The sequence below is a fragment of the Streptomyces sp. NPDC002867 genome (genome assembly GCF_053591895.1).
In genome coordinates this window covers 111561-168270 of record NZ_JBSFUR010000003.1, presented here as the reverse complement: position 1 = coordinate 168270, position 56710 = coordinate 111561, and the positions used below count along the sequence as shown (strand labels likewise).

The 56710-nt window shown below is 72.5% G+C and carries 49 protein-coding genes (2 of these 49 only partly in view); 24 read left to right on the top strand and 25 right to left on the bottom strand.

Going from position 1 to position 56710, the window contains the following annotated elements:
• On the top strand, positions 1 to 144 hold the 3' end of the coding sequence (locus ACWD0A_RS03880) for a glutamate-cysteine ligase family protein (protein ID WP_451294332.1). It extends 1335 nt beyond the left edge of the window; only the last 144 of its 1479 coding nucleotides appear in the window; its start codon lies beyond the left edge, outside the window; the stop codon is at positions 142 to 144.
• A 158-nt stretch (positions 145 to 302) separates the two neighbouring features.
• Here ACWD0A_RS03880 and ACWD0A_RS03875 read toward each other — a convergent pair whose 3' ends face one another.
• Positions 303 to 494 (bottom strand): DUF6381 family protein, encoded by a 192-nt coding sequence (locus ACWD0A_RS03875; RefSeq protein ID WP_177148022.1) that lies wholly within the window; start codon positions 492 to 494, stop codon positions 303 to 305.
• Positions 495 to 708: 214 nt separating this feature from the next.
• Here ACWD0A_RS03875 and ACWD0A_RS03870 point away from each other — a divergent pair, with 214 nt between their 5' ends.
• Positions 709 to 1563 (top strand): trypsin-like serine protease, encoded by an 855-nt coding sequence (locus tag ACWD0A_RS03870; RefSeq protein WP_451294330.1) that lies wholly within the window; start codon positions 709 to 711, stop codon positions 1561 to 1563.
• Positions 1564 to 1646: 83 nt separating this feature from the next.
• Here ACWD0A_RS03870 and ACWD0A_RS03865 read toward each other — a convergent pair whose 3' ends face one another.
• A complete protein-coding gene (locus tag ACWD0A_RS03865; protein WP_451294328.1) occupies positions 1647 to 3206 on the bottom strand; it encodes a glycerol-3-phosphate dehydrogenase/oxidase in 1560 nt (519 codons plus the stop codon).
• A complete protein-coding gene (locus ACWD0A_RS03860; protein WP_451294326.1) occupies positions 3203 to 3802 on the bottom strand; it encodes a TetR/AcrR family transcriptional regulator in 600 nt (199 codons plus the stop codon). The genes ACWD0A_RS03865 and ACWD0A_RS03860 overlap by 4 nt, the downstream gene beginning before the upstream one ends.
• A 72-nt stretch (positions 3803 to 3874) precedes the next feature.
• Between ACWD0A_RS03860 and ACWD0A_RS03855 the strand changes: the two genes are divergently transcribed.
• Genes ACWD0A_RS03855 through ACWD0A_RS03845 form a run of 3 tightly spaced genes read left to right on the top strand, consistent with a single transcriptional unit; the run spans position 3875 to position 6739 of the window.
• On the top strand, positions 3875 to 5470 hold the full coding sequence (locus ACWD0A_RS03855) for an FAD-binding oxidoreductase (RefSeq protein WP_451294324.1): 1596 nt from the start codon (positions 3875 to 3877) through the stop codon (positions 5468 to 5470).
• 29 nt (positions 5471 to 5499) lie between these two features.
• A complete protein-coding gene (locus tag ACWD0A_RS03850) occupies positions 5500 to 6381 on the top strand; it encodes a diacylglycerol/lipid kinase family protein (protein ID WP_451294322.1) in 882 nt (293 codons plus the stop codon).
• A 55-nt stretch (positions 6382 to 6436) separates the two neighbouring features.
• Positions 6437 to 6739, top strand: coding sequence for a hypothetical protein (locus ACWD0A_RS03845; RefSeq protein ID WP_307717125.1), 303 nt, complete (start codon positions 6437 to 6439; stop codon positions 6737 to 6739).
• A gap of 80 nt (positions 6740 to 6819) precedes the next feature.
• Here the strand turns inward: ACWD0A_RS03845 and ACWD0A_RS03840 are convergent, their stop codons facing one another.
• Positions 6820 to 8829 (bottom strand): GTP-binding protein, encoded by a 2010-nt coding sequence (locus ACWD0A_RS03840; RefSeq protein WP_451294320.1) that lies wholly within the window; start codon positions 8827 to 8829, stop codon positions 6820 to 6822.
• A 280-nt stretch (positions 8830 to 9109) separates the two neighbouring features.
• Here ACWD0A_RS03840 and ACWD0A_RS03835 point away from each other — a divergent pair, with 280 nt between their 5' ends.
• Together ACWD0A_RS03835 and ACWD0A_RS03830 are read left to right on the top strand one after the other, a co-directional pair.
• The gene (locus ACWD0A_RS03835) at positions 9110 to 10438 is read left to right on the top strand and encodes a helix-turn-helix domain-containing protein (protein WP_451294318.1); all 1329 of its coding nucleotides are present in this window, start codon (positions 9110 to 9112) and stop codon (positions 10436 to 10438) included.
• A gap of 120 nt (positions 10439 to 10558) precedes the next feature.
• The gene (locus ACWD0A_RS03830) at positions 10559 to 11272 is read left to right on the top strand and encodes a class I SAM-dependent methyltransferase (RefSeq protein ID WP_451294316.1); all 714 of its coding nucleotides are present in this window, start codon (positions 10559 to 10561) and stop codon (positions 11270 to 11272) included.
• Between the two features lie 47 nt (positions 11273 to 11319).
• Here ACWD0A_RS03830 and ACWD0A_RS03825 read toward each other — a convergent pair whose 3' ends face one another.
• Both ACWD0A_RS03825 and ACWD0A_RS03820 read right to left on the bottom strand, forming a co-directional pair.
• Positions 11320 to 11826 (bottom strand): hypothetical protein, encoded by a 507-nt coding sequence (locus tag ACWD0A_RS03825; RefSeq protein WP_451294583.1) that lies wholly within the window; start codon positions 11824 to 11826, stop codon positions 11320 to 11322.
• A gap of 220 nt (positions 11827 to 12046) precedes the next feature.
• Positions 12047 to 12760, bottom strand: a complete 714-nt coding sequence (locus ACWD0A_RS03820) for a UdgX family uracil-DNA binding protein (RefSeq protein WP_451294314.1) — start codon at positions 12758 to 12760, stop codon at positions 12047 to 12049.
• A gap of 164 nt (positions 12761 to 12924) precedes the next feature.
• Between ACWD0A_RS03820 and ACWD0A_RS03815 the strand changes: the two genes are divergently transcribed.
• From ACWD0A_RS03815 to ACWD0A_RS03795, 5 genes are all read left to right on the top strand, one after another.
• Positions 12925 to 13155 carry a DUF6480 family protein gene (locus ACWD0A_RS03815; protein WP_451294312.1) on the top strand — a complete coding sequence of 77 codons (231 nt, stop codon included), beginning with the start codon at positions 12925 to 12927 and terminating at the stop codon, positions 13153 to 13155.
• Between the two features lie 101 nt (positions 13156 to 13256).
• Positions 13257 to 13802 (top strand): DUF5709 domain-containing protein, encoded by a 546-nt coding sequence (locus ACWD0A_RS03810; RefSeq protein WP_451294310.1) that lies wholly within the window; start codon positions 13257 to 13259, stop codon positions 13800 to 13802.
• A gap of 9 nt (positions 13803 to 13811) precedes the next feature.
• Positions 13812 to 14483, top strand: a complete 672-nt coding sequence (locus tag ACWD0A_RS03805) for a phosphoribosyltransferase (protein ID WP_451294308.1) — start codon at positions 13812 to 13814, stop codon at positions 14481 to 14483.
• A gap of 104 nt (positions 14484 to 14587) precedes the next feature.
• Positions 14588 to 17062: a molybdopterin oxidoreductase family protein gene (locus ACWD0A_RS03800; protein WP_451294306.1), complete on the top strand. Its 2475-nt coding sequence runs from the start codon at positions 14588 to 14590 to the stop codon at positions 17060 to 17062.
• Complete coding sequence (locus tag ACWD0A_RS03795) at positions 17059 to 17541, top strand: hypothetical protein (RefSeq protein WP_451294304.1); 483 nt, start codon at positions 17059 to 17061, stop codon at positions 17539 to 17541. Before ACWD0A_RS03800 ends, ACWD0A_RS03795 begins: the two co-directional genes overlap by 4 nt.
• A gap of 11 nt (positions 17542 to 17552) precedes the next feature.
• Here the strand turns inward: ACWD0A_RS03795 and ACWD0A_RS03790 are convergent, their stop codons facing one another.
• Positions 17553 to 18011 (bottom strand): DUF1348 family protein, encoded by a 459-nt coding sequence (locus ACWD0A_RS03790; RefSeq protein ID WP_451294302.1) that lies wholly within the window; start codon positions 18009 to 18011, stop codon positions 17553 to 17555.
• A gap of 121 nt (positions 18012 to 18132) precedes the next feature.
• On the opposite strand from ACWD0A_RS03790, the gene ACWD0A_RS03785 reads away from it, so the two are divergent.
• Both ACWD0A_RS03785 and ACWD0A_RS03780 read left to right on the top strand, forming a co-directional pair.
• A complete protein-coding gene (locus ACWD0A_RS03785; RefSeq protein ID WP_451294300.1) occupies positions 18133 to 18687 on the top strand; it encodes a TetR/AcrR family transcriptional regulator in 555 nt (184 codons plus the stop codon).
• Between the two features lie 209 nt (positions 18688 to 18896).
• Positions 18897 to 21596 (top strand): SpoIIE family protein phosphatase, encoded by a 2700-nt coding sequence (locus ACWD0A_RS03780; RefSeq protein ID WP_451294298.1) that lies wholly within the window; start codon positions 18897 to 18899, stop codon positions 21594 to 21596.
• Positions 21597 to 21705: 109 nt separating this feature from the next.
• Here ACWD0A_RS03780 and ACWD0A_RS03775 read toward each other — a convergent pair whose 3' ends face one another.
• On the bottom strand, positions 21706 to 22785 hold the full coding sequence (locus ACWD0A_RS03775) for a class I SAM-dependent methyltransferase (protein WP_451294296.1): 1080 nt from the start codon (positions 22783 to 22785) through the stop codon (positions 21706 to 21708).
• 194 nt (positions 22786 to 22979) lie between these two features.
• Between ACWD0A_RS03775 and ACWD0A_RS03770 the strand changes: the two genes are divergently transcribed.
• Positions 22980 to 23705 (top strand): tyrosine-protein phosphatase, encoded by a 726-nt coding sequence (locus ACWD0A_RS03770; RefSeq protein WP_451294294.1) that lies wholly within the window; start codon positions 22980 to 22982, stop codon positions 23703 to 23705.
• 18 nt (positions 23706 to 23723) lie between these two features.
• Here ACWD0A_RS03770 and ACWD0A_RS03765 read toward each other — a convergent pair whose 3' ends face one another.
• From ACWD0A_RS03765 to ACWD0A_RS03750, 4 genes are all read right to left on the bottom strand, one after another.
• Positions 23724 to 24224 (bottom strand): GNAT family N-acetyltransferase, encoded by a 501-nt coding sequence (locus tag ACWD0A_RS03765; RefSeq protein ID WP_451294292.1) that lies wholly within the window; start codon positions 24222 to 24224, stop codon positions 23724 to 23726.
• A 37-nt stretch (positions 24225 to 24261) separates the two neighbouring features.
• Entirely contained in the window at positions 24262 to 26436 is a 2175-nt protein-coding gene (gene ligA / locus ACWD0A_RS03760; protein WP_451294290.1) for an NAD-dependent DNA ligase LigA, read from the bottom strand.
• Between the two features lie 281 nt (positions 26437 to 26717).
• The gene (locus tag ACWD0A_RS03755) at positions 26718 to 26900 is read right to left on the bottom strand and encodes a hypothetical protein (RefSeq protein ID WP_451294288.1); all 183 of its coding nucleotides are present in this window, start codon (positions 26898 to 26900) and stop codon (positions 26718 to 26720) included.
• Complete coding sequence (locus ACWD0A_RS03750) at positions 26897 to 27037, bottom strand: hypothetical protein (protein WP_451294286.1); 141 nt, start codon at positions 27035 to 27037, stop codon at positions 26897 to 26899. The genes ACWD0A_RS03755 and ACWD0A_RS03750 overlap by 4 nt, the downstream gene beginning before the upstream one ends.
• A 323-nt stretch (positions 27038 to 27360) precedes the next feature.
• On the opposite strand from ACWD0A_RS03750, the gene ACWD0A_RS03745 reads away from it, so the two are divergent.
• Positions 27361 to 28803 carry a PP2C family protein-serine/threonine phosphatase gene (locus ACWD0A_RS03745; protein ID WP_451294284.1) on the top strand — a complete coding sequence of 481 codons (1443 nt, stop codon included), beginning with the start codon at positions 27361 to 27363 and terminating at the stop codon, positions 28801 to 28803.
• A 166-nt stretch (positions 28804 to 28969) separates the two neighbouring features.
• Here ACWD0A_RS03745 and ACWD0A_RS03740 read toward each other — a convergent pair whose 3' ends face one another.
• Positions 28970 to 30463 (bottom strand): DNA-binding protein NsdB, encoded by a 1494-nt coding sequence (locus tag ACWD0A_RS03740; protein ID WP_451294282.1) that lies wholly within the window; start codon positions 30461 to 30463, stop codon positions 28970 to 28972.
• A 239-nt stretch (positions 30464 to 30702) separates the two neighbouring features.
• Here ACWD0A_RS03740 and ACWD0A_RS03735 point away from each other — a divergent pair, with 239 nt between their 5' ends.
• The 3 genes from ACWD0A_RS03735 (at position 30703) to ACWD0A_RS03725 (ending at position 36555) form a co-directional block, all read left to right on the top strand.
• Positions 30703 to 31824, top strand: coding sequence for an aminoglycoside phosphotransferase family protein (locus ACWD0A_RS03735; protein ID WP_451294280.1), 1122 nt, complete (start codon positions 30703 to 30705; stop codon positions 31822 to 31824).
• Positions 31825 to 32157: 333 nt separating this feature from the next.
• On the top strand, positions 32158 to 34173 hold the full coding sequence (locus tag ACWD0A_RS03730) for an N-acetylmuramoyl-L-alanine amidase (RefSeq protein WP_451294278.1): 2016 nt from the start codon (positions 32158 to 32160) through the stop codon (positions 34171 to 34173).
• A 183-nt stretch (positions 34174 to 34356) separates the two neighbouring features.
• On the top strand, positions 34357 to 36555 hold the full coding sequence (locus ACWD0A_RS03725) for a terpene synthase family protein (protein ID WP_451294276.1): 2199 nt from the start codon (positions 34357 to 34359) through the stop codon (positions 36553 to 36555).
• Between the two features lie 71 nt (positions 36556 to 36626).
• Here ACWD0A_RS03725 and ACWD0A_RS03720 read toward each other — a convergent pair whose 3' ends face one another.
• Positions 36627 to 37127 carry a hypothetical protein gene (locus ACWD0A_RS03720; protein ID WP_451294274.1) on the bottom strand — a complete coding sequence of 167 codons (501 nt, stop codon included), beginning with the start codon at positions 37125 to 37127 and terminating at the stop codon, positions 36627 to 36629.
• A gap of 299 nt (positions 37128 to 37426) precedes the next feature.
• Here ACWD0A_RS03720 and ACWD0A_RS03715 point away from each other — a divergent pair, with 299 nt between their 5' ends.
• Positions 37427 to 37780, top strand: a complete 354-nt coding sequence (locus ACWD0A_RS03715) for a hypothetical protein (RefSeq protein ID WP_451294272.1) — start codon at positions 37427 to 37429, stop codon at positions 37778 to 37780.
• 334 nt (positions 37781 to 38114) lie between these two features.
• Here ACWD0A_RS03715 and ACWD0A_RS03710 read toward each other — a convergent pair whose 3' ends face one another.
• The 6 genes from ACWD0A_RS03710 to ACWD0A_RS03685 all read right to left on the bottom strand — a co-directional run bounded on the left by ACWD0A_RS03710 (position 38115) and on the right by ACWD0A_RS03685 (position 43403).
• Positions 38115 to 38756, bottom strand: a complete 642-nt coding sequence (locus tag ACWD0A_RS03710) for a CGNR zinc finger domain-containing protein (protein ID WP_451294270.1) — start codon at positions 38754 to 38756, stop codon at positions 38115 to 38117.
• Positions 38757 to 38805: 49 nt separating this feature from the next.
• Entirely contained in the window at positions 38806 to 39021 is a 216-nt protein-coding gene (locus ACWD0A_RS03705) for a DUF397 domain-containing protein (RefSeq protein WP_451294581.1), read from the bottom strand.
• A 122-nt stretch (positions 39022 to 39143) separates the two neighbouring features.
• On the bottom strand, positions 39144 to 40310 hold the full coding sequence (locus ACWD0A_RS03700) for a thiolase domain-containing protein (protein WP_451294268.1): 1167 nt from the start codon (positions 40308 to 40310) through the stop codon (positions 39144 to 39146).
• Position 40311: 1 nt separating this feature from the next.
• The gene (locus ACWD0A_RS03695) at positions 40312 to 41367 is read right to left on the bottom strand and encodes a thiolase domain-containing protein (protein WP_451294266.1); all 1056 of its coding nucleotides are present in this window, start codon (positions 41365 to 41367) and stop codon (positions 40312 to 40314) included.
• A complete protein-coding gene (locus ACWD0A_RS03690) occupies positions 41364 to 42329 on the bottom strand; it encodes a Zn-ribbon domain-containing OB-fold protein (protein ID WP_451294264.1) in 966 nt (321 codons plus the stop codon). Before ACWD0A_RS03690 ends, ACWD0A_RS03695 begins: the two co-directional genes overlap by 4 nt.
• 264 nt (positions 42330 to 42593) lie before the next feature.
• The gene (locus ACWD0A_RS03685) at positions 42594 to 43403 is read right to left on the bottom strand and encodes a crotonase/enoyl-CoA hydratase family protein (protein ID WP_451294262.1); all 810 of its coding nucleotides are present in this window, start codon (positions 43401 to 43403) and stop codon (positions 42594 to 42596) included.
• Positions 43404 to 43568: 165 nt separating this feature from the next.
• Here ACWD0A_RS03685 and ACWD0A_RS03680 point away from each other — a divergent pair, with 165 nt between their 5' ends.
• On the top strand, positions 43569 to 45206 hold the full coding sequence (locus ACWD0A_RS03680; protein WP_451294260.1) for an acyl-CoA synthetase: 1638 nt from the start codon (positions 43569 to 43571) through the stop codon (positions 45204 to 45206).
• 200 nt (positions 45207 to 45406) lie between these two features.
• On the opposite strand, the gene ACWD0A_RS03675 is transcribed toward ACWD0A_RS03680, so the two are convergent.
• Both ACWD0A_RS03675 and ACWD0A_RS03670 read right to left on the bottom strand, forming a co-directional pair.
• Positions 45407 to 45940 carry a VOC family protein gene (locus tag ACWD0A_RS03675; protein WP_451294258.1) on the bottom strand — a complete coding sequence of 178 codons (534 nt, stop codon included), beginning with the start codon at positions 45938 to 45940 and terminating at the stop codon, positions 45407 to 45409.
• 173 nt (positions 45941 to 46113) lie between these two features.
• The gene (locus ACWD0A_RS03670) at positions 46114 to 47634 is read right to left on the bottom strand and encodes an alpha/beta fold hydrolase (protein ID WP_451294256.1); all 1521 of its coding nucleotides are present in this window, start codon (positions 47632 to 47634) and stop codon (positions 46114 to 46116) included.
• A 186-nt stretch (positions 47635 to 47820) separates the two neighbouring features.
• Between ACWD0A_RS03670 and paaK the strand changes: the two genes are divergently transcribed.
• Both paaK and ACWD0A_RS03660 read left to right on the top strand, forming a co-directional pair.
• The gene (gene paaK / locus ACWD0A_RS03665) at positions 47821 to 49110 is read left to right on the top strand and encodes a phenylacetate--CoA ligase PaaK (protein WP_451294254.1); all 1290 of its coding nucleotides are present in this window, start codon (positions 47821 to 47823) and stop codon (positions 49108 to 49110) included.
• Between the two features lie 482 nt (positions 49111 to 49592).
• Positions 49593 to 50255, top strand: a complete 663-nt coding sequence (locus tag ACWD0A_RS03660; RefSeq protein ID WP_451294252.1) for a GOLPH3/VPS74 family protein — start codon at positions 49593 to 49595, stop codon at positions 50253 to 50255.
• Positions 50256 to 51243: 988 nt separating this feature from the next.
• Here ACWD0A_RS03660 and ACWD0A_RS03655 read toward each other — a convergent pair.
• The gene (locus ACWD0A_RS03655; RefSeq protein ID WP_451294250.1) at positions 51244 to 52758 is read right to left on the bottom strand and encodes an acyl-CoA synthetase; all 1515 of its coding nucleotides are present in this window, start codon (positions 52756 to 52758) and stop codon (positions 51244 to 51246) included.
• Between the two features lie 146 nt (positions 52759 to 52904).
• Here ACWD0A_RS03655 and ACWD0A_RS03650 point away from each other — a divergent pair, with 146 nt between their 5' ends.
• On the top strand, positions 52905 to 55274 hold the full coding sequence (locus ACWD0A_RS03650) for a penicillin acylase family protein (protein WP_451294579.1): 2370 nt from the start codon (positions 52905 to 52907) through the stop codon (positions 55272 to 55274).
• A gap of 63 nt (positions 55275 to 55337) precedes the next feature.
• Here ACWD0A_RS03650 and ACWD0A_RS03645 read toward each other — a convergent pair whose 3' ends face one another.
• Both ACWD0A_RS03645 and ACWD0A_RS03640 read right to left on the bottom strand, forming a co-directional pair.
• Positions 55338 to 55478, bottom strand: a complete 141-nt coding sequence (locus ACWD0A_RS03645; protein ID WP_451294248.1) for a hypothetical protein — start codon at positions 55476 to 55478, stop codon at positions 55338 to 55340.
• A 39-nt stretch (positions 55479 to 55517) separates the two neighbouring features.
• Positions 55518 to 56710, bottom strand: the 3' portion of a protein-coding gene (locus ACWD0A_RS03640; RefSeq protein ID WP_451294246.1) for an acyl-CoA synthetase. 430 nt of this gene lie beyond the right edge of the window; the window shows 1193 of its 1623 coding nt (coding positions 431-1623); its start codon lies off the right edge, out of view — the gene reads right to left on this strand; it ends in the stop codon at positions 55518 to 55520.

Sequence of the window (56710 nt, the reverse complement as noted above, 5' to 3'; positions counted from 1 at the left end):
GGTGCCGTGTGGCAAGCGGAGACGTTCCACCACATCGACCGGACCAGCAGGGTCGACCACCACGAGGCGCTGCGGCTGATGACGCGGCAGTACATCGACTACATGCACCTCAACGCCCCCGTCCACACCTGGCCGGTCGACTGACCGGCAGGCGGTGCCCGGGTGGGCGCGCTCGTTCTGCCCCGCCTTCGGCGGTGACGGCGCCGTACGGCTGGGCGGGCGGGCGCGCGGAGGGGCCGGGGCGCTCTCGGCGCCCCGGCCCCTCGTACGACGGGTGCCGCCGCGGCATGCGGCGCTGTCCGTCACACGTCGGGGTATATGTCCCCGGTGCTCATGCCGGACTCCTGCTCCGACTGGGCCTGCAGCCGCTGGGCCTTCTCCTTCAGCCGCTCACGCTCCTTGGGATCGCTGCTGCGCTCCGCGGCCGCGTTCAGTTCCTTCGCCTTCTCCCGCATCTGCCGGATCCGGCCGCGGGACTCGTCCGAAACGCTCATGATCACTCCTCGTGTTCCGATTGAGCGGGTGTCCTCAGCGAATCAGTGCTCGTGACCGAGCGCATCTCGGAGCCGTCCGGAACGGCCGTTCTCCGGTGGCGCCGGCCTCTTGCCGCGGCGCCCCGGGGCACGCTTCACTGTCGATCACCCCACAGGAGAATCCCCGTTCACCCACACCGAAGGGTCCGACTTGACTGCCCTGCCCCTACGTCCGATGGCCGTCACCGCTGCGGCCTGCGCCGTCGTGCTCGCCGCGGCCCTGCCGTCGTCGGCGATCAACTCGTACAACGCGACGCCCGCGCCCGAGCGCACCGAGGTCGGTGCGCTGGTCGCCACCTGGGACGCCGACGACGATCCGGCGACCCCGGACCGCGTCGACTGGGTCTGCTCCGGCACCATGATCGACAAGGACACGTTCCTGACCGCCGCCCACTGCACCACCGACTGGCCGGAGAACGTGAAGTTCTACGTCTCCCTCGACCAGGACGTACAGGCCGGCCTCGACAGGGCCGCCGCCCAGCACCCGGGCGACCCCGCCGCCGTGGCGCGTGCCGTCGGAGTCCAGGGCACTGCCCACAACCACCCCGAGTACCCGGGGCCGGCCTCCGACACACGTGACATATCGGTGATCCAGCTGTCCGCTGCCCAGGTCAAGGCGCGCTGGTCGTTCACTCCGGCCACGCTGCCCGCGGCCGGTGCGCTCGACGCGGCCGGCCCGCAGGGGTTGAACGACACCCCGTTCGTCGTCGCCGGTTACGGCACCGAGGAGTCCCGACGCGGTCCCGGCGGCCACACCCACCCGGGCGGCGGCGTCCGGATGAAGGCCCCGGTCACCTTCGACGCGCTGAACGACGCCTGGGTGCGCCTGGCCATGACCGCGCCGCAGGGCAACGGCGGTGCGTGCTACGGCGATTCGGGCGGACCGAACTTCGCCACGCTGGGCGGGAAGTGGACCCTCGTCTCCACGACGATCACGGGCGACTCGCCGTGCTACGCGACGAACGTGACGTACCGTCTGGACACCCCGGGAGCCCGGGCCTTCCTGGCCCCGTTCACCCAGCTCCCGTAGCGTCACAGGGCCCCGGGGACGGGGCGTGACCGTGGTGGGGCGCCCTTGCGGCGCCCCACCGCACGTGTTCCCGGAGGCAGTGATCAGGAGCTGCGGGCCAGCGCGTCGCGGGCCGCGTCCTGCGCGGCGTTCCGGTCGTCGGTCACCAGGCCGATGCGGGTCCGGCGGTCGAGGAGATCGGATGCGTCGAGGGCCCCTTCGTGGCGGACCGCCCAGACGAGTTCGGCGCCGGTGACGGGGTGGCCGGGGATCACGGGCCGCGCGAGGGACGGGTCCTCCAGGCCGAGAGCGTGGACGGCCGGCGCCTCGGAGCCGTACCGGCGGACGAGGCGGCGGGGCGCGTCCAGCTGCGCGAGGGCGCGGGGGTGGTCGGCTCCGACGAGCGGGACGGCGGTGGTGCGGCAGGGGCCGCATCCCAGCCCGCGCGCGAGGACGGCCGCGTCGACGGCGTCCTGCGCCATGCGCCGGTACGTGGTGAGTTTGCCGCCGACGACGGTGACGACGCCGTCGGGCGAGGTGAGGACCGCGTGCTTGCGGGAGATGTCGGCGGTCCGGCCCGGGCCGCCGTCCGTGTCGAGCAGGGGGCGCAGGCCGGCGAACGCGCCCACGACGTCGTCGCGGCCGACGGTGACGTCGAGGGCGGAGCCGAGGACGTCGAGGAGGAAACCGATGTCCGTCTCGGGCACCTCCGGCACGTCGGGGACGCTGCCTTCCACCGGTTCGTCGGTGAGGCCCACGTACACCCGGCCGTCGCCCTGCGGCAGGACGAGGACGAAGCGGTTGGTCTCGCCGGGGATCGGGATGTGCATGCCGGCGGCGAGGCCGCCCAGGTCGTCCGAGCGCAGCACGAGGTGGGTGCCGCGGGAGGGGCGCAGCCGGATGTCGTCGACGAGTCCCCCTGCCCAGACCCCGGCCGCGTTGATCACGGTGCGCGCGCGGATGCGCAGGTCCTCGCCGGTGGTCTCGTCGCGGACGAGCGCGCCGCTGCCGGTGAGCGCGAGCGCGCGGACGCGGGTCAGGACACGGGCGCCGTGGGCGGCGGCGGTACGGGCGATCGCGGTCACCAGGCGGGCGTCGTCGGTGAGTTGACCGTCCCAGGACAGCAGTCCGCCGCGCAGGCCGGTGGCGCGCAGGGCGGGCGCCATGTGCCGGGTCTCCACCGCCGACAGGACGCGCGGTGCGGGCAGGGTGGCGCGTGAGGTGCGGGCGGAGGCGCGGAGCAGGTCGCCGGCCCGGAAGCCGGCCCAGGCGAGCGCGGCCTGGCCGCGGCTGACCAGGGGGGTGAGCGGCAGGACGAACGGCTGGGCGCGGACCAGGTGGGGGGCGGTGCGTTCCATGAGAACGCCGCGTTCGACGGCGCTCTCGTGCGCGACGTCGAGCTGACCGGTGGCGAGGTACCGCAGCCCGCCGTGGATGAGCTTGGAACTCCAGCGCGACGTGCCGAAGGCGAGGTCGTGCGCGTCGACGGCGGCCACGGTGAGGCCGCGCGAGGCGGCGTCGAGGGCGGCTCCGGCTCCGGTGGCGCCGAGGCCGACGACGAGGACGTCGACCTCGGCGCCGTCGGCGAGTTCCGCGAGCTCCCTGTGCCGCCGTGCGGCGTTGAGGGACGAGGCGGGCAGGGCGGGGCTGCTCGGGCGGGTCATGGGGCGAGGGTCCTCTCCAGTACGGTCCGCAGCTCGCCGAGGAAGGCGGTGTCGCTCAGTTCGGGGTCGCCCTCCTCGGTCATCGTGCGCAGTGAGAGCACGAAGGACTGGACGACGAGCAGCAGTGAGCGGGCCTGCAGGTCGGTGTGCACGCGGCGGACGGATCCCTCCTCGTGGCCCTCGGCGAGCGCCGTCGTGATGAGGCCGAGCAGGGCGTCCTGGCTGGCTCCGCGGCGGTCGATGACGTAGGGCAGCAGCAGCTCCGGGTCCACGTCGATGATCTTGTGGAACAGGGGGTGCGCGCGGAACGCGGCGACCCCCGCCACGAGCCCGTCGACGATACGCGCCCGCACGGGCGTGCCCGCCGCGGGGTCGGGCATGGCGCCGACGGCGAGGGCGATCCACTCACGGGTCATCAGGTCGCCGACGAGCGTGCGCACGTCCGGCCAGCGGCGGTACAGCGTCATCCGGGACACCCCGGCGCGCCGGGCCACGTCGGTCAGGGTCGTGCGGCGTACGCCGACGGCGAGGACACAGTCGCGTGCGGCGTCCAGCACGGCGTCCGCGTCCGCATGGTTGTGACGAATGGGCGTCATCTGTCACAGTGTAATGCAGTGCCGGCCGCGCGGCAGTGCACCCCTGCGAAACCGACGGTGAGGAAGACCGAAGTGGACATGTTGTGGAGCGGCTGGGGCGACCCGGCCAAGGCGGCCCCGCTGCCCGGCACGGTGATCGGACTGCTGCGCGATCTGCTCGGCGTCACGCCCCGCGAGACCGGCCCCGCGTCGCTCGACGCCATCGAGGTGCCGGCCTCCCCGCTCCCGGACGGCGCCCGCGAGGCGCTGGCCGCCTGCGTCGGCGGCGACGCGTACGTGCGCCAGGACGCCGAGAGCCGTATCCGGCACACCCGGGGCAAGTCCACCCCCGACCTCCTGCGCATCCGCGCCGGCGAGGCCGGCGACACACCGGCCGCGGTCCTGCTGCCGGGGAGCCACGACGAGGTGCTGGCCGTGCTGCGCGCTTGCGCCGAACACGGGCTGTCCGCCGTGCCGTTCGGCGGCGGCACCTCCGTCGTCGGCGGACTCGCACCCGAGGCCAAGCGGCCGTTCGTCGCGCTCGACCTGCGCCGGCTCGACGGGCTCGTGGCCCTCGACGACGTATCCCGCACCGCCACCGTCCAGCCGGGCCTGCGCGGCCCGCAGTGCGAGGCGCTGCTCAACGAGCGGGGCTGGACCCTCGGCCACTTCCCGCAGTCGTTCGAGTGGGCCACCGTCGGCGGCTTCGCCGCGGCGCGCTCCAGCGGCCAGGCGTCGGCCGGATACGGCCGCTTCGACGAGATGGTCCTCGGCCTGACGCTCGCCACTCCGGAGGGCACGCTGGAGACAGGCCGTGCGCCCCGCTCGGCGGCCGGCCCGGACCTGCGGCAGCTGGTCCTCGGCTCCGAGGGCGCGTTCGGCGTGATCACCGCGGTGACGGTCCGCATCCGGCCCCTGCCGCAGAAGCGCGTCTACGAGGGCTGGCGCTTCGCCACGTTCGAGGCGGGAGCGGCCGCCCTGCGCCGGCTCGCGCAGGACGGACCGCGGCCCACCGTGCTGCGCCTTTCGGACGAGACCGAGACGTTCATCGGCCTGGCCCAGCCGGACGCCATCGGCACCGCCGAGGCCCCGCAGGGGGCGGGCTGCATGGCGATCGCCGGCTACGAGGGCACCGAGGAGGACACCGCGGCGCGGCGCGCGGCGGCCCGGGAGGTCCTGCTCGCCTGCGGCGGCGAGTTCGCCGGCGAGGAGCCGGGCGAGCGCTGGGAGCACGGCCGGTACAACGCCCCGTACCTGCGCGACGCGCTGCTGGACGCCGGGGCGTTCGCCGAGACGCTGGAGACGGCCGCGTTCTGGTCCGCCGTGCCCGGGCTGTACGCGGCGGTGCGCCAGGCCCTCACCGGCACGTTGACCGAGGCGGGCACACCGCCGCTGGTCATGTGCCACATCTCGCACGTGTACGAGAACGGCGCCTCGCTCTACTTCACCGTCGTCTCGGCACAGGGTGACGATCCGGTCGCCCACTGGGAGCGGGCGAAGCGGGCGGCCAACGACGCGATCCTGGCGGCGGGCGGCACCATCAGCCACCACCACGGAGTGGGCACCGACCACCGCGACTGGTACACCTCGGAGATCGGGCCGGTGGGCGTCCGCATGCTCCAGGCCGTCAAGGCCGAGATCGACCCGGCCGGAGTCCTCAGCCCCGGCGTCCTCATCCCCGTCCGCTGACCCGTTCCCGCCGTCCGGAGGCGCCATCCATGCGACAGTTCACCGCCGTCGTCAACCCGACCGCAGGCGGTTCCAGCGGTACGGCCGCCCTGCTTCCCCTGGCCCGGCTCCTGCGGGAGGCGGGCGCGCGGCTCGACACCCTGTACAGCCGCAGCCTCGACCACGCCCGGGAACTCGCCCGGCAGGCCGGTGCGCAGGGCCACGTGGTCCTCGCCGTCGGCGGTGACGGGATGGCGGGCTGCGTCGGAGGGGCGCTCAGCGGCACGGACACCGTGTTCGGTCTGGTCCCGGCCGGCCGCGGCAACGACTTCGCCCGCGCCCTGGGCCTGCCCACCGACGCCCCGCGGCTCGCGGAGGTGCTGCTGCGGGGCGAGGTCCGGGCCGTGGACACCATCGAGGTCGAATCGGCCGTGCACGCCGGGATCTCCGTCCTGGGCAGCGTGTACGCCGGGGTCGACGCCGTCGCCAACCGGCACGCCAACACCTCCCGGCTGCTGCGCGGAGCGGCGTCGTACTACGCGGGCGGGCTGCGGGCGGTCATGGCCTGGCGGCCCGCCTCGTACCGGATCACGATCGACGGAGTCGTGCACGAGCGCCGCGGCTACACGGTGGTGGCGGCCAACTCCGGCTTCTACGGCTTCGGAAGAGAGATCGCGCCGGGTGCTCGGCTGGACGACGGCGTGCTGGACGTGGTGGTGGTCCAGGACGCCCCGAAGCGGTTGTTCTTCACGATGATGAACGAGCTGAGGACCGGGGCGCACGTGGCGCGGCCCCAGGTGGAGATCCTGCGGGGCAAGGAGATTCGCATCGAGGCGGACCGCCCGGTCCCGTACGGCGCGGACGGGGAGGTCGACGCGGTGCTGCCGGTGACGGCGAGGGTGCAGCCGGGAGCGCTCCGCATCCTGTGCTGAAACCAGGCCTGCCGCGCCAGTAGCGATCAAGCGGGAACAGTGTGACGTTGGATGCATGAGCTGGGCATCCTGGACTACTCCTGGCGTGTACTCGGGCCGTGGCGGCGTGCTCACCGAGGAGGTCGGTGTCGTCTCGGGCGACCTCACCGTGCACACCACCTGGGTCGACGGCGAGGCGTCCGTGACCGTGCAGTACACCGGCGCGGCCGACTGGTTCACGGTGTCGGGAAGTCCGGCGCCGTGCCCGTCGGAGGCCGCGAGCCGCGACCTGCACGACGCGGTGATCGCGGCGGTGCGCGGTCCCACGACCGCGACGGTGCCCGCCGTGCCGCAGGCGTCGCCCGGGGTCGGCGGCTGACGCGGCCGGTGGTGGGGTGACGCGGTGTCCGGTCGGGCACCGTGGAGGACGGCGCGGACGCGGCAGGGCAGCGCACGCCGTCACCGGTGATCGTCGCGGGCTCCGGTGCGGCGCACCACGCGCAGGAGGTACTTGCGGCGGTCCAGCGGGTCGTGGTCGGAGCGGGGCCGGCGGGGAGGCGGGCCCTGGAGCGGGCGGTAGCGGGCGAAAGAGCTCTCCAGCACGCCCTCGCCGCTGGTCAGCCGCGGCAGTTGGCGCTCCACGCCGTGCACGGACGCGGCGGGCAGTTCGCCCTCGATCACGTACGAGGAGCCCTTGAGGGCCGACGTCCGCGGGACGGCGCGCAGCCGCGTCAGCACGGGCAGCACGGCGCCGAACACGTCCGCGGGGATCTCCAGGCGGAAGTCGTGCATCGGCTCGTGGACCTCGGTGCCCGCCTGCCGGAGCGCGCTCATCAGGACCAGCGGCGTGAGGTTGCGGAAGTCACCGGCCGTGCTGGACATGCTCTTGTCGAAGACGGCGTGGGCATGGCTCTGGCGCGGCGCGTAGCCCGAGTGCGTCAGGGTCAGGACGCAGTCCGGGATCTCCCAGCCGTAAAGCCCCTGGCGCAGGGTCTGCCTGGCCGTCTCCTCGACAGCCTTGACGAACGCGTACGGCATCGAGCCCAGTTCGACCTCCAGCCTGAACTCCACGCCCGAGCCCGCGGGCGCCGGTTCGGCCCGCAGACCGACCGTGGCGAGGAAGGGATTCGGGTCGACGTCCAGGAACTCCGCGGCGGCGCCCGTCCCGACGAGGCGTTCCACATGGATCGTCGTCGTCTCGCGGAAGTCGACGTCGATGCCGAAGTCGTCGGCCAGGGTGGCCTGGACGACCTCCTTCTGCACCTCGCCGTAGAGCGACAACGAGATCTCCTGGCGCAGTTCGTCCCGGCGCAGGCCGATCAGCGGATCCTGCTCGGCGAGCTGGGTGAGGGCGGCGTGCAGAGCGCCCCGGTCGCCGGGCCGGCGGGCGACGACGATCGTCTCCAGGATGGGAGGGGCGAAATGGCGGCCGGCGGCCCGCGCCGGTGCCTCCGCGCCGACGCTGTCACCGACGCGGATCGCCCCGAGCCCTCGCAGCCTGCCGATCTGTCCGGCCGAGACGGCCTCGCGGTTCACGGCCGCACCGTGCTCGAACACGCTGATCCCGGTGACCTTCCCGGCGTGCGAGCCGCTGCCGAAGGGCAGCTTGTCCCGGACGCGTACGGTGCCGGAGAACATGCGGACGTACGCCGTCTTCTCCCCGGCCGGGCCGCGCTCGACCTTGAACACGGTGCCGCAGACGGGGCCTTCGGCGTCCGCGGGCGCGGTCGGCAGCAGTTCGGTGAGCGCGCCGATCAGGGCGTCGGTCCCGGCGCCGGTGATCGCCGATCCGAAGAGGACGGGATGCACGAGCCCGCGGCGGGTCTGCGTGGCGAGTTCCCCGCGGAGCCGGGCCTCGGGCAGTTCCTCGGCGGCGCCGTCGACGTAGGCGGCGAGGAGGGCGTCGTCGTGCTCGGCGAGCAGGGCGGTCAGCTCGGAGCGGAAGGCGGGGCCGGTACGCGGCCGGCTGACCGCGCCGGGGGTGCCGAGCGCCTCGGTGGCGCTGATCGCGATGTGGGCCGGCGTCAGCTTCTCGCCGATCGCGCGCAGCAGACTCCCGTAGCGGGCGCCGCGGCGGTCGATCTTGTTGACGAAGAGGAGCGTCGGGATGCGCAGACGCTGGAGTGTGCGCATCAGGACGCGGGTCTGCGCCTGGACGCCTTCGACGGCGGAGACCACGAGCACCGCGCCGTCGAGGACGCCGAGGGCCCGCTCGACCTCGGCGATGAAGTCGGGGTGACCGGGGGTGTCGATCAGGTTGACCGTGACGTCGTCGACGTCGAAGGAGGCGACGGCGGCCTTGATGGTGATGCCGCGCAGCCGCTCCAGATCCAGTGAGTCGGTCCGCGTGCTTCCGTCGTCGACGCTGCCGAGTTCGTCGATGACGTGCGTGGCGTGGAGCAGCCGTTCGGTCAGGCTTGTCTTGCCGGCGTCAACATGCGCCAGGATTCCCAGGTTCAGCGTGTGCACGAAGTGTCATGTCCTTGAGATGGGGGGCGTTTCCTTCCGAGAGGGACATGAGAGTTCCGCGCATGAGTCAGTGCTCCTGGGTGAGTCGGTCGTCGGGCCCTTCGCTCGGGCCCTTCGCTCGGGCCCGTGCAGTGCAGCAGACGCGTGTCGGAGCGGACAACCGAATAAATACCGGAGCGTCACCTGCCCGGCGCACACGGGGAACCGTTCCACCCCGGCTGACGTGGGGCTTCCGTAGTGGGGGAAACGCCTGCCGGGCGGACCGACTGGAGGACCGAGGGTGACGGACACACCGAGAGGAGCGTCGACCGAGGCTTTCGCACGGCGGCTGCACGAGCTGCGCGGAGGGTCGGGGCGCACGTACGGGGCGTTGGCACGGCGCGTGGGTGTCGGCACGGCGACGCTGCACCGCTACTGCTCGGGGCAGACGGTCCCGTTGGACTTCGCACCGGTGGAACGGCTGGCGCGGCTGTGCGGTTGCGGACGTGACGAACTGGCGGAGCTGCACCGGCTGTGGGTCCTGGCGGACGCGGACCGCGGGGTACGCCGGGAGGCCGGCGCAACAGAGCCGGAGGCCACCGCCGTCCCCGCTGCGTCCACGGCCGGCGCCGCTCCCGGCGAGCAGGAGGCCCCGGAGGTGCCACGGCCCGCCGGGCCGGCGCGAGTGCCACGGCGCTCCCGTCGCCCCGTCCTCGTCGTCGCGTCCGCCGCAGCGCTCTTCCTGCTCGCCGTGCTCACCGTGCTGGTCGGCTTCCGCGACCTCAGCCCCGGCTCCGGCGGTGACGCCCCGACGGCCCACCGCGGGCCGGGCGGGGAACCGGCCGTCTCCCCGCCGTCGGCCCGCCCCCGTACCTCCCCGCCCGGTCCGCCGTCGGCCACGGAGTCCGGGACCGCAGGTCCGCGTCCTCGCTCCGGCGACGCGAGCGGTCGGCCCGGCGCGGCGGCTCCCGGGCGCACCGGGGGTGCGCCCACCACCGGGACGCCGTTCGCCTGGACCGTCGACGACCATGTCTGGCGCAACGGCTGCGACCACGCGTATCTGCTGGACCGCGACCCCGCCGCCGTGCCGCCGCCGCCCGTGCAGGCCGACGCGGCGTCATGGGCCGCGTCCCTGGGCGGGCTTCACGGGGGCGAGACGCAGGTGCGCATCACGGTGCGGGGCAGGGGCGCCGAAGCCGTGGTGCTGGAGTCGTTGCACGTGCGCGTGGTGGAACGCCGGACCCCGCCCGAGCAGGGCGTGTTCCGCACGAGTTCCGGATGCGGAGGGGCGCTGACGCCGCGTCTGTTCGACGTCGACCTCGACGCGTCCCGCCCCGTGGCGCGCCCGGTGCCCGGCAACGACTCCGGGGAGCCGATTCCGGCCGTGTCGTTCCCGTACACCGTCTCCTCCTCCGATCCGGAGTCGCTGCTCGTCAGCGGCCGTACGGCCGGGTGCGACTGCGACTGGTACCTGGAACTGCGGTGGAGCAGCGGTGAACGCGGCGGCACGGTACGGATCGACGACGGCGGCAGGCCGTTCCGTACGAGCGGCGTGCGGGGACGCCCCGTCCACGACTACGACTACGGGCTGGGCCGTTGGGTGGTGGCGTCCGGCGACGACTCGGGCTGAGCCGGGGGCGGCTAGGCCCGCCGGGAGCGGGCAGGCCACCGGTTTTTGCGGAGTCGGCAAGCTTCTTTGCCCCCGACTCGGCACGGGCGGAGTATCGCCCGTGAAACGGAGGTACGAGGCATGACGGCTTTCGCAGAAGAGACAGGGACCGCTGGGTCTTCCGGCACGGCACAGCGCGACGACGAGGAGCACACACCGGTGGTCGAGAGCGATGCGGGAGGCGCGGAGTTCTGGGACGCCCGCTACAGCGGGAGCGAGCGGGTCTGGAGCGGCAATCCGAACACCGCGCTCGTCCGTGAAGTCGCCGGTCTGCGGCCCGGCACCGCGCTCGACCTGGGATGCGGCGAGGGCGCCGACACGATCTGGCTCGCGCAGCGCGGCTGGCGGGTGACGGCGACCGACATCTCCGCCGTCGCGCTGGAACGCGCGGCCCGCCACGCCGAGGAGGCGGGGGTCGCCGACGCCGTCGAGTGGCGGCGGGCGGACCTCTCCGTGTCGTTCCCGGACGGGGAGTTCGACCTGGTCTCGGCCCACTACCTGCACTCCCCCGGCGATCTGCCGCGCGAGGAGATCCTGCGCAGGGCGGCCTCGGCGGTCGCTCCCGGAGGCGTCCTGCTGATCGTCGGACACGCGGGGCCCGCCCCCTGGGAGCCCACCGCGCACGAGGGGGTGCCGCTGCCGACGCCACAGGAGGTCCTCGACGCGCTGGACCTGCCAGCGGGCGGCTGGGAGGTGCAGCGCTGCGAGGAGTTCGAGCGCGCGCAGAACGACCCCGAGGGCCGGCCCGCCACGCGGACCGACAACGTGCTGAGGGTCCGGCGTCTGCCCGCCTGACCGCCGGCGTCCCCGGGCCCGGACCGCTCGGTCCGGGCCCGGCGCGGCTATCCCATCAGGAACGCCGCGCCGGTGGCCGCGCCGAGTGCCGCTCCGGCCGCGGTCTGCGCGGTCGTGTGGTAACCGAGGGCGACGCGCGACCAGCACACGGCGAGGGCCATCGGGCAGGCGGCCAGCCACCACGGCGAGTGGACGGCGGTCGTCAGCGCCACGACCGCGGAGGCGACCGCCGAGTCCACGCTGATCTTCCAGACGGTGTTCACGGTCAGCAGGACGACGGTCATGGCCCACAGGGCGATCATGGCGACGAGCACGCCCCTGGGCGCGCCGCCCAGGACCATCACCACGGAGCCGGTCCCGATCGAACCGAGGATGACCAGGAAGACGGGCGCACGCTGGGTGCGGTCCACGACGTGCCGGTCGCCCCAGGTGCCGCGCCTGCGCTCCCATTCGATGTAGGCGGCGGGGACGATCCCCGCGCACAGCGCCCCGAGGAGGCCCCACAGGACGCCGGTCCAGTGGCCGCCCGCCGCGGCCAGGCCGATGCCGGTCATACCTGCGAGCAGGACGTTGCGGGGCTGGAGGACGTCCGTGACGCGGCGGGCCGCGTCGGCGGTGTTCTGCGTGGCGCCGGCGCACACGAGTTCCTTCGCGGGTGCGGGACAGGGTGCGGCTGTCCCGTACGGGAGGCGGCCGGTGCACGGGCCGCGCTGCTGACCGCGTGATCGTAAGCCCCACCGGCCGGGGCCTCGGCCCCGGGCCCGGGCCGGTGTCTCAGGCCAGTACCTCGGCGGCCACGCGCAGGTCGGCGACGAGCCCCTTGTACGCCGTTTCCCGGTCGTCCGCCCGCAGGACCGCCGAGGGATGGACGGTGGCGATGACGCAGCCCTCCGCAGCGGCGCGCTCGGGCGGCATCCCCTGCTCACCGGACACGTCGACCTGCCCCAGCCCGTCCCAGGGCGGCATGGGCAGCAGCAGGCCGCGCTGCTCGCTCACCCGGAACGTGCCGCCGAGCAGAGCCTTGCCCGCGGTCGCGCCGAGGGCCATCACGAGGTCGGGGTCCACCACGCGCAGTTCGGCGGCGAGCCAGGGGCGGCACGCGGTCATCTCCCGCAGGCTGGGAGTCTTGTGTATCCGGCGCTTGCCGCGCTGTGCGGGCTCGAACTTGAAGTGCTTGACCGCGTTCGTGAAGTACGCCGTCCTCTCGTCGATGCCCACTTCCCCCAGGGCCTTGCGCAGCAACCTGCCCGCCGGTCCGACGAACGGCTCCCCCAGCCGGTCCTCCTGGTCGCCCGGCTGTTCTCCCACGATCACGACCCTGGCCGAAGAGGTCCCCGCGCCGAACACGGTCCCGGTCGCGTTGCGGAAAAGGGGGCAGCCCTCGCAGCCGGCGGCGGCTCGCCGCAGCGTCGGCAGACCGCCGCGCCGCGGCACGAACGGCCCGGCGTCGTAGCCCTCCCCCAGCCGCTGCTCTTCACTGGTGGTCACCGCTCTCGCCTCCCGCCGTGCGGGGCTCGTGGTCCTTGTCGCCCGGTTACCCCCGCGGGCCCGCCGTACTCGCGCGGGCACCCGGTACCGGCAGGCGGCGCGGATCCCGGCGAGCGATCCGAATCCAGGCTGTTGATCCGGGCGATTACGGGCACTCGCCCCGTATGAAGAGCAACAGCCCAGACCCCGATCCACGCACCACCCCAGGTCTCGAACCCGGAGGCGGCGTGCCCCCGGGCGAGACCCCGCCCGCGGAGACGAGCGCCGGCTCCGGCACCGGGCCGCGGGAAGACCTCACACGCGGCTGGACGAAGGGACCGCTGTTCATCATCGGCATCGTGGTGGTCCTGTGCGCGGCGTTCTTCCTCGCGTTCGCGCTCGCCATGATGCTGTGAAGGCATGACCTGCAGCGGGACCTCCGAAGACCCGCGTATACGTCCGAGAACCCCGGGCCCCGAACGACGGCGCCCGGGACCGGCCGAGAAGGGAGTGCGCCATGTCCGAAGGCACCGAACAGGGCGACCGGGCCCGGGACGACGAGGCCCGCGGCGACGACGTGTACCAGCCCACGCACTCGGACGCGCAGAACCGTCCGAGCGACGAGCTCGACATGCAGAACGTGATCGGCGAGCGCGACCTGGACGACATGATGGCCGAGGGCTACTCCCCGCCGGAGCGCCCCCTCGCCGTCGGCCGGTACGGCACCACGGGCGAGGAGCAGCAGGCCGGAGAGACGCTGGACCAGCGGCTCGCCCAGGAGACGCCGGACGTGGCTCCGCCCGAGGGCAACGGCATCGGCGACCAGGTGGGCGGCGACGGTGAACCGGTGGACGAACTGGCCGGTGAGGAACGGGCCGGACGGCTGGCTCCCGCCGAGGATCCCTCGCCGCGCAGGCCCAGCGACGTGGTCGCCCGTGACGTCGGGATCGACGGCGGTGCGGCCTCCGCCGAGGAGGCGGCCATGCACATCATGTCCGACGACCGGCTGGGCGCCGACGAGGAACCGGGTGCCGGTGAGGAGCCGGGAACCGGGCGGGAGTGAGGCACACTCATGCGTTTCCGTGATCGCAGGGCGGCCGGACGGGAACTGGCGGTGCTGCTGGTCGAGAGACTGCGGGAGGAGCGGCTGCGCGCCCCCTTCGTCCTGGCGCTGCCGCGCGGCGGGGTGCCGGTGGCGGACGAGATCGCCCGGGCGCTCGGCGCACCGCTCGACGTCGTCGTGGCCCGCAAGATCGGTGCGCCGTTCAATCCCGAGCTCGGGGTCGGTGCGCTGGCGGGCGAGGACCCCCCGCTGTACGACGCGCGGACCATGGCCATGCTCGATCTGACCGCCGACCGCCTCGGCGCGCAGGTCGCGGCGGAGCGCACGGAGCTGCACCGGCGCGAGGATCTCTACCGGGGCAAGCGGCCCGCACCCGCCCTGCACAACCGCACGGCCGTCGTCGTCGACGACGGACTGGCCACGGGCGTGACCGCGCGGGCCGCGGTGCGCGCCGTGCGGGGCATGGACCCCGCGGAGATCGTGCTCGCGGTGCCGGTCTGCGCGAAGGAGCCCGCCGCCGTGCTCAGGGCCGAGGTCGACGACCTCGTGTGCCTGTACACGCCGGAGTCGTTCCATTCGGTCGGCCAGTGGTACGAGGACTTCGGTCAGGTACGCGACGAGGAAGTGATCGGCATCCTGCGGGCCGCGGCGTCCGCGGGTCCGCCCGCGTCCGCACGGTGACGGCCGGAGCGACGAGGCCGGCGGCCGCCCGCCCCCGGCCGATGTCGGCGGAGGGGTTTTTCGCGGCGTGAGCAGGCGCTCATGAAACGCCAGAGGAGGCGCTCATGAAACGAACGGACCGCATCGCCGAGCCCTGGGGCACCCGCACGCCCTACGACCGCGGCGGTACCTGGCCGGTGCGGGTCGACTCGTACCTCGCCGAGGGGATCGGCGCCGACGACGTGGAGCGCTGGGTGCCCAGCGCCTCGGTGATGCACTCCAACGGCGACGCCCTGTACCTCGCCGTCCGCGAGGGCGAGATCGTGGGCGTGCGCGGCCGGCCCGACGACCGGGTCAACCACGGGCGGCTCGATGCCAAGGACCTCTTCGGCTGGCAGGCGAACGCCTCACGGGACCGGCTGACCCGCCCGCTGGTGCGGGAGGGCGGCGAGCTGGTGGAGAGCGACTGGGACACGGCGATGTCGCGTGTCGTCGCGCGCACCCGCCGGCTCATGGACGAACAGGGCGCCTCGTCCATCGGGTTCTACACCAGCGGGCAGCTCTTCCTGGAGGAGTACTACGCGCTCTCCCTGATCGCCCGCGGCGGGATCGGCACCAACCACCTGGACGGCAACACCCGGTTGTGCACGGCGACGGCGGCCGAGGCGCTGAAGTCGTCGTTCGGCTGCGACGGCCAGCCCGGCTCGTACACGGACATCGACCACGCGGACGTGATCGCGCTGTTCGGACACAACATGGCCGAGAGCCAGGCCGTCCTGTGGAGCCGGGTCCTCGACCGGCTGGCCGGGCCGCATCCGCCCGCGCTGGTCTGCGTCGATCCCCGGGAGACCCCGGTCGCGCGGGCGGCGACGGTCCACCTGGCGCCGAAGCCGGGCACCAATGTCGCCCTGATGAACGCCCTGCTCCATGTGATCGTGCGGACGGGCCGGATCGACCGCGACTACATCGACGCGCACGTGGTCGGCTTCGACGAACTCCAGCGGTGCGTCGCGGAGTATCCCCCCGAGCGGGCGGCCGAGATCTGCGGGGTACCGGCCGACGACATCCGGCGTGCCGCACAACTGCTGGGCGGTGCGGAGCGGCTGATGTCCACCGTTCTGCAGGGGTTCTACCAGTCCCACCAGGCGACCGCCGCCGCGATCCAGGTCAACAACCTGCATCTGATCCGCGGCATGCTCGGGCGGCGCGGCTGCGGGGTGCTGCAGATGAACGGCCAGCCGACGGCCCAGAACACCCGTGAGTGCGGCGCCGACGGCGACCTGCCCGGTTTCCGCAACTGGAACAACGACGAGCACGTCGCCGAGCTGGCCCGGATATGGAACGTCGCACCGGAGCGCATCCCCCACTACGGCCCGCCCACGCACGCCATGCAGATCATGCGTTACGTGGAGGACGGCTCGATCCGCATGCTGTGGGTGTCGGGCACCAATCCGGCGGTGTCCCTGCCCGAACTGCACCGCATCCGCAGGGTGCTGGGCCGCAGGCGGCTGTTCCTGGTGGTGCAGGACATCTTCCTGACCGAGACGGCCCAGCTGGCGGACGTCGTGCTGCCGGCCGCCGCGTGGGGCGAGAAAACGGGCACCTTCACCAACGCCGACCGTACGGTGCATCTGTCCGAGAAGGCGGTCGATCCGCCCGGCGACGCGCGCTCCGACCTGGACATCTTCCTCGACTACGCCGCCCGCCTGGATCTGCGGGACAAGGACGGCGGGCCCCTGATCCCCTGGGACGGTCCCGAGTCGGTGTTCGCAGCATGGCAGGAGTGCAGCCGGGGGCGGCCGTGCGACTACACGGGCATCACCTACGACCGGCTGCGCGAGCACGGCGGCATCCAGTGGCCGTGCGACGACGAGCGTCCCGACGGCACCGAACGGCTCTACGCCGACGGCCGGTTCTTCAGCGACCCCGCGTCCTGCGAGAGCTACGGCCGGGATCTCGTCACCGGCGCCCCGCTGGAGGAGCCCGAGTACCGCGCGCTCAATCCGTCCGGCAAGGCCATGGTCAAGGCGGCCGAGTACCTGCCGCCGCACGAGCAGACCTCGGACGGCTATCCGCTCGTCCTGACGACGGGCCGGACCCTGTACCACTTCCACACCCGCACCAAGACCGCCCGCACGCCCCAACTCCAGGCGGCCGCGCCCAAGATGTGGATCGAGCTGTCCCGGCACGACGCGGAGGCCGCCGGTGTCGCCGAGGGCGACCTCGTGGAGGCGACGACCCCGCGCGGCAGTGTCCGGGCCACGGCGCGGATCACGGCGATCCGGGACGGGGTGCTGTTCCTGCCCTTCCACTACGGCTACTGGGACGACGGCAACGGGCACGGCGCCGGCCGGCCGCCACGGGCTGCGAACGAACTCACCCCGACCGACTGGGACCCGGTGTCCAAACAGCCGCTGTTCAAGACGGCCGCGGCCAGGATCCGGCGCATCGGCGCGGGCAACGGTGCGCAGACCGTTCCGACGAACACCGCCTCCGCCCCGGTGACCGAGGGCATCGCGCCCACCCGCGGCGGGCCCGCGGCCGAGGCGGAGGAGGCAAGCCCTCCCGCCGGCGACGACGACCAGGAGGCCACGCCATGAGGATCGGACTGCTGCTGCGCGAACTGCACCACGGCGAGAACGCCCTGGCGCACCATCTGATGGTGGTCTCCGAACGGCACCGCACGGACTATGAGGTCTCCTACATGGCCCGTGACCTGGCGGGCTGGTCGCACCGGCACATACGGGCACTGGCCGAGACGGCCCCGGCGTACGGCGCCCGGCTCGATCCGGCCGGGCGGGGTGAGATCTCGTCGGTGGCGAGGATACGGGAGCGGGCGAGCGAACTGGCGGGCCGCCACGGGCAGGCCGAGCTGCTGATGCTGCGCGACCTGCGGAAGGTGTGCACGGAGGCGACGGGGGTCGCCGCCGACTGGGAGATGCTCGCCCAGGCGGCGCAGGCGCTCGACGACCAGGATCTGCTGCGGCTCGCCGCCACATGCCGCCCGGACACACTGCGCCAGGCGCGCTGGGCTCAGGCGAAGCTGAAGGAGGCGAGTCCGCAGATTCTGCTGGCGTAGGCCGGACGCCGTCAGGCCGGCGGGAACGGCACGCCGTGTTCGGCGGCCGGCCTCGGCCCGAAGATGCGCCGCTCCTCCTCGGTGATGGCGACGTCGTTGATGCTCGCCTCCCGGCGCGCCATCAGACCGGCGGCGTCGAACTCCCACAGTTCGGTTCCGTAGGACCGCCACCACTGGCCGTCGGCGTCACGGCTCTCGTACTGGAAGCGGACGGCGATCCGGTTGCCGTCGTACGCCCACAGCTCCTTGCGCAACGCGTAGTCACGTTCGCGGTCCCACTTCTGTGTCAGCAGCTCGGTGATGGCCGCGCGTCCGGTGACGAAGACGTCCCGGTTGCGCCAGACCGAGTCCTGTGTGTAGGCGAGCGCGACGCGGTGCGGGTCGCGGGTGTTCCAGGCGTCCTCGGCCGCCTGGACCTTCATGGCCGCGGTCAAGGCGGTGAAGGGCGGCAGCGGGGGGCGGGTGGTCATGGTTCCTCCATCGGGCACGGCGCCGTGCGAGCAGGCGCCCCACATGTGGAGAACGAGCGTTCCCCCTCGGCGCTGCTACCGTAGAGAACGATGGTTCTCGGGTCAAGGAGGGGCAGTAGTCATGGACAGTGCGACGGCCAGGAAGCAGGCGCTGGACGCGGCCGAGGAGCTGTTCTACTCCCGGGGCGTACAGGCGGTCGGCATGGACGCGATCCGCACGGCCTCCGGCGTCTCCCTCAAGCGCCTCTACCAGCTCTTCCCCAACAAGGAACAGCTCGTCGACGCCTACCTGGAGCGTCGCGACCTCCGCTGGCGGGAAGGGCTCGCCTTGCACGTCGAGCGCTCGGCGGACCCGCGGGAGCGGATCCTGGCGGTCTTCGACTGGCTGTACGCATGGTTCCGCGAGCCCGGCTTCCGCGGCTGCGCCTGGATCAACGGCTACGGGGAACTCGGCGCGACGTCACCCTCGGTCGCCGCCCGGGCCAAGGAGCACAAGCAGGCGTTCAAGGACTACCTGACGGGCCTGGTGAGCGATGCAGGCCTGCCGGGCGACACCGCGGAACATCTGCGGCTGCTCGCCGAGGGCGCGATGGCGACCGCCGGGATCACCGGTGACCCGGACGCCGCCCTGCACGCCCGGCAGGCCGCGGCACGCCTCGTCACCGAGCGGGAGTGACGAAGCACTCCGTACCATGACACGACCGCCCACAACGACCTCCCCAACAGGCCCTGCGGCGGCCCCTGCACACGGAGTTGTGCGAAGACCTTGGTCACAACCAGCCCGGTTGGCATGCTTGAGCGACCCGCGACAGCCGCGTGAACGCGGGCGCTTCACTCCACTCCGCGCGGTTCGCCCACCTTGTGCGGGAGGTGTAGAAAGAGCATATGGCCGGACGCTACGGCCGCCCGCGCTCGGTTCTTCGGATGCGAACTGTCGCAGGTCAGGTCTTTCTCCTGCAGGTGGCGATCGTGGTGTTGCTCGTCGCCGCGGCCATGGCGGCTCTCGTGCTCCAGTCCCGCGCCGACAGTGAACGGGAGGCCCGCAACCGGTCCGTCGCCGTGGCCGAAACCTTCGCGAACGCGCCCGGCACCGCCGAGGCCCTCACCGGCCCGGATCCGACCGCCGTGCTCCAGCCGCGGGCCGAGGAGGCCCGCAAACGCTCGGAGGTCGACTTCATCGTCGTCCTCGACACCGAGGGCATCCGCTACACGCACCCCTTCACCGACCGCATCGGCAAGAGATTCGTCGGCAACTTCGCTCCGGCCCTGGCCGGGGATGTCGTCACCGAGAAGATCACCGGGACGATCGGCCCGCTCGTCCAGGCCGTCGTCCCGATCAGGGCGAGTGACGGCAAGGTCGTCGGCATGGTGTCCGCGGGGATCACCATCGCGCGCGTCAGCGGCGTCGTGGAGGACCAGTTCCCCCTTCTGTTCGGCTCCGCGGCGGGGGTCCTGATGCTTACGACCGGCGGCACCGCCCTGGTCACCCGCAGACTGCGCCGCCAGACCCACGGCCTGGGGCCCGCCGAGATGACCCGGATGTACGAACACCACGACGCCGTCCTGCACGCCGTCCGCGAGGGGGTCGTCATCGTGGGCGGGGACGGCCGGCTGCTGCTGGCCAACGACGAGGCACGCCGCCTGCTCGGCCTGCCGGCCGACGTGGACGGCTCCCCGGTCGGCGACCTCGGTCTCGAGCCGCGCACCGCGCGTCTCCTGACGTCCGGCCGCATCGCCACCGACGAGGTCGTCCCGGTCGGCGACCGGCTGCTCGCCGTCAACCAGCGCTCGACGGACCAGGCCGGCGGGCCGCCGGGCACGGTCGCGACGTTCAGGGACACCACGGAACTCCAGGCGCTGACGGGGCGGGTCGATGTGGCCCGGGGCCGGCTGAAGCTGCTGTACGACGCGGGCACGGAGATCGGCACGACGCTCGACGTGGTGCGCACCTGCGAGGAGTTGTGCGAGTTCGCCGCCGCCCGGTTCGCCGATTTCGCCACCGTCGACCTGGTGGAGGCCGTGCTGCGCGGCGAGGAGCCGACTGCCACCGGCGTGGACGTGGACATGCGGCGCACGGCGTTCAGTGGCCCCGACGACACGGCTCTGTACCCGCTCGGTCATGCGATCCGCTTCCTGCCCACGACGCCGCTGGGTTCGGGACTCGGCAAGGGCGACGCGGTCCTGGAGACGGATCTGTCCGCCTTCACCGGCTGGCAGCGCCAGGACCCGGTGCGGGCGCCGCAACTGGTCGACTACGGGATGCACTCGATGATCGCGGTGCCGCTTCGGGCGCGGGGTGTGGTGCTGGGGGTCGCGATGTTCTGGCGGGCCGGGACGCCGGAGCCGTTCGAGGAGGAGGACCTGTCGCTCGCGGAGGAGCTGGTGGCGCGTGCCGCGGTGAGCGTCGACAACGCACGCCGCTACTCGCGCGAGCACACCATGGCGGTGACGCTGCAGCGCAGCCTGCTCCCCCGGGGCCTGCCGGAACAGACCGCGCTGGACATGGCCTACCGCTACCGGCCGGCACAGGCCGGGCTCGGTGGCCTCGGCGGAGTGGGCGGCGACTGGTTCGACATCATCCCGCTGCCGGGAGCGCGCGTGGCGCTCGTGGTGGGGGACGTGGTCGGGCACGGACTGCACGCGGCGGCGACGATGGGGCGGCTGCGCACCGCGGTGCACAACTTCTCCAGCCTGGACCTGCCGCCGGACGAACTGCTGTGGCACCTCGACGAACTGGTGGCCCGTATCGACCAGGACGAGACGGACGACGGTGTGGACGCCTCGGTCACCGGGGCAACCTGCATCTACGCGATCTACGACCCCGTCTCCGGGAACTGCAGCATCGCGCGGGCCGGCCATCTCCAGCCCGCGATCGTCCTCCCGGACGGAACGGCCGAGTTCGCCGACGTGCCGGGCGGTCCGCCGCTGGGACTGGGCGGCATGCCGTTCGAGACCCTGGAACTGCGGCTGCCCGAGGGCAGCCGGCTGGTCCTCTACACCGACGGGCTCGTCGAGGACCGCGAGCGCGAGATCGACGAGGGCCTCGAGCTGCTGCGCCGCACCCTGGACCACGACGGCGGCCGGACACCCGAGGAGACCTGCGAGGCGGTCCTCGCGGCGCTGGTTCCGGAGCGCCCCCGCGACGACATCGCGCTGCTCGTGGGGCGTACCCGCGTCCTGACGTCGGACCGGGTGGCCCAGTGGGACGTGCCACCGGACCCCGCCGCGGTACGGGAGGCCCGGGCCGCGGTGTCGCGGAAGCTGGCCGAATGGGACCTCGGCGAGGAGGTCTTCACCACGGAACTGATCCTCAGTGAGCTGGTGACCAACGCGATCCGCTACGCCGACGGACCCATCCAGGTACGGCTGATCCGGGACCGCAGCCTCATCTGCGAGGTGGCGGACCACAGCAGCACCTCGCCCCATCTGCGGCAGGCGGCGATCACGGACGAGGGGGGCCGGGGGCTGTTTCTCGTGGCCCAGTTCGCGAAGCGCTGGGGTACGCGGTACACCGCGGACGGCAAGGTGATCTGGACGGAGCAGCCCCTCTCGCCGGGCGTGCCCGCACTCGTCGACCGCGACTGAACCGGCGGCCGCCGCCTCGACGGCCTCGAAGAAGCGGGTGGTGTACGCCTGCGGCGCGCGCGCCGCAGGCGTTCCTCGCGGCCCCAACGGCCCCTTTGGCTCCAGCCGTTCAGCTCGTCCTGGCGATGTAGTAGACGTTCAGCGGATCGCCTTCGACGAACCGCACGTCGACGGACCGGAAGCCGGCATCGGCCAGCATGCGTTCGGCCGTCTCCTGTCCCCAGACCGTGCCCAGGCCCGCTCCGCCGGTGCTGAGCGAGGTCGTCATGCAGTAGAAGACGCTGAAGCCGAAGAGCGCGGGCCCGAACGGATGGCCGACGTTCTTCTCCAGCCTGCTGGAGGCGGCGATGTCCGCCATGAGGAACGTGCCGCCCTCGCGCAGCGACTTCGCGATCACCGCCAGCGTGCGGGCGGGCTTGGCCAGATCGTGGATCACGTCGAACGCGGTGATCAGGTCGTACTGCCCGGTGACCTCCGTCGAGTCGCCGAGGACGAACTCCACGTTCCCGAGCCCCCGCTCGGCGGCCTCGGCCCGTCCGGCGGCGAGGCCGGCCTCGGACTGGTCGAGGCCGTGGAACCTGCTCGCCGGGAACGCCTGGGCCATCACGACCGGCGCGTGCCCCTGCCCGGTGCCCACGTCGAGCGCGTCGATCCCGGAGCTCAGCCGGTCGGTGAGGCCGGGAACGAGCGGGAGGATGGTGTCGACGAGGCCGTGGTCGTAGACGCGGGCGGTCTCCTCCGCCTGGAGGGCCTGGAAGCGCGGGTACGCCGAGTACGGCACGCCGCCGCCCTCGCGGAAGGAGCGCACGACCTGCTGCTCGACCTCGCCCATCAGGGCGATGTACTGCATCATGACGGCGAGGTTGTCCGGTCCGGCCGCGCTGACCAGCGAGGCCGCGTGCTCGGGCGGCAGCCGGTACGTGTGCCCGCCGGGGTCGTACTCGACGAAGCCCCCCACGACCATGCCGCCGAGCCATTCGCGCACGTACCGCTCGTCGAGGCCCGCCGCCTCGGCGATCTCGTCGCTGGTCGAGGGAGGCAGCCCCGCCAGGGTGTCGAAGAGCCCCGTCTGGTGACCGACGCCGGCCAGGAGCGCGAGGGCGCCCTTGTTCAGCACATCGACCACTTCCGCGGCGAACGCCTCCTGCTTCGCCGGGTCCGTCACAGGCTGTGTCTCGGTGCTCGGCATGGCCGCTCCCTTCCACCGGGCCTGACTGCTGCGCGCCGGCGGGACCGGCCCGCTTTTTGTCACACTACGCCCGGATCATGACGTCGGCCCTTACGGAACGGGAACGACAGCGACCCCCGCTCCCTGGTACGGGAGCGCTCCCATCCTGCACAGTCCGTCCTCGGAACGGCGGCCGGTGATCATAAGGTGACGGCGTGGACAGACATGTGACCTTCGAACGGCTGCACAACTTCCGGGACTTGGGCGGCTATCGGGCCGCCGACGGCCGAACCGTCAAGTGGCGCCTGCTCTACCGCTCCGACTCGCTCGGCAAGTTGGCGGACGCGGACCGCGAACGCTTCCGCTCCCTGGGCATACGCACCGTGATCGATCTGCGCTACCCGTGGGAGATCGAAGCCAAGGGCCGCGTCCCGCACGGCGATGTCGGCGCCTACCACAACCTGAGCGTGGAGCACCGGCCCTACGACCAGGCGGACATCTCCCCCGAGGTGGACCCGTGGCGCTACCTGGCCGACCGGTTCGCCGAAGTCGCCCTCGACGGCACGGACGAACTGCGCCGGGCACTGGAGATCATCGCCGACGACGAGGGCCCGCTCGTCTTCCACTGCGCCTCCGGCAAGGACCGCACGGGGCTGCTCGCCGCCGTGCTGCTCGGGCTGCTGGGCGTCGGCGACGACGACATCGCGGCGGACTTCGCGCTCACCGAGCTGGCCACCGGGCGGCTGATCGCGGACTGGCGGGCCGCCCACCCGGGGCGGGAGCTGCACTGGCCCGGTTACGGCCGGGCTCCCGAGGACGTCATCCGGCTGTTCCTCGCGGATCTGACCGGCACGTACGGCTCACTGCGCTCCTACGTCACCGGACACGTCGGCCTCGAGGAGGAGGTGATCACGCGGCTGCGCGAGCGGCTCCTGGAGTGATCCGGGCCGCGCACGTGGTCACTCCACCGTGAACAGCAGCTCCGGCCGGTCCCACAGCACCGCCGGGGGCGCGGCCGGCACCGTGCCCGTCCGGCGGGCGCCCACACTCAGGTAGAAGCCCTCGGCGGGCGGATGGGACACCACGCGGACGGATCCGACGCCGGCCTCGCGGGCCCGGTCCTTCATGTGGGCGACGAGCAGCCGCCCGATACCGAGGCCCTGCGCGTCGTCGGCGACGAACATCAGGTCCAGCTCGGGCGGCGACAGGACGAGGGCGTAGAAGCCGAGCAGCCGGCCCTCGTCGCCGACCGCGAGATGCACGCCGTGCGACTCGATGTAGTCGGGGCCGACGCGATATCCGGCCACCATGGCCGAGTAATGGCCCTTGTAGGCACGGGAACCGCGCACCATACGGGTCAGCCGCCCGGCGTCCCGCGCGGTCGCCCGGACGATCCGTACCGCCTCGCGGCGCCGCCTGCCGCCCGGAGCGCGAGCCGTGACGGTAAGGGGCTCATTCATAGGACGAGTATGACACGCCCCTGGCAGCCCCTCGGGCTCACGTGTCGAGGAACCCGGCGACCATCGCGGCGAACTCGTCCGGCGTGGCGATCCGGGTGCCGAGCTGCTCGGCCTTGTCCCGCTTGGAGCCCGCGCCTTCCCCGGCGACCAGGAGCGAGGTGCGCCGGGAGACACTGGAGGACGACTTGCATCCCGCGCGCTCGACGAGCTCGTTCATCTGGTTGCGCGACAGCTTCTCCAGGGGGCCCGTCATCGCGCCGGTGACGACGACCGTCATCCCCTCCAGGGGCCCTGCCTCCGCGGCGGCGCCGAGGTCCGCGCCGTCGCTCTCGCCGCTCCCCGCGTCCGCCTCAGCCCGTCCGGTGGGCGGGGTCGCGCCGGGCTCGGTCATGTTGACGCCGGCGGCGGTGAGCCGGTCGATCAGCAGGGCCAGCTCGGCGAGTTCGGCGACGACAGTGCGCGCCTTCTCCACGCCGATGCCCTCGACCTGCTGCAGAGCGTCGGCGTCCGCGGCCCGTATCTGCTCCATCGTCGCGAAGTGGCGGGCTATGCGCCGGGACATGGAGCGGCCCGTGCCCCGCACACCCAGGGCACAGAACACCCGTGACAGAGGGCGGGACTTCGCCGTCGCGATGGCCGCGAGCAGATTGTCGGTGCTGGTCTCGCCCATGCGGTCAAGCTCCAGCAGCTGGTCCCGGGTGAGCGAGAAGAGGTCCGCGAAGTCCGTGACGAGACCGGCGTCGACGAGCTGGACGACGCGGGTGCCGCCGAGTCCCTCGATGTCGAGCTGGTCGCGCCCGGCGGCGTAGGAGACGGAGGCGACGACCCGGCAGTTCCTGCCGCGCACGCACCGCCAGCGCTGCTCGGACGTGTCGATGTCCGCCCCGCACTGCGGGCAGACCTCGGGGAACGTGATGGCCTGCTCGTCCCCGGTGCGCAGGTGGGCGACGGGCGCTTCGATGCGGGGGATGATGTCGCCCGCCTTGTAGACCATGACGCGGTCGCCGATGCGCAGATCACGCCGGGTGATGTCGGCGGGGTTGTGCAGGGTCGCGTATGTGACGGTGGAGCCGTCGATCTCCACCGGCTCCAGCACGGCGCGGGGCGCGATGATGCCGGTGCGGCCGACGTTCCACTCGACGCCGAGCAGCGTGGTCACCTTCTCCACCGCGGGCAGCTTGTACGCGACGGCCCAGCGGGGCGCCCGTGATCCGGAGCCCGCGGCGGCCTGGTCGGCCGCGCGGTCCGCCTTGACGACGATGCCGTCGATGCCGAAGGGCAGGTCCGGACGCGCCGCGGCGATTTCCTCGATACGGGCCTGGATCTCCTCGGTCGTCCTCAGCGTCCGCGGCGCGACCACGGTGCCGGCGGCGGTGTGCACGCCGAGGTCCGCGACGTAGCCCATGATCCGGCTGTGCGACCACTCCGCCAGGCGGCCCGCGGACTCCGGTCCTGTGGCGGGCAGTGCCAGGGCCCCGTAGCCGAAGAACGTCATCTCCACCGTGTACGGGCGGTCCTTGGCGCGCAGGGTCCCCGCCGCGCCGTTGCGCGGGTTGGCGAAGGGCGCTCCGCCGTGCTCCGTACGGGCCGTGTTGGCCTGCTCGAACTGGTCGTTCGTCATGAGGACCTCGCCGCGGATCTCCAGCGTCACGGCTTCGGTGAGCCGGTCGGGGAGGCCGACGACGGTGCCGATCGCGTGCGAGACGTCCTCACCGGCGGTGCCGTCACCTCGGGTGACGAGCCGGATGAGCCTGCCCTCCTCGTACCGCGCGGCGACGGCGAGGCCGTCGAGCTTGGGCTCGACGCTCCACTCCTCGACGGGCCTGCCGATTCGCCGCTCGACCGATGCCGTCCAGGCCACGAGCTGCTCGGCCGAGAACACGTTGTCCAGGGACAGCATGGGAACCGTGTGCGGCACATCGCCGGTGACCGCTCCGCCCGCGACCTTGCCGGTCGGAGAGCCGGCCGCGATCTCGTCGGGGTGACCGGCCTCCCAGGCCGCGATGCCGCGCACCAGGCGGTCGTACGCGTCGTCGTCGAGGGTGGACTCCCCCGTCCCGTAGTACGCGGCGGCGGCCTTGGCCGCTGTCTCGACCGCTTCGGCGTACGCCGCGGCATCGGCGATGGCCGCGGCGGGAGCGGCATCGGCGATGATCGCGGCGGGAGCGGTACCGGCGGCAGGAACAGCGGAAACGGCAGGTGATGTCGTCATGCCTCACATACTGCCGCCCACCACTGACAACGCCCGCGGCCCGGCGCCGGGGGCCCGGCGGACGTGCAGATGCCCGTCCTCGGGGAAGGGCGGCCGGGCCGGAAGAGTCGACTCGTAGAGGAATCGGCATTTCTCCGCCACCCGGCAGGACGCGGTGTTGTCGGCCTGTGCAGCAGCTCCGGTCGGCTCAGGCCCTCGGGCCCGAACGTGCGGAAGGCCCAGTCCGTCAGCGCCTCGAGCGCCGTGGGCGCGACGCCCCGTCCTCGGGCGGCCGGCGCGGTTCAGTACCCGACTTCGGCGGCAGGCGCGCCGGCCTCCGGGCGCCTGAGCGCGACATTCGCGACGAGCCGCCCTTCGGTCCCGCCGGACAGTTCCTCGAACGCGGCGAATCCGAGACACCTACCGGTCTCCCAGCCGCGCCGCCGCACGTCGAGCCGGCGGAACCCGTCCTCGACGCTGTTCACCGGAACTCGGTGTAGAGCCGAAGGAGTTCGTCCCCCCGGTACACCTCCACGAGGGCGGTGACGTCCTCTTCGCGCCAGGGCCGCAGCACGAGCGGCGCCGCGGTCGCTGTGGCACCGGCCCGCAGAACCACGCTCATCGTGTCCCCTTCCTCTTCCCGGTCGCCGCTCGGCGTCGCACGCCGCGACCGCTTCCGGCCACGGGCATATGCCATGACCACGCGAGGCGGCTTCCGTCACACGCATCACATCAGCCACGGATACCGCGTGCCCATGCGGGTACGCTGCAACAGGAGCCGTCCGAACAGGAGGACGAAGGACCGGAAAGCCGCTGGCATATGCCAAAAGCACCACCGGATCGAGTGTTGCCAAATGGCTTACGGCCTGTCGCCGCCTGTGCAACAGTCGTATCCGGTCCCTGTATCAGTCCTGGCTTGTGGCCGCGCCTGTATCGGAGTTCGACATGCCGTCCCATGTGTTCGCGGACCGTCCCGCCCAGCCGCCCGAGCGTGGCGCCGTCGACGCCCTCATCACCCGCACCCGCAGACTGCGCGGCGACGTGGACGCGGTGCGCCAGGACACGGTGGGCGCCGACGACGACCCGCAGGGACGATGGCAGCGCGCGCTCTACGATCTCGCCGTCCATCACCTGGACGACCTGGGCGCGCACCTGGACCAGCTCAAGGAGGGTCTGCCGCCCACGACGGCCGATGCGTTCGCCGACGAGCTCGCCGAGTACGAGGCGGACAGCGCGGCCGGGAGCGGCTCGCTGCTCAGCCGGGTCGGCAGCGCGGAGTGGAACCTGCTGACCGACGAGGTGAGCTGGTCCGACGAGCTGTACCAGATCCTCGGCCGCGACCCCGCGGCCGGACCCATGTCCCTGGACGAGCTGCCCTCGGTCGTGTTCGCCGAGGACCAGCCGCTTCTCACGGCGATGGTGACGGACTGCCTGGTCGACGGCCGGCCCATCGACGGCGAGTTCCGCATGGTGCGGCCCGACGGGCGCGTCCGCACGGTGCACATGATGGGCGAGCCGGTCCTCGACGCCGACGGCTCGACGGCCTCCATGTGGGCCGTCCTCCGCGACGTCAGCGAACTGCGGCGCAGCCAGCGGGCGGTGCGTGAGACCCGGGACTCGCTGCAACGGCGCCGGCACATCGAGCGGACCGAGCGCCGGCTCGCCGTCGAGATGCAGGAGGCCGTGCTGCCGTCGTGGCGCGGCCCGCTCCAGTTCCCGTCCGGCAGCCCCACGTCCTTGGACATCGCCGCGCACTACCTTCCCTCGCCCGACGGCGCCCTCATCGGCGGCGAATGGTACGACGCGCTGCAACTGCCCGACGGAGCGTCGCTGTTGGGCGTCGGCGACCTCACCGGTCACGGAGTGGCGGCGACGTCGTCAATGGCCATGCTGCTGGGGGCGCTGCGGGGCATGGCCGTGGCGGGCGTCCGCCCGGGACAGCTCATGGCCCATCTGAACCGGCTGCTGGACACCTCCACCCAGTCCGCTCTGGGCAGCGCGGTGTGCTGCCGCTACGACCCCGCCACTCGCGTGGTGACCTGGGCACAGGCCGGACGCCCCACCCCGCTGCTGTTCCGCGACGGGACGGGGCGCGCGCTGTCGAGGCTCGACGGGGTGCTGCTGGGAGCCACCAGCGGTGCGTCGTACGAGCAGGGCGAACTGACCCTGCAGCCGGGCGACATGCTGGTCCTGCACACCGACGGGCTGACGCGTACGAGCTCGGGACCCCAGCACGCCGAGGTTGCGGCGGACCGGCTGACGGCACTGGCAGCACGGCTCACCGGGACGCGTGACGCACAGGAAGGCGTCAGGGTCGTGGTGGAGGAATTCGGTCAGGGCGAGCGCCAAGGCGACGCCTGTGTGCTGGTGGCGAAGGTGAACGCGTAGGACGGGCGAGGTGGATGCCTCCTGGGCCGGCCGCCTTTCCGGAGACGTCGCACCCGCAGTCAGGGGCGGAGGCTTCGGCACAACCGCCGTCGGCCACGAGCGCCGTCACGCAGGAAGGCTTCCGCACTCCCGCCGTCGGGCCCGCTGGTTGCCAGCTCCTGCCGTGTCAGATCCGCGTGCTTCTGCGCTTCGTCGACGGGGCGGCGGGAAGCGCCACTTGGATCTCCTCGCGCAGGTCCTCGATCTTCGCATAGCCCGCGTACTGCCCGGTGAGCCGGTACATCTCGCGCAGCCGGTCCCACGTCCGGTGCGAGGAGGTCTCCCCCATCGACACCAGCGCGAGCCTGGCGTAACGGTCGGCCTGCTCCGGGTCGTCGGCGATGAAGCACGCCGATGCCAGCGAGATGTAGTCGAAGATCTTGGAGCGCTGACGCCCGCCCTCGCGCAGCTGGAGCGCCTGCTTGGCGTGCCGCTGGGCGATGCTCGCGGCCGACGGGTCGTGCTCGGCCAGCGTGCGGTACGCGAGCGCCTGCATGCCGTGCATGTCCGCCTCGTCGAACATCTGCATCCAACTCGGCGGCGGCACATCGGACTTGTCGGAGACGAAGAGCTCCTCGGCCTCACCGAGGGTGCGGCGCATGGCCTGCCCGCGCCCCATGGACGCCTGCGCCCACGCCTCGATGGTGTGCAGCATGGCCTGGGTACGGGGCAGGGTCTGCTCCCCCGAGCCCGCCTTGGCGAGCTTCATCAGGTCCAGGGCGTCGTCGGGCCGGCCCAGGTGCACCATCTGGCGGGCGGCACGGGACAGTGCTTCGCCGGCGCGGGGGCGGTCGCCGCCCTCGCGCGCCGCGTGCGCGGCGATGACGAAGTACTTCTGGGCGGTGGGCTCCAGGCCGATGTCGTGGGACATCCAGCCCGCGAGGACGGCGAGATTGGCGGCGACGCCCCACAGGCGCCGCTGGAGGTGGTCGGGGTGGCGGTAGGCGAGCATGCCGCCCACCTCGTTCAGCTGGCCCACGACCGCCTTGCGCTGCAGTCCGCCGCCGCGGGCGGCGTCCCAGGCGCGGAACACTTCGACAGAGCGCTCCAGTGCGTCGATCTCCTGCGACCCGATGGGGGCGGCCTCGTAGCGGTCGTACCCAACGGGGTCGGCGTGCAGCGGATCGTAGGTGAAGGCGGGATTCTGGGAGGTGCCGGGTTCGGTCTTGAGCCAGTCGTGCATGGCGCTGCTGAGTGCTGAGCCCGCGGCGAGTGCCGCGCCGGCGCCCACCAGGCCGCGTCGGTTGAGCATGAGGTCCATTCCCGTGAATTCGGTGAGGACCGCAGCCGTACGGTCGGGCGCCCACGGCAGACCGTCAGGGTTGTCAGTGCCCTGGACGTCCCGCCGCTTCCCCGCTCGCCCGCTCCGTACGAACCCGAGGTCCTCGATGGTCACGACACGACCGAGTCGCTCGGTGAACAGGGCCGCCAGCACCTTCGGCACGGGATCGCGCGGGGACTCGCCCATGTCGATCCAGCGCCGTACGCGCGAGGTGTCGGTCGCCAGCTGGGGGTGGCCCATGGCCGCCGCCTGCCGGTTCACGAGTCTCGCGAGTTCGCCCTTGGACCAGCCGGCCAGGCCGAACAGGTCGCTCAGGCGGGTGTTGGGTTCTCCGCTCACGTCAAGCCCCCAGGTTCTCGGCTGAGTTGACAGTAACCCGCTGTCATGGGGCCGGCGACCATTCGCCAGGGTTCGCCAGGGTCCGCCAGATGGTGTGCCACCCGCGGCCCGGTGTCAGGTAGGAACGCGCCACCTCGCTCCGGCTGCCAGGGGCACATTCCCCAGGGTGTTGCCTCCGGTACGTCCGGAGCGGGGCAGCGCACGCAACTTGTCGGCACACGAAGGGATCTGTATCTCCCATGTACACAGCATCGTCCTCCGTGTCCGCCCCGCCCCGGCCGCAGCGTCCGGCTGTCCCGGCCGGCTCCGGACCGTACCTCGCCCCCGCCCACGCCGGCCGGGCACGCATGCCCGCCGGTGCGGTCGGCCACCCCGTCAGCGGGAGAATCGACTTGTCCGGCCCTCAGGGCGCACAGCTGCGCAAGGCTGTCGCGTCGGTGCACCGGATCTGCCCGGAGTTCAATCCGGTGCAGGTGCTGCGCCGCAGCGGACGTTCCGTGCTCATCGTCGGAACGACAGGGCGTACCACCGCGGTCGCCAAGTGCTTACTGGACCACTCTCCCGCGTGGGCGGAGTCCCTGCGCCACGAAATAGCTTCCTACCGTGCGTTCGTGCGGCACCGGCCGCCGGTCCGGGTTCCCCGGCTCATCGCCGCAGACCCGGAGAACTGCACGCTGGTGATCGAGCGGATGCCCGGCCGCCCCGCGGCTCTCGCCCGGCATCCTCTCGAGGCGCCGCCGAGGGCGGACGTGCGGGCGGCGCTCGGAGCCGTCGCCAGGCTCAACTCGTGGCGGCCGCCCGCCGGGATGTTCGACGCGCCGCTCGACTACGGCTCGCGGATCTCCCGCTATCACGAGCTGGGGCTGTTCACGGACCGGGACCTCGGCGACCTGCAGAAGCTGCTCCACGGTCTCGCCCAGGCGGGCGGCCGGCAGGGCATGGGCCAGTTCTGCCACGGTGACGCGCTGCTGTCGAACATCCTGCTCTCCCCCACCGGTCCGGTCCTCGTGGACTGGGAGCACGCGGGCTGGTACCTGCCCGGGTACGACCTGGCCACGCTGTGGGCGGTCCTCGGGGACGCGCCGGTGGCACGCCGTCAGATCAGCCAGCTGGCCCAGCAGGCCGGGACGGCGGCACGGGACGCGTTCCTGGTGAATCTGATGCTCGTGCTGACGCGGGAGATCCGTACGTACGAGACGGCCGTGCAGCGCACGATGCGGGAGGCGCCGCCCGTCGTCGGGGGCCAGGCGCCTGCGACGGGGCTCGCGGCCGGGGAGGAGCAGCGGCTGCTGCTGCGCCGACTGCACGACGACTGCGCACTGGCCCGCAGGGCCGTGCGCGCGGCGGTCGGCACCCGCTGACCGCCGGACGAGGGGGAAGCGCGTTGCGCGCCCGGTGTCGAACACCGGGCGCGCAACGCGCTGTCGTGGGCCCATCGCCTCCACCGCCCTGCTCCGTTCGAGTGCCGTGCGCCCCTCGGGGGACGCGTGTCCCGTGATGGTCCGGGGGCCGGGCGAGCCCGGACATCGGTCCACGCCACTGACACGCCGCAGGCCCGCGTACTGCCGTCGCGAAACTCGCCGACACGTGGGATGACGTGCAAATTCCCCGCGCCGGAGCATGATTGACGGATCGTCCGGAAGCCGATACCCCTTAACGGTCCGGCCGCGCACCATCCGTCCTGGGAGGCTGCCTTGCAAGGATTCGCCCTCGCGCGTTCCAGAAGCACCCGCCGGCAGGCGTGGACAGCGGGCGCGGCGGTGGCCGCTGCCGCGCTGCTCCTGCCCCTGCTCCCCTCCGGGCCGTCGGCGACCGCCGACGTGCGCCCTTCCCCCTCCGCGCTGCAAGGTGAATTCGCGGCGGCCGCCGATGAGTTCGACGTGCCGCAGAGCGTGCTGCTCGGCGTGTCGTACCTGCAGTCCCGCTGGGACGCGCACGGCGGGGCCGCCAGCGTGACCGGGGGCTACGGCCCCATGCATCTGACCGATGCGCGGACCGCGCTGGCCGAGGCGCCGCACCATTCGCACGGCGCGGAGGACGCGCGGGGTGACGACGCGCGTGCGGTGCGCGCGGTGGACGACGCGGCGCTGCCGGAGACGGCGGCGCTGCCGCCGCGGCTGCGCACGCTGGAGCGGGCGGCGCAGGTGTCCGGCATCGACCCCGGGGAACTGCGCGACAACCCGGCGGCGAACGTGCGCGGCGGCGCGGCGCTGCTCGCCGACGCGCAGAAGTCGCTGGGCCGTCCGCCGAGCGACGATCCGGCGCAGTGGTACGGCGCGGTGGCGCGGTTCTCGGGTGCGGACGACGTGGCGACGGCGACGACGTACGCCGACGACGTGTTCGACGTGATCCGCACGGGCCAGGCCCGCACGACGGACAGCGGTCAGCGCATGGTGCTCGCGGCCGATCCCGGCGTGGCGCCGGACCGTGCGCAGGTGGCGGACCTCGGTCTGCGCAGCGCCGACGCGGCCCGGACGGAGTGCCCGAACTCGGTGGCCTGCGAATGGATCCCGGCGCCGTACGAGGAGTTCGGCCAGGGCGACTACGGCAACCACGACAAGGCGGATCGGCCGGCGTCGCAGTCGGTGGAGTACATCGTCATCCACGACACCGAGGCCACGTGGGACACCACTCTGAGGCTGGTGCAGAACCCGCAGTACGTGTCGTGGCAGTACTCGCTGCGCTCCTCGGACGGGCACATCGCCCAGCACGTGCCGCTCAAGGACGTGGCCTGGCACGCCGGGAACTGGTTCGTGAACGCCAAGTCGGTGGGTCTGGAGCACGAGGGGTTCCTGGTGTCCCCCGATGCCTGGTACACGGAGGCGATGTACCGCACCTCGGCGCGGCTGGTGCGTTACCTCGCCCACCGGTTCGACGTGCCGCTGGACCGTCAGCACATCCTGGGCCACGACAACGTGCCGGGGACGACGACGGCCACGATCAGGGGCATGCACACCGACCCCGGGCCGTACTGGGACTGGGCGCACTACTTCACGCTGCTGGGCCGGCCGTTCACGCCCGAGGCGGGTCCGGACAGCCCGGTGGTCACCATCCGGCCCGACTACGACGCCAACCGGCCCCTCTACACGGGCTGCACGAAGGCGAGCGAAGCGAGATGGGGGTCCCCCCGGCCGGAGGCTGGGGGAGAGGCGTGCACGCCGCACGGTTCGGGCGCGGTCCGGCTGCACACCGCGCCGAGCGAGAGCGCACCGCTGGTCAAGGACATCGGGCTGCGGCCGGGCGGTCAGGACTCGACGACCGGCGTGAACGACACCGGTGCGCGGGCCTCGACGGGACAGCAGTACGCGGTGGCGGGCCGCGACGGCGACTGGACGGCGATCTGGTACCTGGGCCAGAAGGCGTGGTTCCACAATCCGCGGACGGAGCCGACGGCGGTGCCCGCGCGGGCTCAGGTGCTGACACCGAGGGACGGGCTCGCCGAGGTGCCGGTGTACGGGCGGGCGTACCCGGAGGCGTCGGCCTATCCGGCAGGGGTGCCGGTGCAGCCGGTCTCGCCCCTGCCGTACAAGCTGCGAGCGGGCCAGGAGTACGTGGTCGGTGACCGGCTGCCGGGCGAGTACCTGTACGCGACGACGTTCGACACGGCCGGACACCGGGTGGTGCGGGGCCAGGAGATGTACTACGAGGTCCAGTTCGGGCACCGGGTGGCGTTCGTGAAGGCGTCCGACGTGGAGGTGACGGCCCGGTAGCGCCGGGCGGCGAACTGCGGGGTGTCACCGGTCGTGGGGTCCGGCGACACCCTGCTCCCGTTTTGAGGGCTTGTACGACTAATCGCCCGGGCGCGTGCACCCATTGAGCGGGGGGTAGAGCTGGGCCGACCACGCCGGTCCGCGCCCCGTGCGCGGCTGCTCACCGAAAGGCCCCCGACTCCTATGGCACAGCCCTTCGAACTGCCGGACTTCTACGTGCCCCATCCCGCACGGCTCAACCCGCATGTGGAGGGGGCACGGCAGCACACGACGCAGTGGGCACGGCACATGGGGATGCTGGAGGGGTCCGGCATCTGGGAGGAGAGCGACCTCGCGGCCCACGACTACGCGCTGCTGTGCGCCTTTACGCATCCGGACTGCACCGCGGAGGCGTTGAGTCTGATCACCGACTGGTACGTGTGGGTCTTCTTCTTCGACGACCACTTCCTGGAGGTCTTCAAGCGCACTCAGGACAGGGCGGGCGGCAAGGCGTACCTCGACCGGCTGCCGGCGTTCATGCCGATGGACCCGTCCCGTGGGACGCCCGAGCCGACGAACCCGGTCGAGGCGGGACTCGCCGATCTGTGGGCACGCACCGTGCCCGCCATGTCGCCCGACTGGCGCGCCCGTTTCGCACGCGCCACCGAGAACCTGCTCAACGAGTCGATGTGGGAGCTCTCCAACATCAACGAGGGCCGGATCGCGAACCCTCTCGAGTACATCGAGATGCGCCGTAAGGTGGGCGGCGCCCCCTGGTCGGCCGGCCTCGTGGAGTACGCGGCCGGCGCCGAGGTCCCCAAGGCCGTCGCGCACTCGCGCCCGCTGCGGGTCCTGCGCGACACGTTCTCGGACGCGGTGCACCTGCGCAACGACCTGTTCTCGTACCAGCGTGAGGTGGAGGAGGAGGGCGAGAACAGCAACGGGGTGCTGGTCCTGGAGACCTTCCTCGGCTGCACGACACAGGAGGCGGCGGAGGCGGTCAACGACCTGCTGACCTCCCGCGTCCAGCAGTTCGAGAACACCGCGCTCACCGAGGTGCCCGCCCTGTGCGTGGAGAAGGGGCTGAGCCCGGCGGAGTGCGCGGCGATCGCCGCCTATGCCAAGGGGCTCCAGGACTGGCAGTCCGGCGGCCACGAGTGGCACATGCGCTCCAGTCGCTACATGAACGAGGGCGTGGAGACCCGGCCGGGGCCGCTCGACGGGGTGCTCGGCATGTCGGCTCTCGACATCAGGACGCTGTTCGGCCGCCCGGCGAGGGCTCGGCTGCGCACGCTCACGCACCGCCCCGAGCAGGTGGGGCCGTCGTGGCTGCCGGAGTTCGACCTGCCGTTCCCGCTCACGCTCAGCCCTCACCTGGACGAGGCGCGCGCCAGGTCGCTGGCCTGGGCGGGCCGTATGGGGCTGCTGAACGACATCTGGGACGAGGCGAAGCTCTCCGGTTTCGACTTCGCGCTGTGCTCGGCCGGCCTCGACCCGGACGCCACGCCGGAGGAGCTGGAGCTCAGCGCCGAATGGCTGACGTGGGGGACGTACGGCGACGACTACTACCCGCTGGTCTACGGCAGGGCGCGTGACCTCGTGGGGGCGAGGCTGTCGAACGAGCGGCTGAAGGCGTGCATGCCGGTCGACGAACCGGAGGCGGGCGCCGCCCTCGCGGTCGCCCCGATGGAGCGCAGTCTCGCCGACCTGTGGGCGCGCACGGCGGGGCCGATGTCGCCCGGTGCCCGGCAGACCCTGCGCGGGGCGGTCGACGTCATGCTGGACAGCTGGCTGTGGGAGTTGCACAACCAGGCGCAGCACCGCGTGCCCGACCCCGTCGACTACATGGAGATGCGCCGCCTGACGTTCGGGTCGGACCTGACGATGAGCCTCGCCCGGCTGCGCCACGAGGGCGAGCTCCCGCCGGAGGTCTGTGCGAGCGGCCCGCTGCGCAGTCTGGAGAACTCCGCCGCGGACTACGCGTGTCTGCTCAACGACCTGTTCTCGTACCAGAAGGAGATCGAGTACGAGGGCGAAGTCCACAACGCCGTCCTGGTCGTACAGAAGTTCTTCGACTGCGACTACCCGACGGCCGCCGCGATGACGGCCGAGCTGATGCGCTCGCGGCTGCGTGAGTTCCTGCACGTCAAGGAGCACGAACTGCCTCTGTTGTGCGAGGACTTGGCCCTGGACGCGCAGGCCCGGGCGGCGCTGGGCGCCTATGTGCGCGAACTGGAGGACTGGATCGCCGGCATTCTCAACTGGCACCGCAGCGTGCGGCGTTACCGTGAGGAGGACTTGCGCGGGGGTGCGGCGCCGTGGCGGCTGGGCACTCCCACCGGGCTCGGTACGTCGGCCTTCCGGCTGGGTCTGCCCGCGCAGCGCGCGGAGGTACGCGTCTAGCCGCGGGCCGGGCACCGCGGCGGCGGAACGGCCCGGGGCGCGCCGCCCGGGGCAGTTCGGTGGAGGGCGTGTCAGCCCTGCTGGAAGAGCTCCGCGGGGAGCGGCTTGAGCAGCGCGTACAGATCGTCGGTGATCGGGCGGTCCCAGCTGGCGATCGTGACGAGCACGTTGTCGCTGCGGTCGAACTGCACGCAGGAGATGCGGCTTTCGGTGAGCTTGACGCGCCGGACGATCAGGAGGTTGTCGCCCTGCATCACGGGCGTGTCCTCGACGTCGACGACCTCGACGGGCTCGTCGTTCTCCAGGGCGATGAGCAGCTGGGCGACCTCGAAGGGGATCTCGCCCTCCTCGACCTCGCGGGCGGGCGATCCCTCGGGGAGATTGCCGATGATCATCGCGGGTCCGCGGCCGCCGAACAGGTCGTAGCGCAGGAAGACGCCCTGACAGCTGCCGTCGGGGGCGGGCAGCAGACCGGCGCCGAGATTTCCGGGCCAGTCGCCCGGGTCCATGGCCAGGACATCGAAGTCCGGACCCGCGGGTGTGGCGGCGCTGCGGCGGCGGAGAAACGACATAACCGCCATGGTACGTGTCCGCGCGGGGTCGGCCGAGTCGGGGCGGGGGCCCTGTCACGCGTGGTCGGGGACGCGTTCGCCCACGGGCGGGCCGCGTGTCGCCGCGGGCGCGGCGCCCTGTCACGCGTGGTCGGGGACGCGTTCGCCCGCGGGCGGGCCGCGTGTCGCCGCGGGCGCGGCCCCTCCGCCCCCGGCGGCCTTGAACGCGTACGGCCTCGGGCCCGTATCCCTGGGCGCACCCGTTGTCCGTGACCGGCACAGCGACGACGAGATCCGTACCGACAGTGAGGGATCAGCCCATGAACGATCGCATCACTCCCGACCTGCAAGCCCTCCCCGACGGTGAGGCTGAGCTCCGTCTCGTGATCCGGCTGGCATGGGAGGACGTGGCGGCACTCGGTCAGGAGGCGGGCAGGCTCGCCGCCCGGATGCAGCGGCCGGTGAGCCTGGACGAGGCCGCGGGGCACCGGCTGCGCACCCGGTCCGCGATGCGCGCCAAGCCGGCCACGGATCCCGCCCCGCCCCTGCCGCCGGTGGCGTCGCCCGTCTCGTCGCTGGCGGCCCGCACGCCGGGTGAGCACGCCCGCCAGGCCATCGAGAAGATCAACGGCTCCGCGGGCCCGCCCCGCGACGCGACGCACACGTCCGCGTGACGCGGGAGCCGGCGGCCGGGGGCCAGGGCCGGGAGCCTGGAGCCGGGGCGGGGGACGGGGCCGGGGACGGCGGGTCACGACTCCGGGGCGACGTCGTCTCCCCGCGCGTCGCATGGGGCATCGTGCCCGGGCCCCACGGCCCAACGGCGGCTGGGCCACCCTGCGGAGCGTCCTCCGCCGGATCTCCGCGACCGCCGCACGGCGCCGCGCCGGGTCCGGCTCGTCCTGCGGCCGGCGCGCCGGGCGCCGCGTGAGCCGGCAGGGCTCGGCCCGCGGGCATCGCTGCGCCACGGTCCGCGGCGCGGGCGTCCTGCGGACGCTCCGGGCCGGGCGGTCAGGAGGTGAGCGTCCGGTGGCGTTCGTGGTGGCGGGCGACGCGCGCGCGGTTGCCGCACGAGGGCTTGCACCACTCCTGGCGCGGGTGCTCCTTGAGGAAGTACCGCACGCAGCGCGGTGCGTGGCAGGCTCGCAGCCGCTCGCGGTCGGGGCTCACGAGGAAGGCGATCGCGGCGCGGGCGAGGGCGGCGGTCAGCGCCTCGTGCGCCGGAACCGTCCCGGTCGGGCGCGACACGAGGACGGGAGCGGTGCCGTCGGTCCACTCGAGCCGCGGCACGACGGGCACGGTCGCCGCGGCGCCGTTGAGCCGTGCCAGGGCCTCGCCTTCGGGGAGCAGCAGCCGTGCGTCGGCGGGACTCGGCAGGCCCGGCCGCACGGCACGGGCGAACAGCGACCGGACGGCGGTCCGCAGATCGCGCACGGCGGTCAGGCTCGCCTCGTCGGCGACGAAGGCCGCCGCGCGGAACGGCTCCGGGATCGGCGCCCCGGCCGCCCCCGCACCGTCGAGTTCCTCCGCGTGCCGGCGGACCCATTCGGTCAGCCCCGCCGTCTCCGCCAGATCGTCGGCCACGCCCCCGGATCCGTCGTGGCGGATCGTGAGGGCGAGGTCGAGTACGAGCGGGTGAGCGTGCGCGGCCATGCCGACCACCGTAACCCCGCTGCCGGACGGCCCACGCCGCCCGGGTGGCTCAGGTCAGGTCGAACTCGCCGTCGCGTGCGTTCAGCACGAAGGCGCGCCATTCGGCGGGGGTGAAGATCAGTGACGGGTTCTCGGGCCGTCCGCCGTTGCGCATCGCGATGAAGCCCTCGACGAAGGCGATCTGGACGTCGCCCACTCCCTGGCTGCCCGACTGCCAGTCGGCGCCGCTGAGATCGAGCTCCGGCTTGTCCCAGCCCGAAAACATCTGCGTGGTAGTGGTGGTGGTGCTCTCGGCCACGTCCCTGCTCCTCCCGCATCGGCTCCCGGGCCAGACTAGCGACGGCGCCCGGTCACGGACAGGGTGCGGGGCGCGCGCCGCGCGCCGCGTCAGCCGGCGGGCGGTTCCGCTCCCACGAGCCACATGGAGAAGAACTGCGACCCGCCGCCGTAGGCGTGGCCGAGCGCCTTGCGGGCGCCGTCGACCTGGTGCTCCCCGGCCCGGCCGCGCACCTGCAGCGCCGCCTCGGCGAAGCGGATCATTCCGGAGGCGCCGATGGGATTGGTGGACAGCACTCCGCCCGACGGGTTCACCGGCAGATCGCCGTCGATCTCGGTCGCACCGGACTCGGTGAGCTTCCAGCCCTCGCCCTCGGCGGCGAAGCCCAGGTTCTCCAGCCACATCGGCTCGTACCAGGAGAACGGGACGTACATCTCGACGGCGTCGATCTCGCGGCGCGGGTCGGTGATGCCCGCCTGCCGGTAGACGTCGGCGGCGCAGTCCCTGCCGGCCCGGGGGGAGACGAAGTCCTTGCCCGCGAACATCGTCGGCTCGCTGCGCATGGCGCCGCCGTGCATCCAGGCGGGTGGCGCGGGGGAACGGGCCGCGCCCGCGCGGTCGGTCAGGACCATGGCGCAGGCCCCGTCGGACGAGGGGCAGGTCTCGGAGTAGCGCACGGGGTCCCAGAGCATGGGCGACGCCTGGACCCTCTCCAGGGTGATGCCGTGTTCGTGCAGATGGGCGTACGGGTTCTTCAGCGCGTTGCGGCGGTCCTTGTAGGCGACGAGCGAGCCGATGGTGTCCGGTGCGCCGCTGCGCCGCATGTAGGCGCGTACGTGCGGGGCGAAGAAGCCGCCGGCCCCGGCGAGGAGGGGCTGCTGGAAGGGGATCGGGAGCGAGAGGCCCCACATGGCGTTCGACTCGGACTGCTTCTCGAAGGCGACCGTGAGGACCGTGCGGTGGACACGGGCGGCGACCAGGTCGGCGGCGACGAGCGCGGTGGATCCGCCGACCGATCCGGCGGTGTGGACGCGGAGCAGGGGTTTGCCGACGGCGCCGAGGGCGTCGGCGAGGTACAGCTCGGGCATCATCACGCCCTCGAAGAAGTCCGGGGCCTTGCCGATGACGACGGCGTCGATGCCGGCCCAGGTCAGCTGGGCGTCGTCGAGCGCGCGCAGGGCGGCTTCGCGGACCAGTCCGGCGATGGACACGTCACGGCGGGCGGCGGCGTGCTTGGTCTGGCCGATGCCGACGACGGCCACGGGCTCATGGGGCATGTCAGGTCTCTCCTTCGAGGACGGCGACCAGGTTCTGCTGCAGGCACGGGCCGGACGTGGCGTGGGCGAGGGCCCGGTCCGACGCACCGCGATGGATGCGGGCGGCTGCCTCGCCGAGCCTGATCAGGCCCGCGGCCATCACGGGATTGGCGGCGAGCGCTCCGCCGGACGGGTTGAGCCTCACGCTGTCGTCGAGGTCGAGACTTCGCCGCAGGACGATCTCCTGCGAACTGAACGGAGCATGCAGTTCGGCGGTGTCGAGGGGCCGCTCGAACGCACCCGCGTGCCGGGCGGCCAGGCGCGTGGACGGCGAGTCGGTGAGGTCGCGCACTCCGAGCCCGTGGGCCTCGACGCGGTGGTCGATGCCGCGTATCCACGCAGGCCGGGGGCACAGCCGGCGGGCCGTGTCGCCGGCGGCGAGGATCACCGCGGCCGCGCCGTCGCCGACCGGCGGGCAGTCGGCGGCCCTGAGCGGCCGCACGAGGTGCCCGCCGGCGGGAAGCTCGCCCTTGAGCTGAGCGTGAGGGTTGGCGGCCGCGTCGGCACGGCTGCGCGTCGCGACCGCGGCGAAGGCGGACTCGTCGGCGATGCCCGCGTCCACGAGCGCCTGCGCCTGGAGGGCGGCGAGGGCGACGGAGTCGGGCCACAGCGGGGCAAGGTAGTACGGGTCGAGCTGACGGCTCAGCACCGCGCGTACGTCGCCGGGCGAGGACTTGCCGTACGCGTAGACGAGCGCGGTGTCGGCCTCGCCGGTCAGGAGCTGCACCCACGCCTCGTACAGCGCCCAGGCGCCGTCGGTCTCGACGTGCGACTCGCTGATCGGCGGCCAGGCGCCGACTCCGTCGAGGGCCATCGTGAAGGAGAAGGCGCGTCCGGCGAGGTAGTCGCTGGAACCGGAGCAGGTGAAGCCGATGTCGCCCGTCGTCAGCCCCGTGCGGGTCAGGACGTCGTGGAGGACCGGCATCAGCATCTCGACCTCGGAGACGTCGTCCGTGCGGCGCCGGTGGTCGGTCTGCGCGAAGGCGACGATGGCCACGTCCCTGGCGTACCGCGTCACAGCAGCTCCTTGTACGTGTCGTAGTCGGCGTCGGGTTCGCCGGCCGGCCGGTAGTGGTCGGGGTGCCGCGCGCCGTCCCGCCACACCGGTTCGACGCGCAGGCCCATGCGCACCTGGTCGTACGGGATGCCTCCGATGCGCCCGTGCAGCGCGAGGTCGGCGCCGTCGAGGGCGATGTGCGCGTAGACGTAAGGCACCTCTATGTCGAGGTTCGCCGTGTGCGTGGCCTTGATGTTGACGACGCAGAAGGTGGTCACCGTGCCGCGGGGCCCGACCTCGACCTGTTCGGAGGTCGCCACTCCGCAGGTCGGGCAGGCGCCGCGGGGCGGGACGTACACCTTGCGGCAGCGCGGGCAGCGTTCGCCGACGATCCTGCGCTCGGCGAGCGCGGTGAGGTGGGCGCTCTGCGCGCGCCCGGGAGCGTAGGTGTAGTCGAGCCGGGCGGGCGCGACGATGCCGGTGACGGGATCGGGGAAGACACCGCTGTGCGGGCGGGCGGCCGCGGGAGCGTGCGGCTCCCCGGCGTGCGGCTCGAAGCAGGCGATGTCCGTGATGGCGCCGGTGCGCTGCGCGGCCCAGCGGATGCGCACCCGCATGCCGGTGCGAACGGCGTCGGGACCGGGGGCGTCGAGGGCGTGCAGCAGGGCGGTGTCGGCGCCGTCGAGGCGGACGAGCACCCAGGCGAAGGGGGTGGCGAGGGGCTGGCCGCGCCGGGGGTCCGGGTTCCAGGCCCAGGTCGTGACGGTGCCGGTGGCTCCGACCTCGATCAGGTCGCGCAGTTCGTCGGCGGTGACGGGGTCGTACTCGACGGGCGGGACGAGCACCTTGCCGTCGCCGGTGCGCACGCCGAGGACGGTCGTCTCGCGCAGACCGGTGAGGAAGGCGCTCTGGACGGGGCCGAGGGAACGGGTGAAGGGGAACTCGACGACGAGGGGCGCGGTGAGCGCGGGGGTGGCGGTCATGGGGGGCGGGCTCCTTGTTGCGGGGGGTGGCGGATCGGGCAGGGCCGCTGCGCGGGGCCGTTTCCCCACCCCGCCCCTTCCCGAACCGGGGCATGCCCCGGACCCCGTACCGCGCTTCGCGCGGTGTCCTCAATCTCCCCCTACGGCCTGGCGGCCGTGGGAGGGACCCCAGACGGGCTGACAAAGTCAGCCTGGCCGGCGATTGAGGCGCGGGGGTCCGGGGGCGGAGCCCCCGGTTACGGGAAGGGGCGGGGTGGGGAGACGTCACGTCCGGCGGTACACCGGCGCGCGCTTCTCCGCGAAGGCCAGCGCGCCCTCCTTCGCGTCGGCCGTGTCGAAGACCGGCCAGCCTCTCTTCAGTTCGGCGGCCAAGCCCTCCGCCTCGGTCATGTGAGCCGTTTCGTAGACGGACGCCTTGACGGCCTCCACGGCGAGCGGACCGCAGGCGTTGACCTGTTCGGCGATGCCGAGCGCGGTCTCCAGTGCGGTGCCGTCCGGTACGACCCGGCCGACGAGTCCGATCCGCAGGGCCTCGTCGGCGCTGTAGGGGCGACCGGTGAGCAGCATCTCCAGGGCGTGGGTGTGCGGGATCTGGCGCGGCAGCCGTACGGTCGAGCCCCCGATCGGGAACAGTCCGCGGCGGACCTCGAAGAGTCCGAAGGTCGCCCCTTCGCCCGCGACGCGGATGTCGGTGCCCTGAAGGATCTCGGTGCCGCCGGCCACGCAGTGGCCCTCCACGGCGGCGATCACCGGTTTCCGGGGACGGTGGTGGCGCAGCATCGCCTTCCAGTGCAGATCGGGATCGGCCTTCATCCGGTCCCGGTACCGCTGTCCTTCCATGCCCTGTCCGGCCAGCGCCTTGAGGTCCATGCCGGCGCAGAAGCTGCCGCCCGCGCCGGTGAGGACGACGGAGCGCACGGTGTCGTCCTCGTCCGCCCGCAGCCAGCCGTCGTACAGGCCGACGAGCATCCCCATCGACAGGGCGTTCCTCGCCTCGGGCCTGTTGAGAGTGAGCACCAGTGTGGCGCCTTCGCGCCGCACGGTGAGGTGTTCGGTACCGCCGTCTCGTCCCATGCGCGGGCCTCCCGTCCGGTGACCTGGAACAGGTTGCAGCAGGCCGGGTGCCAGTTCAAGAGTTTTCTGACAATCAGTCAGATTTGTTGTGCGGTGGGCCTTCCCCCTTGTACCGCACGGCGCTCTAATGACGGCCGGGCCGAGTTCCCGGGGACAGGAGGAGCGGTGGAGTACAACCTTGCCGATCTGTTCGAGTCGGTCGTCGACGTGGTTCCCGACCGCGAGGCGCTGGTGTACGTCGACCACCCCGGCACCGGCGCGGAGCGCCGCCTCACCTACGCCGGGCTCGACGCAGCCGCCAACCGCATCGCCCACCACCTGCTCGACGCGGGCCTTGAGCCGGGTGAGCACCTGGGCCTGCACCTGTACAACGGCGTCGAGTACCTGCAGACCGTGCTCGGCTGCCTCAAGGCGCGCATCGTGCCGGTGAACGTCAACTACCGCTATGTGGAGGAGGAACTGGTCTATCTCTACCGCGACGCGGACCTGGCGGCGCTCGTCTTCGACGCCGAGTTCACCGAGCGGGTCGCCGGGGCCCTGCCCCGTACGGAGGGGCTCCGCCATCTGGTGCGGGTCGGCACACCGCCCGAGGGTGTGCCCCGGCTGGACGCGGTGCCCTTCGCCGACGCCGAGGCGGCCGCGTCGTCCGGGCGGGGGTTCGCGCCGCGCTCGGGGGACGACCAGTTCATCATCTACACGGGCGGGACGACCGGCATGCCCAAGGGCGTGATGTGGCGCCAGGAGGACCTGTTCTTCTCGGGTCTCGGGGGCGGCGCGCCGACCGGGGAGCCGGTGTCGTCGCCCGGGGAGCTGGCCGAGCGGGTCGCCGCGGGCGGCGACGGCATCACCTTCTTCCCCACTCCCCCGCTGATGCACGGCACGTCGACGCTCACGGCGTTCATCGGGTTCAACTTCGGCCAGCGGGTCGTCCTGCACCGCAAGTTCGTGCCGCACGAGGTGCTGCGCACGATCGAGCGGGAGAAGGTCACCAGTGTGTCCCTGGTCGGGGACGCGATGCTGAGGCCGTTGATCGACGCGCTGAGCGGCCCGCTGAAGGGCTGCGACCTGTCGTCGTTGTTCAGCGTCTCCAGCTCGGGCGCGATCATGTCGGAGACGGTGCGCGCCCAGTTCGCGGCACTCGCCCCGAACGTGCTGCTGCTGAACAACTTCGGCTCGTCCGAGTCCGGTTTCAACGGCACGGCGACCGACGACTCGGGGCCCGAGCGGGGCTTCCGGCTCCGCGTCAACGCCCGTACGGCGGTGGTGGACCCGGCGACGTTCGAGCCGGTGAAGCCGGGTGAGCCGGGCCGCATCGCCCAGCGCGGCCATGCGCCCCTGGGCTACTACAACGATCCCGTGAAGACGGCCGAGACGTTCTTCGAGCGCGGCGGGGAACGGTGCGTGCTGCTCGGCGACATGGCCACGGTGGACGAGGAAGGGATCGTGACGGTGCTGGGCCGCGGCTCCCAGTGCATCAACACGGGCGGCGAGAAGGTGTACCCGGAGGAGGTCGAACAGGCCCTCAAGTCCCATCCGGACGTGTACGACGCGCTGGTCGCGGGGGTTCCGGACCGGAGGTGGGGCAACCGCGTGGCAGCGGTGGTCCAACCGCGCGCGGGAGCCGCCGCGCCGACGCTGGAGGACCTGCGGTCGCACTGCCGCGGCCGTCTCGCGGGCTACAAGATCCCCCGCCGGCTGGTGATCACGGAGGAGATCCAGCGATCGCCCAGCGGCAAGGCGGACTACCGCTGGGCACGGGCGGTGGCGTCCGCCGCGGACGACGAGGCGGCGCCGCGCGACTGACCTGCAGCCGGCCCCGGCAGGAACGGGCGGCGGGCCATCCGCGAGATGGCCGCGGGTGGCCTGCTGATGGCTGCTGCTCCTCCGGCGGCGGTTGCTGTTCCTCGTTTCCGGCAGGCCCATGAGAAGGCCCCCTGCGACGAATCCGCGGGGGGCTTCTTCTGGTCGCGTCCCCGCCCTTCCTCAGGATGGAACGCATGCGGTCAGTCGTCGGCGACGGTGTCGAGGATCTGCTCCCCGTTGAAGATGCCGAGCCGCTCCTGGTACAGCTCGAGCGGCACCCCGTTGGGGTCGTGCAGGTAGAGGCTCTCCTCGACTCCCCGGTCGGGCCCGACGTACTCGACACCGGCCTCGTCGAGCTTCTTGCGCGCGGCCGTGTAGTGCTGCGCGTCCACCGACAGGGCCATGTGCTGCACGCCGCCGATCGTCTCCGTGGCGGGAGGGTGTGCGTGGCCGGGGAAGTCGAAGAACCCCAGCAGGTTGTTGTTGCCGATGTCGAAGAAGAAGTGGGTCGAACCGCTGTAGTCACGGTTCTCCACGATCTCCACGAGCGGGAAGCCCAGGAACTCCTGGTAGAAGCGGATGGTCTCCTCCACGTCGCGGCAGATGAACGCCACGTGGTGGACTCCGCGTGCGGTGGTCGTGGGCCGGTCGCCCGGGGCCCGCAGGTAGCGCTGCCGCAGTTCCTCGCGGCGGGCTCGGACGGCCTCGAGTGCGGCTCCCTCTGGCTGAGGCATCGCGGACTCCTTCACCTCGGGGTGATTGCGGGATTCAACTTCTCCTCGCCATGTTCCCCGGATCCGCGGGAATACCTCCCCGCGCCCGGCCGGCACCGCCGCATTGGGTCCGTACGTACCAACCGGTCACGCGCCGATGCGGTGCGTGACCGGGGCCGGCCCGTGCGCCTGCGTCAGATGCCGAAGTTCTGCAGCGCGGCCAGAAACTTCTCCGGCTCGGTCTCGTGGACGAGGTGCCCCGCCTCGACGGTGACGAGGCGGGCGCCCGGGATGCGCGCCGCGAGCGCGGCGATCCGGTCCTGGGCGATGCCGCTGCTCGGGCCGCCCGCGATCACCAGGGTCTCGGCCTTGATCTCCGTCAGGCGGTCCCACCAGTCGGGGTCGGGTTCGTTCAGCTCGGCGTCCGTGGCGGGCACGAGCGGCCAGTCGAAGTCCAGGGGCCCCTCGGGGCGGACCGCCGGCGGCCTGGGCGGGTCGAGCGGCTGCAGGGGCGGGGGCTCCTCGACCACCAGGCGGCGTACGAGCTCCGGCCTCTCCTCGGCGAGCAGCAGGGCGGCGGCGCCGCCCATCGAGTGGCCCACGAGATCGACCGGCCCGAGGCCGAGGGCCGTGACGAAGGCGGCGAGGTCGTCCCGGAAGGCGGCGAATCCGTAGCTGCCGGGCCACTCGCTCAGGCCGTGGCCCCGCAGGTCGCCGGCGTACACGCGGCGGGTGGCGGCGAGCCGCTCGGCGACGTGCGTCCAGTGGTCGCTGTTGCCGCATCGGCCGTGGGCCAGGACGACCGGCGGGGCGTCCTCGTGGCCCCACACGCGGTAGGCCAGTCGCACGCCGCCCGCCTGCACGCTGCGCACGTCCGGGTCGAGGAAGGCGGCGACGGCACGGGTGAAGGCGCCCGGGTCGTCCAGCCACGGGAAGTGCGCGGCGCCCGCCTGGACGACGCAGCGGCCGTCCGGGAAGAGCGCGGCGAGTTCGGCGGCACGGGCGGGGCGGGGGCCGCCGTCGAGTTCGCCCGCGAGCACGAGCACCGGGGCCTGCACACCGGCGAGCGCGGCCCTGACCGTGGCGGGGCCGGGGGCGCCGTCGGCGTAGAAATGCTCGATGGCCCCGAAGTTGAACTGGCTCTCCCTGGCGGCGACGTGGGCTCGGGCGGCCTCGTCCCATCGCCCGTAGGTGAAGGGCCGGACGGCGTCCCAGATCTCGGGGGACTCCTGTCCGTTGCCCAGTGCGTCGAGTGCGGCGATCCCGGCCTCGTACCAGGGCTCGGCCGACCGGAGCAACGCCGCTTCCCGGCGGTCGTCGGGGGTGGCCGGGATGCCGACGGCACTCGTGTCGGGTGTGACCAGGGTCAGGGACCGTACGCACCCGGGGTGGCGGGTGGCGTAGTACAGGGCCGGGCCGGCGCCCGCCGAGTGGCCGAGCAGATCGACGCGGTCGAGGCCCAGGTGCTCGCGCAGCGCCTCCACGTCGTCGGCCTGACGGTCCCGGCGGTAGCCCGCCGGATCGGCCGGGACGGCGGAGTCACCGGTGCCGCGCGGGTGCAGCAGCACCAGCCGACGGTGTGCCCCGAGCCCGCCCAGGTCGCCGAGGTAGGCGGCGGCCCGCATCGGCCCGCCGGGCAGGCAGATCAGCGGCTCACCCTCGCCCTGCAGGTCGTAGGCGAGCTCGGTCCCGTCGTGCGTGCGGAAGATCCCCATGGCGTGATCATCGCCAGACGCCCGGGCGGCCGCAACGGACTTACGCGGAGAGCGCAGCCGCGTCCGCGCGGCCTTGCGCACAGGTCCGTGCACCTCCCTTGACGGACTGCGGCGCGGACTGAATTACTGATCCCGAACAGCACGACCGAATGATCGGTCGTCCGTTTTGGGACGGGAGGACGGCGCATGACGGACCTGCTGGACGCGGCGGAGCGGCTCGGGCGGGAGGAGCTCGAGGCGCTGCAGCTGGAGCGGCTGAGGGCGACCCTGCGCCACGCCTACGAGAACGTGCCGTTCTACCGGGAGTCCTTCGACAAGGCGGGGCTGCGTCCCGACGACTGCCGTACGCTCGCCGACCTCGCCCGCTTCCCCTTCACCGCCAAGACGGACCTGCGGGACAACTACCCGTTCGGGATGTTCGCCGTCGAGCAGTCGCAGGTGCGCCGGATCCATGCCTCCAGCGGGACGACCGGCCGCCCCACCGTCGTCGGCTACACCGAGCGTGACCTGGACAACTGGGCCGACGTGGTGGCCCGTTCCCTCCGCGCGGCCGGCGCCCGCCCGGGCCACAAGGTCCATGTGGCGTACGGCTACGGGCTGTTCACCGGCGGCCTGGGTGCGCACTACGGCGCCGAGCGGCTCGGCTGCACGGTCATCCCCGCCTCGGGCGGTATGACGGCCCGGCAGGTGCAGCTCATCCAGGACTTCCGTCCCGAGATCATCATGCTCACTCCGTCGTACATGCTCACGCTCCTCGACGAGTTCGACCGGCAGGGCGTCGATCCGCGGGCGACCTCGCTGAAGGTCGGCGTCTTCGGCGCGGAGCCGTGGACGGAGGAGATGCGCCGGGAGATCGAGGAGCGGTTCGCCATCGACGCGGTCGACATATACGGATTGTCGGAGGTGATGGGCCCCGGCGTGGCGCAGGAGTGCGTGGAGACCAAGGACGGCCTGCACATCTGGGAGGACCACTTCTACCCCGAGGTCGTCGACCCGTTCACGGGCGAGGTGCTGCCCGACGGCGAGCAGGGCGAGCTGGTGTTCACCTCCCTGACCAAGGAGGCCATGCCGGTCGTCCGTTACCGCACGCGTGACCTGACCCGGCTGCTGCCCGGCACGGCGCGGGTCTTCCGCCGTATGGAGAAGGTCACCGGGCGCAGCGACGACATGGTGATCCTGCGCGGGGTGAACCTCTTCCCCACGCAGATCGAGGAGATCGTGCTGCGCACGCCCCATGTCGCTCCGCACTTCCAGCTCCGGCTGACCCGCGAGGGGCGCCTGGACGCCCTCACCGTCCGGGCCGAGGCGCGCGCCGAGGCGACCGCGGAGCAGCGCACGGCCGCCGAGCGGTCGATCGCGGCGGCCGTGAAGGACGGAATCGGCGTCTCGGTCGCGGTCGAGGTGGTGGACCCCGAGACGTTGGAGCGTTCGGTGGGCAAGATCAAGCGGATCGTGGACCTCAGGGACGCGACGTAGGCCCCGGAGCTACGCCTCCGGGGCCGCGCCGAACCGGTCGAAGGTCCGAGTGGAATGCGGCGAGTTGCCCGGCTGAGCATGAGAGAGCCCCGGCCGTCCCGCGAACGGGAGGACGCGGATCGACCGAGGCTGGTGGTTCAGGCTTTCGGCGGGGTGATGAAACCTCGTGCGGGCCTGCGCTGTGGCTCCCGCGCGTCGGGGCGCTGTGCGCGCTTCCACTCGGCGACCAGTCCGCGGTACCCGGCCCAAAGCGCACGGTCCCTTCCGCGCGACAGGAGTCGGGGCACGCCAATGTTCAGAGGAAGATCTGGGGTCCCGGTGAGCAACTTGCCTGTTGAGGCCGTTTCTTTCGGATCAGTCAGTGGACCAGGGATGAGGTGAGAGGGACGGGCCAGGGCCGGAATCAACGGGGGAACCCCTTAGCGGTTCCGGGCGTCTGATCATGAGAAAGCGATCACGGGGCGTATACGGGGGTAATGGGTATGGCGATCACACTGGCCGAGGAGATCATGCTGCTGTCTCTGGACGATGAGTCCGGGTCGGCGAAGCAGCGGCAAGCGGCTCGGTGGGCGGTGTCGGGAGGGATCCTGCTCGAACTGGTCCTGGCCGGGCGGGTGTCCGTTACAGACAAACACCTCGAACTGACAGACTCGACGCCGACCGGGGACCAGTTGCTCGACAGCCGGACGGCACTGATCGAGACGTGGCTGCGCGGTCGTAAGAAGCGACGGGTGACGGAGTGGCTGACGAAGGACCAGGCCAAGGCCGCCGGTGCGACTCTGGAGAGCTTGTGCAAGCGCGGAGTCGTCGTGGAGGAGAAGCACAAGGCACTCGGCGTGTTCCCGATCCGCCGCTATCCCGAGGCCGATGGCGCCGTCGAGGCTGAGCTGCGGGAACGGCTCCGCGCCGTCGTCCTGGGCGGCGCCGAGCCGGACACACGGACGGCGGGCCTGATCGCGCTGATCCACTCCGCCAAGCTGCACCGCCTGGCCTTTCCCGACAGCCCGCGCAAGCAGGTCGCCGCGCGGATGGCGGAGGTGGCCGCCGGGCAATGGGCGGCCGAGAGCGTACGCGCTGCCATCCGCGACATGCAGGCGGCGATGGTCGCAGTCACCGTGGTCACGGCCGCCACGGCCGGGAGTTAGACCGCCAGGGGCCGACAGTGAGCGTCGGCTACGAGGTGGATCTTCGTACTCAACCCGCCGCGGGACCTGCCCATCACCCACCGGGCGTCGGTCAACACGCCCACACAACGACGGGCCGGCTACGCCGCAACGCCTCAGAATCCGGCCATGGACTTGGCGAGCACTCCGCCCAGCGCACCGTAGACGCTGCACCGGACAGAGTGCCCCGCCCTACGGCGGAGGCCGAACCCCACGACGAACGACAACGCAAAGAGTCCACCGAGGACCGCCGCTACAACTGGGTTGTAGACGAAGTACACGAAGCACGTGACGCCAGCCCAGACCACGAGCGGCAAGAGAGAGCCCCGCAGCACCGGCCAGAACGTGATCCGTTCTGGCCCCGCGGCAGCACGCGTTCATTCCACACCCCGATGTGGTTCCTGGTCACACAGTGCTCAAGCCGCATGGAGTCATCACACCACCGACTGTCCGGGACCGGCACCGTGATCCGTAAGAAGCCCCAGTTCCCACGAGCTTCGCCAACCGATCGGACGCCTTGTGATCAGCTGCCTGGAGAGCGAGTCGCCCCTCTACACGCACGCCACCTCTTCAATCGCATGATCGGCCAGCTCTACCCCTGCCTCCAGAAGCGCGAGCTCTTCGACGAACAGTCCGCGTTCCCTGCGCCGCATGCACTCGCAGTCAGTGCGGGTTGACCGGCAACGCATCGCGAGCTCGAGCGCGGCTGTGGGCCGCGGGGGTTCCGCTCGTCCCCAGCCGGGACGAAACACTCTTCAGCCAGGCACCGTCGCGGTGGGCTCCGGGGAACGTGGAAGGGGGCCGGAACGCGCTGCCACATGAGTGCCCACTGCCACCGCTCCAGTCGGTCCGGATCTCAGCGGAGTCGAGGATGTCGTTCTGCTTCTCCGTCGCCCCGGCCTCGGCCGGCACAGCGCACCGGCCGCCGCCGTCGGACCGACTCGGCGTCCGGGCCGCGGCGACCGCGGAGCTACGCCTCCCGGGCCGCATTGAACCGGTCGCGCAGTTCGCGCTTGAGGATCTTGCCGCTGGCGTTGCGCGGGAGGCCGTCCACGAAGAGGACCCTCTTGGGCGCCTTGAAATGGGGGAGCTTCTCGCGCGCGTGGGCGATCAGTTCGGCCCCGGTGACCGTCTCGCGGGCCACGACCACGGCCGTGACCGCCTCGATCCAGCGGTCGTCGGGCAGCCCGACGACCGCGGCCTCGGCGACCGCGGGGTGGGTGTAGAGGACGTCCTCCACCTGGCGCGAAGCGACGAGCACTCCCCCGGAGTTGATGACGTCCTTCACCCTGTCGACGACGGTGAAGTAGCCCTCGCTGTCGCGCACGGCGAGATCCCCGGAGCGGAACCAGCCGTCGCGGAAGGCCTCTGTGGTCTCCTCGGGCTTGTCCCAGTACCCCTCGCACAGCTGCGGAGAGCGGTACACGACCTCACCCGGCGTGCCGTCCGCGGCCTCCTTGCCGTCCTCGTCGACGACCTTCGCCTCGACGAACAGCACCGGACGGCCGCAGGAGTCCATCCGGCCCTCGTGCTCGTCGGGGCCGAGGACGGTGGCGAGCGGCCCGATCTCCGACTGTCCGAAGCAGTTGTAGAAGGCGAGTCCGGGCAGGCGGTCACGCAGTCGTTCCAGAACGGGCACGGGCATGATCGACGCCCCGTAGTACGCCTTGCGCAGTGCGCCGAGGTCGCGGGTGGCGAAGTCGGGGTGGTTGGACAGGCCGATCCAGACGGTCGGCGGGGCGAACAGGCTGTCGGCGCGCCCGGCTTCCACGAGATCGAAGATCTGCGCGGCGTCGGGCGCGTCCAGGATGGTGTTCTCCGCGCCGACCGCGAGGTAGGGCAGCAGGAAGACGTGCATCTGTGCGGAGTGGTAGAGCGGCAGCGTGTGCAGGGGCCGGTCGCCGGGCTCGAGGTCGAGCGCGGTGATGGCGCTGACGTACTCGTGGACGAGCGCCCGGTGGGTCATCATCGCGCCCTTGGGCAGGGCGGTGGTCCCCGACGTGTAGAGCAGCTGGACCAGGTCCTCGGCCTGCGGCTCCGGTCCGGCATGCCGGTAGGGCCGCGGCTCGGCCAGTTCGGCGAGGAGGGAGCCGTCGGCGTCGCGCAGCGGCCGGACGGGGGGCCCGGCGGGCAGGCGGGGGGCGAGGTCCGGATCGGCGAGGACGAGGGAGCTGCCCGACTGGCGCACGGTGTAGGCGAGGTCGTCCCCGGTGAGGTTCTGGTTGACCGGCACATGGACGAGCCCGGCCCGCGCGCAGGCGAGGAAGGCGATCAGGTAGGCGTCGGAGTTGTGCCCGTAGCTCGCGACCCGGTCGCCCGGGCGCAGCCCGTGACCGGCCAGGACCGCCGCGGCGGTGGAGACGGCGGCGTCGAGTTCGGCGTAGGTCCAGGTGCGTGCGGCGTAGCGGACGGCCGTGCGGCCGGGAGTGCGGCGGGCGCTGCGCCGTACGAGGGAGTCGACCGTGTTGTTGTGTGCCCCTGTCATGACGCGATCGTGTGCGGCCGGTGACGGTACGTCAAGAGCACGGATACCGACCGGCCGGTTGACAGTTACCCCGCGGTACTGACTGCATGGACCAACCAGCTTGATCCGCAGCTCTGTTGGGAGGGACCTTGCTCTTCCGCACCCGCATGGGACGGCTCGCCCTGACCGGTGTCGCCCTGTTGACCGCCGCGGCCGCGCTGCCGCCTCCTGCGGCGGCCGACCACCGTGACCGGCGCCCCTCGGGCGGCGGCCTGTCCGCCGTCATCCGCTACACCGAGCACGGCATCCCGCACATCGTGGCGAAGGACTACGCGGACCTCGGCTTCGGCACCGGCTGGGCGCAGGCCGCCGACCAGGTGTGCGTCCTCGCCGACGGCTTCGTCACGGTGCGCGGCGAACGCTCGCGCCACTTCGGCCCCGACGCGGCACCGGACGGTTCGCTGTCGTCCGCGACGAAGAACCTCTCCAGCGACCTGTACTTCCGCGGCGTACGTGACGCCGGCACGGTCGAGAACCTGCTCGCCACGCCGGCACCGGCCGGGCCCAGCCGTGACGTGAAGGAGCTGATGCGGGGCTGGGCGGCCGGCTACAACGCCTGGCTGGAGCAGAACCGCGTCACCGATCCCGCGTGCCGCGACGCGGACTGGGTGGGTCCGGTGACCACGCTGGAAGTCGCCCGGCGCGGCTTCGCCGTCGCGGTGCTCGGCGGTCAGGGCCGCGGCATCGAGGGCATCACGGCGGCGCAGCCGCCGGGCGGGACGGCGGGCCGGGCGTCGGCCGCGCCGGGCGCAGAGGCCACGGCGGAGGCGGCCCGGGAGCTCTTCGCCGCCGAGAACGCCGACATGGGCTCCAACGCGGTCGCGTTCAGCGGGCAGGTGACCGTCAATGGGCGGGGCCTGCTGCTCGGCAACCCGCACTACCCCTGGCAGGGCGGCCGCCGCTTCTGGCAGTCGCAGCAGACGATCCCCCGCGAACTGAACGTCTCGGGCGCGTCGCTGCTGGGCACGTCGGTCGTCAACATCGGCTTCAACGACAGGGTGGCGTGGAGCCACACCGTCGCGACGGGCGTCCCGCTGAATCTGCACCAGCTGAGCCTCGATCCGGCCGATCCCACCGTCTACCTGGTGGACGGGAAGCCGGAGCGGATGACGAGACGGACGGTCACCGTGCCCGTCCGGAACGGCGAACCGGTCACCCGCACGCAGTACTGGACGCGGTACGGGCCGGTCCTCACGTCGCTGGGGGCGTCGGTGCCGCTGCCGTGGTCGCGGACGACCGCGTACGCGCTCCACGACCCGAACGCACGGAATCTGCGCGGCTCCGACACCGCGCTCGCGTTCGGCAGGGCCCGCTCGACCGACGACATGGCCGAGGGCCTGCGGCGTACGCAGGGCCTGCCGTGGGTGAACACGATCGCCGCCGACTCGGCCGGACATTCGCTGTTCACACAGTCACAGGTCCTCCCCCGCATCACGGACGACCTGGCGCAGCGGTGTTCCACCCCGCTCGGGCGGGTGACGTATCCGGCGTCGGGTCTGGCCGTGCTGGACGGGTCGCGGGGCGAGTGCGCGCTGGGCAAGGACGCGGACGCGGTGCAGCCGGGCGTCTTCGGCCCCTCGCGGATGCCGCTGCTGCGGGACGCGCCGTACGCCGAGAACTCCAACGACAGCGCCTGGCTCGCCAACGCGGACCAGCCGCTGACCGGCTACGAGCGGGTCTTCGGCAACGTGGGAACGCCTCGGTCGCTGCGGACCCGCGGCGCGGTGGAGGACGTGGCCGCGATGGCCGGACGGGGCGGGCTCACGGTGGCCGATCTCCAGCGGCAGCAGTTCGCCAACCGGGTGCCCGCGGCCTCGCTCGCCCTCGACGACACCGTGCGCGTCTGCCGACGGCTCACGGCCGACCTGGCGGAGGCGTGCGACGTGCTCGACCGCTGGGACGGGGCGGCGGACACCGGCAGCCGGGGCGCACTTCTCTTCGACCGGTTCTGGCGGGCGCTGACCGCGTCGGTGCCGGCGTCCGAGCTGTGGAAGGTCCCGTTCTCCGCGGCCGACCCGGTCGCGACGCCGAACACGCTGAACACCGATGCGCCCGGTTTCGCGAAGGCGCTGTCGGGCGCGGTGGCCGAGCTGCGGGCGGCGGGCATGGCGCTGGACGCGCCGCTCGGGCAGCACCAGTTCGTCGTACGGGGCGGGAAGCGGTTCCCGGTCCACGGCGGCACGGAGGCGCTCGGCGTGTGGAACAAGATCGAGGCCGGCTGGAACGCGGCGGCCGGCGGTTACTCCGAGGTGGTGCACGGGTCCAGCCATGTCCAGGCGGTGGGCTGGGACGACGGGCGCTGCCCGGTGGCGCGGACGCTGCTGACGTACTCGCAGTCGTCGAATCCGCTCTCCGAGCACTACCGGGACCAGACGGAGCTGTTCACGGACGAGCGGTGGGTGACGTCACGCTTCTGCGAGCACGACATCATGCGGTCGCCCGAGCTGGAGGTGGTGCGGGTGCGCGAGCGCGGGTGAGCGGTCCGGGCCGCCGGGGCGTTGCGGTGTCCCGGCGGCCCAGGGACTGACGGCGAGGAGCGCTTAGGCGGCGAGGAGCGCCAGGTGCACCCCGCCCCGCAGCAGCGTCGCCCGGTGCGGCACCACGGTCAGCGCGGTGACCACGCCGACGACGGCCTGCGGCAGGCCGGCGGACGCGACGCCGGACTCGACGGTGGACGACACCGCCTTGACGGTGCGCGGCGCGCGAGGACCCGGGGCTCGTCACAACGGGCGGTCGTGGCCCCGCCAGTACGGCTCGCGGAGCCAGCGCTTGTAGAGCTTGCCGTTCGGGTCGCGGGGCATCGTCGTCACGAAGTCGACGGACCTGGGGCGCTTGTAGGCGGCCAGTCCGCTCGCGCAGTGGGCGAGGATGTCCGCGGCGAGGGACGCGTCCGGGGCGTGGCCGTCCGCCGCCTCCACGACGGCCTTGACCTCCTCGCCCCAGTCCGCGTGCGGGATGCCGAACACGGCGGCGTCGGCCACAGCCGGGTGCGTGAGCAGCACCGACTCGATCTCGGCCGGGTAGATGTTGACCCCGCCCGAGATGATCATGTCGATCTTGCGGTCGCGCAGGAAGAGGTAGCCGTCCTCGTCGAGGTACCCGAGGTCGCCGACGGTGAAGAAGTCGCCGACGCGGTTCCTCGCCGTCTTCTCCTCGTCCTTGTGGTAACTGAAGCCCCCCGTCGTCATCTTCATGTAGACCGTGCCGACCTCCCCCGGGGGCAGGCGCTTCCCGTCGTCGTCGAGCACGGCCAGCTCGCTGATGGGCCACGCCCTCCCCACGGTGCCGGGCTTCCTCAGCCAGTCCTCGGCCGTCGCGAAGGCTCCGCCGCCCTCGCTCGCCGCGTAGTACTCCTCGACGCAGTTCCCCCACCAGTCGATCATGGCTCGTTTGATGTGGTCCGGGCAGGGCGCGGCGCCGTGGACGGCGTGCCGCATGGAGGAGACGTCGTAGCGCTTCCTGACCTCGTCCGGCAGCGCGAGGAGCCGGTGGAACTGGGTGGGCACCATGTGGGTGTGCGTGCAGCGGTAGACGTCGATGAGCCGCAGCATCTCCTCGGGCCCCCACTTGTCCATCAAGACGAGCGGATGCCCGATGTGCAGGGCCGCCGTCGCGAACTGCAGCACGGCCGTGTGGTAGAGCGGCGAGCAGACGAGATGGACGTTCCCGTCGTACGGCTTGATCCCGAAGATGCCGAGGAACCCCCCGAGGTGCGTCTCCTCGGGCCTCTTTCCGGGCAGCGGCCGGCGGATCCCCCGGGGGCGGCCGGTCGTGCCGGAGGTGTAGTTCATGACCCAGCCGAGCGTGCGGTCCGCGGGCGGGGTCTCCGGCTGCCCGTCGAGCAGGTCGGCGTAGGGGCGAAATCCGGCCACCGCGCCCACGGCGTAGCGGCGGCCCGCGGGCAGCTTCGCCT

Coding starts and splice junctions, on each gene's coding strand:
- ACWD0A_RS03810 (WP_451294310.1), top strand. CDS start 13,257: ATGTCCGAAGGCACCGAACAGGGCGACCGGGCCCGGGACGACGAGGCC.
- ACWD0A_RS03745 (WP_451294284.1), top strand. CDS start 27,361: ATGCCGTCCCATGTGTTCGCGGACCGTCCCGCCCAGCCGCCCGAGCGT.
- ACWD0A_RS03710 (WP_451294270.1), bottom strand. CDS start 38,756: ATGGCCGCGCACGCTCACCCGCTCGTACTCGACCTCGCCCTCACGATC.
- ACWD0A_RS03705 (WP_451294581.1), bottom strand. CDS start 39,021: ATGTTTTCGGGCTGGGACAAGCCGGAGCTCGATCTCAGCGGCGCCGAC.
- ACWD0A_RS03775 (WP_451294296.1), bottom strand. CDS start 22,785: ATGCCGAGCACCGAGACACAGCCTGTGACGGACCCGGCGAAGCAGGAG.
- ACWD0A_RS03790 (WP_451294302.1), bottom strand. CDS start 18,011: ATGACCACCCGCCCCCCGCTGCCGCCCTTCACCGCCTTGACCGCGGCC.
- ACWD0A_RS03785 (WP_451294300.1), top strand. CDS start 18,133: ATGGACAGTGCGACGGCCAGGAAGCAGGCGCTGGACGCGGCCGAGGAG.
- ACWD0A_RS03650 (WP_451294579.1), top strand. CDS start 52,905: ATGGGACGGCTCGCCCTGACCGGTGTCGCCCTGTTGACCGCCGCGGCC.
- ACWD0A_RS03815 (WP_451294312.1), top strand. CDS start 12,925: ATGAAGAGCAACAGCCCAGACCCCGATCCACGCACCACCCCAGGTCTC.
- ACWD0A_RS03765 (WP_451294292.1), bottom strand. CDS start 24,224: ATGAATGAGCCCCTTACCGTCACGGCTCGCGCTCCGGGCGGCAGGCGG.
- ACWD0A_RS03685 (WP_451294262.1), bottom strand. CDS start 43,403: ATGGGACGAGACGGCGGTACCGAACACCTCACCGTGCGGCGCGAAGGC.
- ACWD0A_RS03780 (WP_451294298.1), top strand. CDS start 18,897: ATGGCCGGACGCTACGGCCGCCCGCGCTCGGTTCTTCGGATGCGAACT.
- ACWD0A_RS03800 (WP_451294306.1), top strand. CDS start 14,588: ATGAAACGAACGGACCGCATCGCCGAGCCCTGGGGCACCCGCACGCCC.
- ACWD0A_RS03675 (WP_451294258.1), bottom strand. CDS start 45,940: ATGCCTCAGCCAGAGGGAGCCGCACTCGAGGCCGTCCGAGCCCGCCGC.
- ACWD0A_RS03700 (WP_451294268.1), bottom strand. CDS start 40,310: ATGCCCCATGAGCCCGTGGCCGTCGTCGGCATCGGCCAGACCAAGCAC.
- ACWD0A_RS03795 (WP_451294304.1), top strand. CDS start 17,059: ATGAGGATCGGACTGCTGCTGCGCGAACTGCACCACGGCGAGAACGCC.
- ACWD0A_RS03850 (WP_451294322.1), top strand. CDS start 5,500: ATGCGACAGTTCACCGCCGTCGTCAACCCGACCGCAGGCGGTTCCAGC.
- ACWD0A_RS03735 (WP_451294280.1), top strand. CDS start 30,703: ATGTACACAGCATCGTCCTCCGTGTCCGCCCCGCCCCGGCCGCAGCGT.
- ACWD0A_RS03825 (WP_451294583.1), bottom strand. CDS start 11,826: ATGACCGGCATCGGCCTGGCCGCGGCGGGCGGCCACTGGACCGGCGTC.
- ACWD0A_RS03715 (WP_451294272.1), top strand. CDS start 37,427: ATGAACGATCGCATCACTCCCGACCTGCAAGCCCTCCCCGACGGTGAG.
- ACWD0A_RS03845 (WP_307717125.1), top strand. CDS start 6,437: ATGAGCTGGGCATCCTGGACTACTCCTGGCGTGTACTCGGGCCGTGGC.
- ACWD0A_RS03870 (WP_451294330.1), top strand. CDS start 709: ATGGCCGTCACCGCTGCGGCCTGCGCCGTCGTGCTCGCCGCGGCCCTG.
- ACWD0A_RS03690 (WP_451294264.1), bottom strand. CDS start 42,329: ATGACCGCCACCCCCGCGCTCACCGCGCCCCTCGTCGTCGAGTTCCCC.
- ACWD0A_RS03860 (WP_451294326.1), bottom strand. CDS start 3,802: ATGACGCCCATTCGTCACAACCATGCGGACGCGGACGCCGTGCTGGAC.
- ACWD0A_RS03660 (WP_451294252.1), top strand. CDS start 49,593: ATGGCGATCACACTGGCCGAGGAGATCATGCTGCTGTCTCTGGACGAT.
- ACWD0A_RS03655 (WP_451294250.1), bottom strand. CDS start 52,758: ATGACAGGGGCACACAACAACACGGTCGACTCCCTCGTACGGCGCAGC.
- ACWD0A_RS03670 (WP_451294256.1), bottom strand. CDS start 47,634: ATGGGGATCTTCCGCACGCACGACGGGACCGAGCTCGCCTACGACCTG.
- ligA (WP_451294290.1), bottom strand. CDS start 26,436: ATGACGACATCACCTGCCGTTTCCGCTGTTCCTGCCGCCGGTACCGCT.
- ACWD0A_RS03830 (WP_451294316.1), top strand. CDS start 10,559: ATGACGGCTTTCGCAGAAGAGACAGGGACCGCTGGGTCTTCCGGCACG.
- ACWD0A_RS03725 (WP_451294276.1), top strand. CDS start 34,357: ATGGCACAGCCCTTCGAACTGCCGGACTTCTACGTGCCCCATCCCGCA.
- ACWD0A_RS03750 (WP_451294286.1), bottom strand. CDS start 27,037: ATGAGCGTGGTTCTGCGGGCCGGTGCCACAGCGACCGCGGCGCCGCTC.
- paaK (WP_451294254.1), top strand. CDS start 47,821: ATGACGGACCTGCTGGACGCGGCGGAGCGGCTCGGGCGGGAGGAGCTC.
- ACWD0A_RS03805 (WP_451294308.1), top strand. CDS start 13,812: ATGCGTTTCCGTGATCGCAGGGCGGCCGGACGGGAACTGGCGGTGCTG.
- ACWD0A_RS03865 (WP_451294328.1), bottom strand. CDS start 3,206: ATGACCCGCCCGAGCAGCCCCGCCCTGCCCGCCTCGTCCCTCAACGCC.
- ACWD0A_RS03875 (WP_177148022.1), bottom strand. CDS start 494: ATGAGCGTTTCGGACGAGTCCCGCGGCCGGATCCGGCAGATGCGGGAG.
- ACWD0A_RS03720 (WP_451294274.1), bottom strand. CDS start 37,127: ATGTCGTTTCTCCGCCGCCGCAGCGCCGCCACACCCGCGGGTCCGGAC.